The sequence below is a fragment of the Paenibacillus sp. alder61 genome (genome assembly GCF_020179875.1).
Lineage (GTDB): Bacteria > Bacillota > Bacilli > Paenibacillales > Paenibacillaceae > Fontibacillus > Fontibacillus faecis.
Genome location: NZ_JAIUDG010000014.1, coordinates 1 through 55,962, shown reverse-complemented (window position 1 = coordinate 55,962; position 55,962 = coordinate 1). Strand labels below are relative to the sequence as shown.

General features: G+C 54.5%; 57 protein-coding genes, 1 rRNA gene and 1 riboswitch (1 of these 59 only partly in view). Of the genes, 45 read left to right on the top strand and 13 right to left on the bottom strand.

The window, feature by feature from the left end:
- The 4 genes from LBW89_RS15950 to LBW89_RS15935 form a co-directional block, all read left to right on the top strand.
- Positions 1-945: the 3' portion of a hypothetical protein gene (locus tag LBW89_RS15950; RefSeq protein ID WP_225039533.1), read on the top strand. 432 nt of this gene lie to the left of the window's left edge; 945 of the gene's 1,377 nt are visible here — the last part of the coding sequence; its start codon lies off the left edge, out of view; its stop codon occupies positions 943-945.
- Between the two features lie 234 nt (positions 946-1,179).
- The gene (locus LBW89_RS15945) at positions 1,180-3,123 is read left to right on the top strand and encodes a heavy metal translocating P-type ATPase (RefSeq protein ID WP_225039532.1); all 1,944 of its coding nucleotides are present in this window, start codon (positions 1,180-1,182) and stop codon (positions 3,121-3,123) included.
- A gap of 155 nt (positions 3,124-3,278) precedes the next feature.
- The gene (gene trxB / locus LBW89_RS15940) at positions 3,279-4,229 is read left to right on the top strand and encodes a thioredoxin-disulfide reductase (RefSeq protein ID WP_148457867.1); all 951 of its coding nucleotides are present in this window, start codon (positions 3,279-3,281) and stop codon (positions 4,227-4,229) included.
- 26 nt (positions 4,230-4,255) lie between these two features.
- Positions 4,256-4,492 (top strand): glutaredoxin family protein, encoded by a 237-nt coding sequence (locus LBW89_RS15935; protein WP_225039531.1) that lies wholly within the window; start codon positions 4,256-4,258, stop codon positions 4,490-4,492.
- A 188-nt stretch (positions 4,493-4,680) separates the two neighbouring features.
- On the opposite strand, the gene LBW89_RS15930 is transcribed toward LBW89_RS15935, so the two are convergent.
- A complete protein-coding gene (locus LBW89_RS15930; protein WP_148457865.1) occupies positions 4,681-4,878 on the bottom strand; it encodes a hypothetical protein in 198 nt (65 codons plus the stop codon).
- 309 nt (positions 4,879-5,187) lie between these two features.
- Between LBW89_RS15930 and LBW89_RS15925 the strand changes: the two genes are divergently transcribed.
- Positions 5,188-6,324 carry a transglutaminase domain-containing protein gene (locus LBW89_RS15925; protein WP_225039530.1) on the top strand — a complete coding sequence of 379 codons (1,137 nt, stop codon included), beginning with the start codon at positions 5,188-5,190 and terminating at the stop codon, positions 6,322-6,324.
- 39 nt (positions 6,325-6,363) lie between these two features.
- On the opposite strand, the gene LBW89_RS15920 is transcribed toward LBW89_RS15925, so the two are convergent.
- Both LBW89_RS15920 and LBW89_RS15915 read right to left on the bottom strand, forming a co-directional pair.
- The gene (locus LBW89_RS15920) at positions 6,364-7,833 is read right to left on the bottom strand and encodes an amino acid permease (RefSeq protein WP_148457863.1); all 1,470 of its coding nucleotides are present in this window, start codon (positions 7,831-7,833) and stop codon (positions 6,364-6,366) included.
- 161 nt (positions 7,834-7,994) lie between these two features.
- A riboswitch (Lysine riboswitch) is annotated at positions 7,995-8,192 on the bottom strand.
- 103 nt (positions 8,193-8,295) lie between these two features.
- Complete coding sequence (locus LBW89_RS15915; RefSeq protein ID WP_225039566.1) at positions 8,296-9,441, bottom strand: virulence factor; 1,146 nt, start codon at positions 9,439-9,441, stop codon at positions 8,296-8,298.
- Between the two features lie 299 nt (positions 9,442-9,740).
- On the opposite strand from LBW89_RS15915, the gene LBW89_RS15910 reads away from it, so the two are divergent.
- The 6 genes from LBW89_RS15910 (at position 9,741) to LBW89_RS15890 (ending at position 15,904) form a co-directional block, all read left to right on the top strand.
- On the top strand, positions 9,741-11,096 hold the full coding sequence (locus LBW89_RS15910) for a cytochrome ubiquinol oxidase subunit I (protein WP_225039529.1): 1,356 nt from the start codon (positions 9,741-9,743) through the stop codon (positions 11,094-11,096).
- Positions 11,093-12,124, top strand: coding sequence for a cytochrome d ubiquinol oxidase subunit II (locus LBW89_RS15905; RefSeq protein ID WP_148457861.1), 1,032 nt, complete (start codon positions 11,093-11,095; stop codon positions 12,122-12,124). Before LBW89_RS15910 ends, LBW89_RS15905 begins: the two co-directional genes overlap by 4 nt.
- A gap of 10 nt (positions 12,125-12,134) precedes the next feature.
- Entirely contained in the window at positions 12,135-12,236 is a 102-nt protein-coding gene (cydS, locus tag LBW89_RS27915) for a cytochrome bd oxidase small subunit CydS (protein ID WP_373317761.1), read from the top strand.
- Positions 12,237-12,350: 114 nt separating this feature from the next.
- Positions 12,351-13,298 (top strand): MBL fold metallo-hydrolase, encoded by a 948-nt coding sequence (locus LBW89_RS15900; protein ID WP_148457860.1) that lies wholly within the window; start codon positions 12,351-12,353, stop codon positions 13,296-13,298.
- A gap of 87 nt (positions 13,299-13,385) precedes the next feature.
- Positions 13,386-13,583, top strand: coding sequence for a hypothetical protein (locus LBW89_RS15895; protein WP_225039528.1), 198 nt, complete (start codon positions 13,386-13,388; stop codon positions 13,581-13,583).
- Positions 13,584-14,278: 695 nt separating this feature from the next.
- Positions 14,279-15,904 (top strand): ABC-F family ATP-binding cassette domain-containing protein, encoded by a 1,626-nt coding sequence (locus LBW89_RS15890; protein WP_225039527.1) that lies wholly within the window; start codon positions 14,279-14,281, stop codon positions 15,902-15,904.
- A gap of 117 nt (positions 15,905-16,021) precedes the next feature.
- On the opposite strand, the gene LBW89_RS15885 is transcribed toward LBW89_RS15890, so the two are convergent.
- On the bottom strand, positions 16,022-16,210 hold the full coding sequence (locus tag LBW89_RS15885; RefSeq protein WP_148457857.1) for a hypothetical protein: 189 nt from the start codon (positions 16,208-16,210) through the stop codon (positions 16,022-16,024).
- Between the two features lie 202 nt (positions 16,211-16,412).
- Between LBW89_RS15885 and LBW89_RS15880 the strand changes: the two genes are divergently transcribed.
- The gene (locus tag LBW89_RS15880; RefSeq protein WP_211373376.1) at positions 16,413-17,306 is read left to right on the top strand and encodes a cation diffusion facilitator family transporter; all 894 of its coding nucleotides are present in this window, start codon (positions 16,413-16,415) and stop codon (positions 17,304-17,306) included.
- Between the two features lie 217 nt (positions 17,307-17,523).
- Positions 17,524-18,570, top strand: a complete 1,047-nt coding sequence (locus LBW89_RS15875) for a C40 family peptidase (protein WP_148457856.1) — start codon at positions 17,524-17,526, stop codon at positions 18,568-18,570.
- A gap of 114 nt (positions 18,571-18,684) precedes the next feature.
- Here LBW89_RS15875 and LBW89_RS15870 read toward each other — a convergent pair whose 3' ends face one another.
- Entirely contained in the window at positions 18,685-19,098 is a 414-nt protein-coding gene (locus tag LBW89_RS15870; protein WP_148457855.1) for a hypothetical protein, read from the bottom strand.
- A gap of 138 nt (positions 19,099-19,236) precedes the next feature.
- Between LBW89_RS15870 and LBW89_RS15865 the strand changes: the two genes are divergently transcribed.
- Positions 19,237-19,812, top strand: coding sequence for a hypothetical protein (locus LBW89_RS15865; RefSeq protein WP_148457854.1), 576 nt, complete (start codon positions 19,237-19,239; stop codon positions 19,810-19,812).
- A gap of 94 nt (positions 19,813-19,906) precedes the next feature.
- On the opposite strand, the gene LBW89_RS15860 is transcribed toward LBW89_RS15865, so the two are convergent.
- Positions 19,907-20,071: a DUF1328 domain-containing protein gene (locus tag LBW89_RS15860; protein ID WP_148457987.1), complete on the bottom strand. Its 165-nt coding sequence runs from the start codon at positions 20,069-20,071 to the stop codon at positions 19,907-19,909.
- Between the two features lie 256 nt (positions 20,072-20,327).
- Between LBW89_RS15860 and LBW89_RS15855 the strand changes: the two genes are divergently transcribed.
- The 11 genes from LBW89_RS15855 to LBW89_RS15805 all read left to right on the top strand — a co-directional run bounded on the left by LBW89_RS15855 (position 20,328) and on the right by LBW89_RS15805 (position 32,208).
- Complete coding sequence (locus LBW89_RS15855) at positions 20,328-20,834, top strand: DUF948 domain-containing protein (protein WP_148457853.1); 507 nt, start codon at positions 20,328-20,330, stop codon at positions 20,832-20,834.
- A gap of 100 nt (positions 20,835-20,934) precedes the next feature.
- A complete protein-coding gene (locus LBW89_RS15850) occupies positions 20,935-21,477 on the top strand; it encodes a hypothetical protein (protein ID WP_148457852.1) in 543 nt (180 codons plus the stop codon).
- Positions 21,478-21,576: 99 nt separating this feature from the next.
- Entirely contained in the window at positions 21,577-21,921 is a 345-nt protein-coding gene (locus LBW89_RS15845; RefSeq protein WP_148457851.1) for a general stress protein, read from the top strand.
- Between the two features lie 193 nt (positions 21,922-22,114).
- A complete protein-coding gene (locus LBW89_RS15840; RefSeq protein WP_148457850.1) occupies positions 22,115-23,284 on the top strand; it encodes a PP2C family protein-serine/threonine phosphatase in 1,170 nt (389 codons plus the stop codon).
- Entirely contained in the window at positions 23,281-26,943 is a 3,663-nt protein-coding gene (locus tag LBW89_RS15835) for a response regulator (protein WP_148457849.1), read from the top strand. The genes LBW89_RS15840 and LBW89_RS15835 overlap by 4 nt, the downstream gene beginning before the upstream one ends.
- 87 nt (positions 26,944-27,030) lie before the next feature.
- Positions 27,031-27,906: a CheR family methyltransferase gene (locus LBW89_RS15830; protein ID WP_148457848.1), complete on the top strand. Its 876-nt coding sequence runs from the start codon at positions 27,031-27,033 to the stop codon at positions 27,904-27,906.
- 18 nt (positions 27,907-27,924) lie between these two features.
- A complete protein-coding gene (locus tag LBW89_RS15825; protein WP_148457847.1) occupies positions 27,925-29,574 on the top strand; it encodes a response regulator in 1,650 nt (549 codons plus the stop codon).
- A 59-nt stretch (positions 29,575-29,633) separates the two neighbouring features.
- Positions 29,634-29,972 carry an STAS domain-containing protein gene (locus tag LBW89_RS15820; protein ID WP_148457846.1) on the top strand — a complete coding sequence of 113 codons (339 nt, stop codon included), beginning with the start codon at positions 29,634-29,636 and terminating at the stop codon, positions 29,970-29,972.
- Positions 29,973-29,988: 16 nt separating this feature from the next.
- Complete coding sequence (gene rsbW / locus LBW89_RS15815) at positions 29,989-30,432, top strand: anti-sigma B factor RsbW (RefSeq protein ID WP_148457845.1); 444 nt, start codon at positions 29,989-29,991, stop codon at positions 30,430-30,432.
- Positions 30,429-31,202, top strand: coding sequence for a sigma-70 family RNA polymerase sigma factor (locus LBW89_RS15810; RefSeq protein WP_148457844.1), 774 nt, complete (start codon positions 30,429-30,431; stop codon positions 31,200-31,202). Before rsbW ends, LBW89_RS15810 begins: the two co-directional genes overlap by 4 nt.
- A gap of 25 nt (positions 31,203-31,227) precedes the next feature.
- Positions 31,228-32,208 carry a magnesium transporter CorA family protein gene (locus LBW89_RS15805; RefSeq protein ID WP_148457843.1) on the top strand — a complete coding sequence of 327 codons (981 nt, stop codon included), beginning with the start codon at positions 31,228-31,230 and terminating at the stop codon, positions 32,206-32,208.
- Between the two features lie 83 nt (positions 32,209-32,291).
- Here LBW89_RS15805 and LBW89_RS15800 read toward each other — a convergent pair whose 3' ends face one another.
- The 3 genes from LBW89_RS15800 to LBW89_RS15790 all read right to left on the bottom strand — a co-directional run bounded on the left by LBW89_RS15800 (position 32,292) and on the right by LBW89_RS15790 (position 33,439).
- Positions 32,292-32,516, bottom strand: coding sequence for a hypothetical protein (locus LBW89_RS15800; RefSeq protein WP_148457842.1), 225 nt, complete (start codon positions 32,514-32,516; stop codon positions 32,292-32,294).
- A 55-nt stretch (positions 32,517-32,571) separates the two neighbouring features.
- Positions 32,572-32,901, bottom strand: a complete 330-nt coding sequence (locus tag LBW89_RS15795; RefSeq protein ID WP_148457841.1) for a DUF5665 domain-containing protein — start codon at positions 32,899-32,901, stop codon at positions 32,572-32,574.
- Positions 32,902-32,998: 97 nt separating this feature from the next.
- Entirely contained in the window at positions 32,999-33,439 is a 441-nt protein-coding gene (locus LBW89_RS15790) for a YtxH domain-containing protein (RefSeq protein WP_148457840.1), read from the bottom strand.
- Positions 33,440-33,664: 225 nt separating this feature from the next.
- Here LBW89_RS15790 and LBW89_RS15785 point away from each other — a divergent pair, with 225 nt between their 5' ends.
- Together LBW89_RS15785 and LBW89_RS15780 are read left to right on the top strand one after the other, a co-directional pair.
- Positions 33,665-34,669 carry an asparaginase gene (locus tag LBW89_RS15785; RefSeq protein WP_148457839.1) on the top strand — a complete coding sequence of 335 codons (1,005 nt, stop codon included), beginning with the start codon at positions 33,665-33,667 and terminating at the stop codon, positions 34,667-34,669.
- 94 nt (positions 34,670-34,763) lie between these two features.
- A complete protein-coding gene (locus LBW89_RS15780; protein WP_148457838.1) occupies positions 34,764-35,477 on the top strand; it encodes a pirin family protein in 714 nt (237 codons plus the stop codon).
- Positions 35,478-35,515: 38 nt separating this feature from the next.
- On the opposite strand, the gene LBW89_RS15775 is transcribed toward LBW89_RS15780, so the two are convergent.
- A complete protein-coding gene (locus tag LBW89_RS15775; RefSeq protein WP_148457837.1) occupies positions 35,516-35,740 on the bottom strand; it encodes a DUF1128 domain-containing protein in 225 nt (74 codons plus the stop codon).
- A gap of 139 nt (positions 35,741-35,879) precedes the next feature.
- On the opposite strand from LBW89_RS15775, the gene yyaC reads away from it, so the two are divergent.
- From yyaC to LBW89_RS27525, 5 genes are all read left to right on the top strand, one after another.
- Entirely contained in the window at positions 35,880-36,413 is a 534-nt protein-coding gene (yyaC, locus tag LBW89_RS15770; protein WP_148457836.1) for a spore protease YyaC, read from the top strand.
- Positions 36,414-36,515: 102 nt separating this feature from the next.
- Entirely contained in the window at positions 36,516-37,316 is an 801-nt protein-coding gene (locus LBW89_RS15765) for an alpha/beta fold hydrolase (protein ID WP_148457835.1), read from the top strand.
- 174 nt (positions 37,317-37,490) lie between these two features.
- Positions 37,491-38,177: a DUF6483 family protein gene (locus LBW89_RS15760; RefSeq protein WP_148457834.1), complete on the top strand. Its 687-nt coding sequence runs from the start codon at positions 37,491-37,493 to the stop codon at positions 38,175-38,177.
- A 57-nt stretch (positions 38,178-38,234) separates the two neighbouring features.
- Positions 38,235-39,416, top strand: coding sequence for a class I SAM-dependent methyltransferase (locus LBW89_RS15755; RefSeq protein WP_148457833.1), 1,182 nt, complete (start codon positions 38,235-38,237; stop codon positions 39,414-39,416).
- Positions 39,417-39,542: 126 nt separating this feature from the next.
- Positions 39,543-41,747 carry an O-antigen ligase family protein gene (locus LBW89_RS27525; RefSeq protein ID WP_148457832.1) on the top strand — a complete coding sequence of 735 codons (2,205 nt, stop codon included), beginning with the start codon at positions 39,543-39,545 and terminating at the stop codon, positions 41,745-41,747.
- Between the two features lie 37 nt (positions 41,748-41,784).
- Here LBW89_RS27525 and LBW89_RS15740 read toward each other — a convergent pair whose 3' ends face one another.
- Positions 41,785-42,096, bottom strand: coding sequence for a dehydrogenase (locus LBW89_RS15740; RefSeq protein ID WP_148457831.1), 312 nt, complete (start codon positions 42,094-42,096; stop codon positions 41,785-41,787).
- A gap of 161 nt (positions 42,097-42,257) precedes the next feature.
- Between LBW89_RS15740 and LBW89_RS15735 the strand changes: the two genes are divergently transcribed.
- From LBW89_RS15735 to LBW89_RS15725, 3 genes are read left to right on the top strand one after another with little or no spacing between them, the layout of a single operon-like run.
- On the top strand, positions 42,258-42,875 hold the full coding sequence (locus tag LBW89_RS15735) for a DedA family protein (RefSeq protein ID WP_148457830.1): 618 nt from the start codon (positions 42,258-42,260) through the stop codon (positions 42,873-42,875).
- Positions 42,872-43,438 carry a thioredoxin family protein gene (locus LBW89_RS15730; RefSeq protein ID WP_225039525.1) on the top strand — a complete coding sequence of 189 codons (567 nt, stop codon included), beginning with the start codon at positions 42,872-42,874 and terminating at the stop codon, positions 43,436-43,438. Before LBW89_RS15735 ends, LBW89_RS15730 begins: the two co-directional genes overlap by 4 nt.
- 6 nt (positions 43,439-43,444) lie before the next feature.
- Positions 43,445-44,074, top strand: coding sequence for an MBL fold metallo-hydrolase (locus LBW89_RS15725; protein WP_148457828.1), 630 nt, complete (start codon positions 43,445-43,447; stop codon positions 44,072-44,074).
- A gap of 72 nt (positions 44,075-44,146) precedes the next feature.
- Here the strand turns inward: LBW89_RS15725 and LBW89_RS15720 are convergent, their stop codons facing one another.
- Positions 44,147-44,572: a hypothetical protein gene (locus LBW89_RS15720; RefSeq protein ID WP_225039524.1), complete on the bottom strand. Its 426-nt coding sequence runs from the start codon at positions 44,570-44,572 to the stop codon at positions 44,147-44,149.
- Positions 44,573-45,363: 791 nt separating this feature from the next.
- Between LBW89_RS15720 and LBW89_RS15715 the strand changes: the two genes are divergently transcribed.
- From LBW89_RS15715 to LBW89_RS15680, 8 genes are all read left to right on the top strand, one after another.
- Positions 45,364-45,747 carry an ATPase gene (locus LBW89_RS15715; protein WP_148457826.1) on the top strand — a complete coding sequence of 128 codons (384 nt, stop codon included), beginning with the start codon at positions 45,364-45,366 and terminating at the stop codon, positions 45,745-45,747.
- 174 nt (positions 45,748-45,921) lie between these two features.
- Positions 45,922-46,209, top strand: coding sequence for an Asp-tRNA(Asn)/Glu-tRNA(Gln) amidotransferase subunit GatC (gene gatC, locus LBW89_RS15710; RefSeq protein ID WP_225039523.1), 288 nt, complete (start codon positions 45,922-45,924; stop codon positions 46,207-46,209).
- 24 nt (positions 46,210-46,233) lie between these two features.
- Positions 46,234-47,688, top strand: a complete 1,455-nt coding sequence (gene gatA, locus LBW89_RS15705) for an Asp-tRNA(Asn)/Glu-tRNA(Gln) amidotransferase subunit GatA (RefSeq protein WP_225039522.1) — start codon at positions 46,234-46,236, stop codon at positions 47,686-47,688.
- 24 nt (positions 47,689-47,712) lie between these two features.
- Positions 47,713-49,152, top strand: coding sequence for an Asp-tRNA(Asn)/Glu-tRNA(Gln) amidotransferase subunit GatB (gene gatB, locus LBW89_RS15700; protein ID WP_225039521.1), 1,440 nt, complete (start codon positions 47,713-47,715; stop codon positions 49,150-49,152).
- Positions 49,153-49,191: 39 nt separating this feature from the next.
- Positions 49,192-49,659: a GNAT family N-acetyltransferase gene (locus tag LBW89_RS15695; protein ID WP_225039520.1), complete on the top strand. Its 468-nt coding sequence runs from the start codon at positions 49,192-49,194 to the stop codon at positions 49,657-49,659.
- A 144-nt stretch (positions 49,660-49,803) separates the two neighbouring features.
- Positions 49,804-51,642: a DUF4097 family beta strand repeat-containing protein gene (locus LBW89_RS15690; protein ID WP_225039519.1), complete on the top strand. Its 1,839-nt coding sequence runs from the start codon at positions 49,804-49,806 to the stop codon at positions 51,640-51,642.
- Positions 51,643-51,781: 139 nt separating this feature from the next.
- Complete coding sequence (gene perR, locus LBW89_RS15685; protein WP_148457820.1) at positions 51,782-52,207, top strand: peroxide-responsive transcriptional repressor PerR; 426 nt, start codon at positions 51,782-51,784, stop codon at positions 52,205-52,207.
- A gap of 150 nt (positions 52,208-52,357) precedes the next feature.
- A complete protein-coding gene (locus LBW89_RS15680; protein WP_225039564.1) occupies positions 52,358-54,025 on the top strand; it encodes a glycosyl hydrolase family 18 protein in 1,668 nt (555 codons plus the stop codon).
- Between the two features lie 27 nt (positions 54,026-54,052).
- Here LBW89_RS15680 and LBW89_RS15675 read toward each other — a convergent pair whose 3' ends face one another.
- Positions 54,053-54,454 (bottom strand): YgzB family protein, encoded by a 402-nt coding sequence (locus tag LBW89_RS15675; RefSeq protein WP_148457819.1) that lies wholly within the window; start codon positions 54,452-54,454, stop codon positions 54,053-54,055.
- A 120-nt stretch (positions 54,455-54,574) separates the two neighbouring features.
- On the opposite strand from LBW89_RS15675, the gene LBW89_RS27730 reads away from it, so the two are divergent.
- Both LBW89_RS27730 and LBW89_RS15665 read left to right on the top strand, forming a co-directional pair.
- Positions 54,575-55,453: a nucleotidyltransferase-like protein gene (locus LBW89_RS27730; protein WP_225039518.1), complete on the top strand. Its 879-nt coding sequence runs from the start codon at positions 54,575-54,577 to the stop codon at positions 55,451-55,453.
- Positions 55,454-55,865: 412 nt separating this feature from the next.
- Positions 55,866-55,962, top strand: a 16S ribosomal RNA gene (locus LBW89_RS15665); the annotation flags it as partial.

The window sequence follows — 55,962 nt, the reverse complement described above, 5'->3', positions numbered from 1 at the left end:
CCCGGCGAAGCCGAGGTAAAGACCGTGTGGAGCGAGACGATAACGGACACAAATAACCCCTGGTACAATGCGTTTATTAGACAGCTGCTGGTCAAACTGGATGAGACGAGGGTACTGTTCCTCGAACCGGAAATGACGAATAACGGCGGCAAGTTTCACCTTTCCGAATTCAACGCCCGAACGGGAGAAATCACGCGGATCAGAGAAGATTTTTGGCCGCTGAACGAGAAAGGCGACTATGACTATATCTATCAGTATCGGTGGGATGGCGGGCGGAAAAAGCTGTTTTTGCAGAGCTATCTCGGCTTGGTCAGGGTGTTTGATTTGCGGGGCGGCAAAGATGAAGCTCCCGAGCGGTTGTTCCGGGTGATTCCCCACTCCACGACCGGGGCTCCCTCCCTGTTCCCGTCGCCCGACCTGGAACGGTTCGTTCACGACGACGAGAGCGGGCAGGTAACTTTCTATAAGATGGACGGCACCCCGCTGGGGAAAATCAAGCTGCCTGCGGACAAGTACGTCCCGTCCGAGAAGCTGAAATGGAATCCGGCCGGTTCGATCGCCTGGATGGAGTCATCGCCGGAGGGGCAAGGCCGGATCAAGGACATCGATATCGACTATCTGAGCATCGCACCGCAGCGGATCGATTTCTATGACAAAGACGGAAAGGCTTTGGGATCGCTTCGGGCGGAAGCGGGAGACGACCGCGCGCTGGATATCGTAAGCTGGCTTGACGCATCCACCGCGCTCGTCAAATCCTACAGGATCGTGCCGGACGGTAACGATACCTACGGAATCGATGAGAAGGGTGCGGCTTTCTTTACTTATGATGTGCTGAAGAAGAAAAAGCGGAGTGCCGATGGGACGGAGAAGGCGGAGGCGCAAGTGATCGCGGAGCAGACGAAGGTTATCGTAGGGCCGAAAGAAATCGTATTTTCCGAGAAGTAACCGTCTATTTTCCGCGACCTGCCTTTACAAATGCAGAGGGTTAGTTTAAAATGGCAATAAAGTTTCACCAATACAAAATTATTGTCTTAGTTCAAAAATGATTATCGTTCTCAATAACATGCTGCTTCGGGGCTATCCCGGAGCAGCATGTGCCATTTTAAGGGGGTTAACAATAGTATTCATTCTCAATTAGCCCTTTTTAACCTGAAGCACATTACGAAGGAGGAAATCGAAATGCAAGCCAAAGCCATCCATAAATCATTGTCCGTATCAGCGAGTACGAAGAATACCCAAGAACCGAATCCACGACGCCGGGAGTCGCTCCTGCGGTTGTTACGCCATCGCGAGATGCTGCTGGCGCTGGGCAGCGGAGCGCTTATGCTGGCAGGCTGGGGAGTTTCGGGATGGTCCCGCGAGCTCTCCGTGATGCTGTATATTGCCGCTTACGGCCTCGGCGGATTCATGAAAGCCCGCGAAGGTATCGCCACGCTAATCCGGGACAAAGACCTGGACGTCAATCTGCTGATGATCGCGGCGGCGGTGGGAGCCGCCTCGATCGGCTACTGGAATGAAGGGGCGATGCTGATTTTTATTTTTGCGCTGAGCGGCGCGCTGGAGAGTTTTGCGAGCGAACGCAGCCGCAAGGATATCTCCGCGCTCATCGCGCTCAAACCGGAAACGGCGCTGAGAGTGGAAGAGGGCGGAGTCAAGCAGGTTGCGGCGGCGGATTTGGCTGCGGGCGACCTGGTCCTGGTAAAACCGGGGGAGGTCATTCCCGCGGACGGAATCATCCGCAGCGGAGGGTCCTCCGTGAATCAGTCGGCGATAACCGGGGAATCCATTCCGGTCGACAAAACCGCGGAGGATGAAGTGTATGCCGGGACGTTGAACGGGGAGGGGGCGCTCTATGTTGAGGTGACGCGGCCGGCCGAGAACACCCTGTTCGCCAAAATTGTCGCGATGGTGGAGCAGGCGGAACAGGAAACTCCGCAAACCCAGCGGTTTATTAAAAAGCTCGAGGGGCGTTACGCGAAAGGCGTTGTTTTCGTGACCGCCGCGCTGCTTTTGCTGGCTCCGTTTGCGTTCGGCTGGTCCTGGCCGCATACGTTTTATAAGGCGATGGTGTTTCTGGTCGTCGCTTCTCCCTGCGCCCTGGTGTCTTCCGTCATGCCGGCCATGCTGTCCGCGATGTCGCGGAGCGCCCGTAAGGGCGTGCTGTTCAAAGGCGCGGCCTACATGGATCTTCTCGCGGGCGTCAAAGTCGTCGCGTTCGACAAGACCGGCACGCTGACGACCGGGACGCCGGTCGTCACCGCCCTGATCGCCGCGGACGGCTGGGACCGCCGCGAAGTCCTCTCCGCCTGCGCGTCGGCGGAACGGCTGTCGGGCCATCCCCTGGCCCGCGCCATTGTGAGCCGGGCGGAGGAAGAGGGGCTGGAGCTTGCCGCGGCGGAAGAGATGAAGGCCCAGCCGGGCTGGGGCGTCGAAGCGGTCGTCGAGGGCCGGCTGTGGCGGATCGGCAAGGCGGATCTCCAGGACGCGATGCTGCCGGATCCGCTCCGGGCTAAGACGCTGGAGCTGGCGGAAGCGGGGCACACCGTTTCCGTCATCCAGTGTGACGGTCGCTATGCGGGGCTGATCGCGCTTCGCGACGAGATTCGCCCGGAGGCCAAGCGGGCCGTGGCGCAGCTGCGGCAGCTTGGCGTGACGGCCGCGATGCTGACCGGCGACCGCGTCGAGACGGCCCGGGCCGTGGCCGCGGAGGCGGGCATCGACCTGGTCTACGGCGGCCTGCTGCCGGAGGACAAAGTCCGCCATGTCGGCGAGCTCCGCGCCCGGTTCGGGCAGGCCGCGATGGTCGGCGACGGCGTCAATGACGCCCCGGCGCTGGCGGCCTCCAGCGTCGGCATCGCGATGGGCGACGGCGGCAGCGGCGCGGCACTGGAAGTGGCCGACGTCGTGCTGATGAACGGCCATCTGGAACGCGTCGCCGATACGATCTCGCTGGCGGTCCGGGCCCGGCGGATCGTGAAGCAGAACCTGATTTTCGCCGGAGTCGTGATCCTGCTGCTGATCGCCGGCAATTTTGTGCAGGGGATTCCGCTTCCGCTCGGCGTCATCGGGCACGAGGGCAGCACGATTCTCGTCATATTGAACGGTCTGCGTCTGCTTCGATAAATGGTTCGGGAGATGCGGCGATCATCTTCATCAGACCTTCATATAAACTTCACCGAACCCCTCCGGTACGATTGTTGACACTCCGGCGGGGATTCCACATAATTAGTTTCATAGTTGTAGTATTCGCAGACTGCCTTTGAAGGAGGATTTATTATATGTATAAATCGATTATTATCGGAACCGGACCGGCGGGGTTAACCGCCGCGATTTATCTGGCCCGCGCCAATTTGAACCCCCTCGTCATCGAAGGGCCGCAGCCGGGCGGACAGCTTACCACCACCACGGAAGTCGAGAACTTTCCCGGATTTCCCGAGGGGATCCAGGGGCCGGAATTGATGGATAATATGCGCAAACAAGCCGAACGCTTCGGAGCGGAATTCCGGACCGGCTGGGTGAACAGCGTGGATATGAGCTCCCGGCCGTTCAAGCTTCAAGTGGAAGGTCTGGGGGAACTGGTAACCGAAACGATCGTCCTGTCGACGGGTGCTTCCGCCAAATACCTCGGCATTCCGGGAGAAACCGATAATGTCGGCCGCGGGGTCAGCACATGCGCCACATGCGACGGCTTCTTTTTCCGGGGGAAAGAAATCATCGTCGTGGGCGGGGGAGACTCCGCGTTGGAGGAAGCGGGCTTCCTGACACGCTTCGCTTCCAAGGTAACTCTGGTGCATCGCCGCGACGAGCTCCGCGCCTCGAAGATCATGCAGGACCGCGTGCGTTCCAACGAGAAGGTCGAATGGGCGCTCAACCGCACGCCGCTGGAAGTGGTAACCAATGATGTCGGCGTAACGGGGCTGAAAGTGCGAAATAACGCGACCGGGGAAGAGGAGATCATTCCGGCGGCCGGCGTGTTCGTGGCGATCGGACATCATCCGAACACCGGCTTCCTCGGCGGACAAATCGATTTGGATGAGAACGGGTATATTATCGTGAAGCCGGGCACTTCGGAAACCAATGTCCCTGGCGTGTTCGCTTGCGGAGACGTGCAGGATACGCGCTACCGTCAGGCGATTACCGCGGCGGGCAGCGGATGTATGGCTGCGCTTGATTGCGAGAGATACATCGAGAATCTGGAACATCAAGCCGCCGCGGTGGCCGCGAACTAATCCTAGTCGGAAGGGAGGGACCCGTCGTGGACAATGTCATTGTATACACAAGCACCAACTGCCCTCACTGCCGTCAAGTCAAAAGCTTTCTGAGCGAGAAGGGCGTCGCTTTCGAGGAGCGTAACATCGAGCAGAACGAAGAGTACGCCCAACAGGTTTGGGATATGGGAATGCGGGCGGTTCCGGTGACCGTAATCGGGGAGCATCGCATTTTGGGGATAAACAAAACCAAGTTTGAGAAAGTTTTGGCTGAGGCGGAATAAGCGCCTTTCCGAAAAAAACGAAGGGGTACCCTACGATCGGAGATCGGACCGTGGGGTCCCCTTTTTGTGCTGCGGTTTGATCGTCGATAGAAAAGAGCTGTTCCGCCGCAGCGATTGCACCGCTACCTGGACAGCTCCTTATTTTTGCACGGCCTGAGCCGGTTTATGGATTGCCTAAACAAACGAGGTTAGCTAAGCAGACTTACCACAAGCTGAAAGACGAAGTAGCCGATGACACCGCTTCCGATCAAGCCGAAGCCCGCTTTTTTCCGGCCCTGAAACAAACGCAGCACCCCTAGACTGACCAAGGGAGCGATAATCAGCAAAAAGAACATGACGGTAACGAACAATTCGATGGAAATATCCGAAAGATTGACAATGGTCATAGCTTTTGACCGCTCCGTTTCTATTGAGTTTGAATATGCAATGATTTATATCACAGTACAAGTTATTAGTTTAATTATACCAAAGCTTGATTCGATTTGGGCAAGACGATGTCATAAAATAAGTCGATTTCACGTCATTTCATTGGATCGGCGGGGGAACATTTTTCGCGGTTTTCCCCACATCCGCCTCGACAAAACTAGAAGACCTTTGCAGGACAGCCTGTGCTACAATGGGCTTAAAGACACCGGATTCGCCCGCATCACATTCCAGGAACCGACCGTTGGCATATAGAGGAGGTTAGAGGGAATATGGGACAAGGTACGACTAGACGTTGGATGATGGCAGGGCTGCTGGGAGCTGTGCTGGTAGGAAGCGTTCCCGCCAATTGGAGCACCATTCCGGTATTTGCCTCCACCGAAAGCAAAGCCTATGTCACCTCCGCTGACGCTGTACAGCAGAAGATGGCCGCCGGACTGAAGGCCCGTGCAACCTCTATGACTATCAAATACAAGGGTTCGACGAAACAACTGGAGAAGCTGCTGAAGCAGGCGATGGACGGAGCGCTGGAATCCGACCCGTACACGAAATATGTGGTCGAAGGGTACGCCTATACTTGGCGGGGAACGGCCGGTATGGCGAAGATCCATTTAAACGTCGACTATCGAGAAACCGCGGAGAATACGCGCTTTGTGGATCAGAAGGCCGCGGAAATATTAAAACGGATTATCACGCCCGATATGAACAGTCATCAGAGGGTGAAGGCCATTCATGATTACGTGGTGCAGAATTTGGAGTATGACAAGGAACTGAAGAAGTATACGGCCTATGAAGCCTTAAAGTCCGGTCAAGCGGTCTGTCAGGGGTACACCTTGTTGACTTACAAGCTTCTTAAGGGAGCGGGGATCGAAAACCGGATCGTCGAGGGTGTGGCCGGCGGCCAGCTCCATGCCTGGAACCTCGTAAGATTAGAAAACAGGTGGTATCATCTCGATACCACCTGGAACGATCCGCTGTCCGCGCCGAAGGACGGGATCCGATATGAATATTATTTACAAACCGACGCCCAGATGCGGAAGGATCATCATTGGACCGCTTCGCGCTATCCGGCGGCTGCCACGCTTTACCGCGAAGTTGTGCGCGGGCTGGCGAACCGGGGGGGAGCGGATGCGGAGGCGTACCGAAACCTGGAGCGGCAGCTCGGTTTCGAACTGTATGACCCCGACAGCGCCGTCCGCACGGCGGCGGAGCTGAAGGAGAAGGTCCGCCAGGAGCTGCGGGCCGGCGGGCTTACCGTCACGGTTCGCTATGCCGGCGCTGAGGACCTCCTGGTCGAGAACCTCGGGACCCTCTACGATTTAAGAAGCATCGATCACATCCAGTATTTTGCCGAGCCCCTGGACGGGACAGGGGACCTTCGCGTGGAGATCCACTGGGAAACGGACTAAACCCAGACCCTACTAATGGATCGCCGTTCTGTGCCGCCCCTATTCCATCGGCCGGGCCGGCGTATCGAGATCGCACTCCTGCAGAGGGATAAGCTTCGACCGCTTGATCCATTTATACCCCAGCCAGACGGCAAGGAACAGCGGAATGCTGATATAAGAAACGACAACGCCATACCAATCGATCCGGCCGCCTGTAAAGGCGGCCATATTTTGTCCCAAAATGACGATGATACAGAGGACAAAAGCGAACAGCGGGCCGAACGGAAACCATCTTGCTTTGTAAGGCAGATCCTTCAAATCCCGTCCTTGGGCGACAAAGGCCCGGCGGAAACGGTAATGGCTGATCGCGATGCCGAGCCACGTAATGAATCCGCACATCCCGGAGGCGTTCAGCAGCCAGTTATAGACGACACCGTCCCCGAACAGGGAGGCGAAAAAGGCGGTCATGCCGATCAGCGTCGTCAGCAGCAGAGCGTTGACCGGCAGCCCGCGGCGGCTCAGTTTGGCGAGAAACTTCGGCGCTTTGCCGCGTTTGGCCAGGGAGTACAGGACGCGCGAAGACGCGTACATCCCGGAGTTGCCGGCCGACAGCACGGAGGACAGAATGACCGCGTTCATGACGGAAGCGGCGAAGGCCATGCCGGCTTTTTCAAAGACGAGCGTGAACGGGCTGACCCCGATGCTCTCCAGCCCGTCTTTGAGCAGGTTGGGGTTGGTGTACGGGATAATCAGGCCGATCACCAGGATCGCCAAAATGTAAAACAGCAAAATACGCCAGAACACTTGGCGGATGGCCCGCGGCACATGTTCGCGCGGATTGTCGCTCTCCCCGGCCGCCACGCCGACCATTTCCGTACCCTGGAAGGAGAACCCCGCGGCCATGAAGACGCCGAGGAACGTGAAGAATCCGCCATGGAACGGAGCGTCTCCCACGGTAAAGTTCTTGAAGCCGATCGCTTCACCGCCCATAATGCCGAAGATCATCAGCACGCCGACAATCAGGAACACAATGACAACGGCGATCTTGATCATGGCGAACCAATACTCCGATTCGCCGTAGCCTTTGACGGACAGGACATTCAGTCCGAAGATCAGGGCGAGGAACAGAACGCTCCACAGCAGGGAGGAGCTTTCCGGGAACCAGTACTTGATAATCAGCGTGGCCGCGGACAGCTCGGCCGCGATCGTAATCGCCCAGTTGTACCAGAAATTCCAACCCATCGCGAAGCCGAGGGAGGGGTCGACAAACCGCGAAGCATAGGTTTCGAAAGAACCCGAATCCGGCATATAAGTTGCGAGTTCCCCCAGGCTGGTCATCAGAAAATACACCATAATGCCGACGGCCGCGTAGGCCAGAAGGGCGCCGCCGGGACCTGCGGATGCGATCGCGCCGCCGCTGGCGAGAAACAGGCCCGTACCGATGGAGCCGCCGAGCGCGATCATCGTCATATGCCGGGCTTTCAAGCCGGGCTTGAGCGACTGCGCGGTGCTGATATTTTTTTTGCTCATCCATAACACTCCACTCTATAAAAGATAAATAAGATTTGCGTCATTCCTGCATCTAGTATCCTCCAGAAGCGGGAAATTCAAGCTGCGGGACCGGGAAAATAGAAAAAGGCCGCGGAAAGGGATCCGCGGCCTGACATATATACCGATGCACCCTCACCATTCTGCAAGATAGCTCAACACGGTTCTTCCGGTGAAGAATAACCGTGACAGTTCTGTCCCTTTCGGTAACAGCCCCAGCACGCCGCGGTACAGAAGCCATGCGGCGATGCTTCGGCGACGGCGCCTTTCCACAGGAATCACGGGCGGCTTCAAACGCCTCCTCCAGTGTACTCTTCACAGTCGCGACCTCTACCTCACCTGAAATGATGAGGTTCCTATTCAATTGATAAACTCGGTCTTGCAACAATGTATTAGTATATAGCAAGCCGGTCGGCCGGACAATATCAAAATTATGACATTGTCTTACGATTTGTCGGTTGGGCGGTCGCGTTTGGCCATCTGCTGCCAAACGGTACCGGCCGCCTGCTCGCCGGATTCGATCCGCTCCACGGCCATTCGGGCCTGGAGACCGACCTCGAATTCGGGATCGTCCACGGCGGCCTTGAGCGCATCCAGAGCGTCGTCCGTGCCGACCTCGTAAAGAAAGCGGGCGGCCCGCCACCGGACGAGCTTGCTCGGATCCTGCAGCGCGGCGATCATCGGTCCGGTTGCGGCGGGGTCGCCGATATCGGACAGCGTATCGCCGGCGGTGCGGCGGACGGCGGCGGAGCTGTCGCGCAGCGCCCCGTACAGCAGCTCCAGCGCTTCCGGCGTGCGCACGTCGCCGAGATACACGACCGCGAGCCGGCGGACCTGCATCTGCGGATCACGGACCGCTTCGGCCAGCAGCGGCAGCGCTTCGGGTCCCGGCTGCAGCGCCTCGAGCCCGGCGTAACGCACGTGCCAATCCTCGTGCCGCAGCCGTTCGCGGACCTCGTCCAGGCTCAGCTCGCGCCGCTGCTCGACGAATTCCGTCTCGCTGCGTCCGTGCGCGATCGCCTGAACCTTGATCGCCTCCAGCCGTTCCGGAGGATAGGCCGCCTCAAGCTCCTGCTCGACCTCGCGCGCGATCTCCTCCAGCTCGCCGTAGCGGACGCCGTAGTCCGTCAGCTTGCGCTCCTTGATCAGCGTGGCGCTGGCCACTTCGGTGACGGCGGAGACGAAGCGCGTCGCGAGGGAAATCCGTTCCTCGCGGGTGCCGGATTTGACGCGGATTTGCATCGGGATGCCGCGGAAAAACTGGACAAACACCTGGGCCTCGCCGTAGCCCGCCGCTTCGGCCGCCTCCGGATCCCAGGCGGAGTCTACCCGTTCCTGCCCGAACTGCTCCTGGACCTCAGCCAATATCGCCGCCCAGTCGGCATGGCCTTTCCGGTCCAGCGCGATAAAGTCGGCGGTGTGAAAAATGCTCTTGACCCCCGGGATCTGGAGCAACTGACGGATCCAGGCCGGCGCGGAACGGGCGTTGTCGAGCGTGTATGTTTTGCGGATCCCCGGTTCCTGAGTCTCGTCCAAATGCAGTTTCATGGAGTTGGGACTCGGAGTCGGTTCGATAAATACAATTTTCATAGGATGTTCACATCTCCTTCCAAAGTCTATTTTAACCGATGCCGGCCGAGATCCCAACAATTTGCGACACGGTGTCTTCAACCGCGGTAGGGCGGGGTAAGGAATAAAGTGAAACCCGATTAGCACATGCTACCCATGGGAAAACAAGGGACGGTTACCAGAAGGGGGACAAGACCATGTTCAAAAAGCAGGAAAAAACATTGACCATTGTCTGTCTCGTTGTCGCCGCCATTATGTTATATGCGTTTATCAAAAGTGCCGTTCGGTTCATGAACTACTACTAAGGAGTTGGTGTCGGCATGATGTCCCTGGATCCGGTGACTTTAAGTCGAATTCTTACCGGGGTAACGCTGTTCGTTCATATTATATTCGCTTCCGTCGGCGTCGGGATTCCGATGATGATCGCCTTGGCCGAATGGCGGGGGATCGTCACGAATGATCCCCAATATACGCTGTTGGCCCGCAGGTGGGCCCGAGGCTTTGTGATCTCGGTGGCGATCGGCGTGGTGACTGGAACCTCCATCGGTCTGCAGCTCAGCTTGCTCTGGCCGACCTTTATGCGCGTAGCCGGCCGGGCGATCGCGCTTCCGCTGTTTATGGAGACGTTCGCCTTTTTCATCGAGGCGATTTTTCTCGGGATCTATCTGTATACCTGGGACCGGTTCAGAAAACCGATCTACCATCTGCTGCTCCTGGTGCCCGTAGCCATCGGCTCCTCGGCTTCCGCGTTTTTTATAACGACTATGAACGCGTTTATGAACACGCCGCAGGGATTTACGTTAAAGAACGGCGTGTTCGCCGATGTCCAGCCGTTGGTGGCCATGTTTAATCCGGCGACGCCGACGAAAGTGTCGCACGTGTTGGCCTCGTCCTATACGCTGAGCGCCGGGCTGCTGGCGGGAATCGCGGCGTTCAGCCTGCTCCGCGGACGTAAGGAAGCTTATTTCAAAAAGGCGCTGAAGCTCACGGTCACCGCCTCTTTCGTATTTGCGCTCAGCACCGCGGTCATCGGCGATTTCTCGGGAAAGTTCCTCGCTCAATACCAGCCGGAGAAGCTGGCGGCCGCCGAATGGCATTTCCGCACGATGGAGCGGGCCCCGCTCATTTACGGCGGCGTACTGGACGAGCATGGCGAGGTCAAGTACGCGCTGGAGATTCCGTACGCGCTCAGCATTTTGGCGGGCAGTTCGCCGGATACGAAAGTGATCGGCCTGGAGGAGTTCCCGGAGGATGAGCGGCCGCCGTTGTTGATACACTATATGTTCGATCTGAAAGTTACGATCGGCATGCTTCTTGTGCTGATTCCTTTCCTGTTTTTGCTGCGGAAGCGGCTTCCGGGCAAGCTGCGGGGAAAGGGGTATCCGAAATGGCTTTTGCTCGGCATCGTGGCGCTGGGACCTCTGGCCATGACCGCGATTGAACTTGGCTGGATGTTTGCCGAATTCGGCCGGCAGCCCTGGATCGTAAGGGGCTACATGAAGGTGTCGGAAGCGGCGACTTCGTCGGAGCATGTGGGCTCCATGCTGATTCTGTTCATCGTACTGTACATCATCCTCTGCGTGTCCTGCATTTACGTGCTCGCCAAGCTGTTCCGGAACAAGGATGTGGCTGAGGAGATGAAAGAGCTCGGTATAGCGGGAGGGGATGGGAAGTGAGTTATGAGATGGTCGGCATTACGGTGCTTTGGACGTTTTTGTTCGGGTACCTGATCGTGGCTTCGGTGGATTTCGGAGCGGGCTTTTTCAGCTATTACAGCGTGATTACCGGTCATAAAAATAAAGTGCACAACATCATCCAGCGCTATCTTTCTCCGGTCTGGGAAGTGACGAACGTGTTTCTCATCTTCTTCGTGGTGGGTCTGGTCGGTTTCTTTCCTGATTCCGCCTATTACTACGGGACGGCGCTGCTGGTTCCCGGCAGTCTGGCCACGGTTCTCCTGGCGCTGCGGGGGGCTTATTACGCCTACAATACCTATGGCAGCAGCAAAGAGAACAACAAGCTCTACATGGCCATCTACGGGGCGACGGGCCTGTTGATTCCGGCGGCTCTGTCGACCGTACTGGCGATTTCCGAAGGCGGGATTATCCAGGAAAGAGCGGGACGCGTCGTGTTGGATTGGGGCCGGTTTCTCAGTAATCCGTATACCTGGTCGGTCATCTTGCTGGCCCTGGTATCGGTGCTATATATTTCGGCCATGTTTTTGGCCTTTTACGCCGACCGGGCCGGCGACTCCGGCGCCTTTGAGGTGCTGCGGGGTTATGCGCTGATGTGGAGCGGGCCGACGATTCTGGCCTGTGTGTTTGCCTTTTTTCAGATTAACCTGCAAAATCCCGAGCATTTCGCGAATATGCTGAAGATGGCGTGGATGTTTATCGCCTCGCTGATTTGTTTCCTGCTGGCGGTTTACTTTGTTTGGAAAAGGCGTCACCTCGGCTGGTCGTTTTTGCTGGTTATTTTCCAGTTCGGCTTTGCCTGGTACGGCTATGGCCGGTCTCATCTGCCGTACATTTTGTATAAACAGGTCAGCATCTATGAAGCCATCACGAACGAAACGATGGCGGTAGCGCTGATTACCGCTTTCGTCGCCGGGCTGCTCGTCTTGGTCCCTTCGCTTATCTTGCTGATGCGGCTGTTCCTGTTCGACGCTAAATATGTGCGAGGCCATTCGCCGAAGAAAGGATGAGGGTTTGCGGATGGAACATTTTATGATCATGGTGGCGCCTTGGCTTGTCGTTGTTTTCGCGCTTGTGTTTTTGTTTGTATTCGCCTGGAGGTATAAAGATCCTTCGGATTAATCGGTATGACCGATCGGACCGGCCGTCAAATTTGGATTTGCTTCCTTGGGTGATTTACAATGAATAATAACATCATCCGGCGGATGGACAGGAATGGAAGGAGGAAGTCTCGGTATGCCGAGAACGCGCTACAACAACCTTGACAATGTCAGTACGGACAAAACGTTAAAGCAATTTAAGCAATGGCGGGAGGAACGCCGCAGAAAGAAAAAAGATTATTCCTACATTATCCCGAATTCGGAACCCCAACTGGATTATCTGCTGGGCAATAAAGAGGAAACGTCGATCACCTGGATCGGTCACTCGACCTTTCTCATCCAATATGAAGGCTTAAATATCGTAACGGATCCGGTCTGGGCTTCCCGGATGGGGTTTCAGCGGAGGCTCGGGGCACCGGGGATTCCCATCGACGACGTTCCGGATATCGACGTGATTTTGATTTCGCACTCCCATTACGACCATATGCACGTGTCGTCCATCCGCCGGCTTTACGGAAGCGGGACGCAGATCATCGTGCCCAGCGGATTGGCGCGTAAAATGATGCGCAAGGGCTTCCAGCGGACCCGGGAATTAAAATGGTGGGAGCAATTGCGGATCGGGGACGCCAAAATCTCGTTCGTGCCGACCCAGCATTGGACCCGGCGCACTTTGTTCGATACGAACACCTCCCATTGGGGCGGATTCGTGCTGGAACCGGCGAATCCCCGGGAAGAGGTGAAGCGGCAGGTGGTGTATTTTGCCGGAGATAGCGGTTATTTCCGCGGCTTCGCCGAAATCGGCGAGCGCTTCGACATCGACGTGGCGCTGCTGCCGATCGGCGCGTATGAACCGGAATGGTTCATGACGAGCCAGCACACGACGCCGGAAGAGGCGCTCCAGGCTTTCGTGGACGTCAAGGCCAAATTGATGGTGCCTATGCATTACGGCACGTTCCGGCTGGCCGACGACACGGCGCGCGAGGCGCTCGACCGGCTCGAAGCCGACCGGCGGAAGCGCGGCATTCCGGAGTCGGCGATCCGCGTGCTGCTGCACGGCGAGACGCTGCGCTTCCCGGAGGCGTGACGGCGGAGCCCGGCTTGAGGCCGGGCCAGGCGGAGCAGGCGGGGGAGCGGGAACGACGGCGGAGCTCGGCAGTCGGGGGCGAGGCGTGTGACGGCGGAGGCCCGGGCAGGCAGGTCAGCGCAAGGCGGGGGAGGGCCGGTGCCCGGCGGAAGGCCGGTCAGCGTAGAGCAAGCGGGCTGTGACGGCGGAGCCCGGGGGAAGCGCAGGCTGGGCAGAGCAGGCGTGAGCGAGCATGACGGCGGAGCTGGGAATGGGGCAAGGGAGCGCTGGGCAGGCGAGGCTTGATGGGCCCGTGCCAAGGGCAGGCCGAGGCCGTCCATAGGTGGGGCCGCTGTGTTCCGCCCCGCGCTGGCCGGCCGGTGCTGTTTAGCGGGAGCTTCCGCCGGAATAGCGGCCGAAAAGGCCGTTATTCCGGCCCAATTCGGCTCCGGAGGAAAAATAGCGGTCAAAAAAGGCCCTATTGTCTTGGCGGAGGCGCCGAAATCAGGTTTTGCCCCGTTTTTTCTCAAAATAAGGGCTCAAAACACCGCTATTTCGTCTTGTCTAGCCAAATTCGACAAAATAGCACCCCAAAAGGCCCTTAACCACTCACCTGCCGACTTCAAGGGAGAGTGTATTGCAGGCCTCGCGACCGTTTTGTCGAAGCTGATGGAAGGTGCGCCCGCGCTTCTACTTCTACTCCTCCGTACAATCACCTCTCAGGCCGTTTGAACCCCTTAGATCGCCGCAAAACAACCGGCTCCTACAAACCAACCCCTTCATCTTCCAGTTTTTCCAGGCCCGAAGATTAAATTAATGTGTCCCGGCTGACCCGATGTCCAGATAACCGGATAACCGGTGATACCGGATTCGAAGATTTCCGAGATTCGCTTCTTTTTCATTTTTCAGCTTCTTCATGATCAATGAATGGGCTTCGGGGAGGATCTATGCTATAATATTGACCCAGTAGTGGACAATGGATAAAGGATGGGATTATTTAAATGATCAGTACAAATGGTGTAACGCTCCGATATGGAAAACGGGCACTTTTCGAAGATGTAAATATAAAGTTTACGCCGGGCAACTGTTACGGGTTGATCGGAGCCAACGGAGCGGGGAAATCGACCTTTCTGAAAATTTTGGCGGGGGAGATCGAGCCGAACCAGGGCGAAGTCAGCATGACGCCGGGGGAACGCCTGGCCGTTCTGAAGCAGAACCATTACGAGTATGACGAGTACCCTGTACTGGAGACGGTAATTATGGGGCACGCGCGCCTCTATTCGATTATGAAAGAGAAGGACGCGCTCTATGCCAAGGCCGATTTCTCCGAAGAGGACGGGATGCGCGCGGGTGAGCTGGAAGGCGAATTCGCGGAGCTGAACGGCTGGGATGCGGAGCCTGACGCGGCCGCGTTGTTGATCGGTCTCGGCAGTCCGCGCGATCTGCACGACAAGAAAATGAAGGAGCTCAGCGGCAACGAGAAGGTCCGCGTCCTCCTGGCGCAAGCGCTGTTCGGACGTCCGAACAACCTGCTGCTGGACGAACCTACGAACCACTTGGACCTGGAATCGATCCAATGGCTCGAGAACTTCCTTATGGACTATGAAGGCACCGTCATCGTCGTATCTCACGACCGCCACTTCCTGAACAAGGTATGTACGCATATCGCGGATATCGACTTCGGCAAAATCCAGATGTACGTCGGCAACTATGATTTCTGGTACGAGTCCAGCCAATTGGCGCTGCAAATGCAGCGGGATGCCAACAAGAAGAAGGAAGAGAAGATCAAGGAACTCCAAGCCTTCATCCAGCGCTTTTCCGCTAATGCCTCCAAATCCAAACAGGCGACTTCCCGGAAGAAGCAGCTCGACAAAATTACGCTCGACGATATCCGTCCGTCCAACCGGAAATATCCGTTCCTGCACTTTAAAGCGGAACGCGAAGCCGGCAAGCAGCTGCTGACGGTGGACGGTCTGACCAAGAGCCTGGAAGGCGAGAAGGTGCTCGACAATGTGAGCTTCGTCGTCAACAAGGGCGACAAGATCGCTTTCGTCGGTCCGAATTCGCTGCCCAAGACGACTTTCTTCCAAATCGTGATGGGCGAGCTGGAAGCCGATGCCGGTGAATACAGCTGGGGCGTAACGACATCGCAAGCGTATTTCCCGAAAGACAACTCGAAATACTTCGACGGGGTGGACCTCAATTTGGTCGATTGGCTCCGTCAGTACTCCAATGACCAGGACGAAACCTTCCTGCGCGGTTTCCTTGGCCGGATGCTGTTCTCCGGCGAGGAGGCGCTGAAGAAGGCCAGCGTGTTGTCCGGGGGCGAGAAGGTTCGCTGTATGCTGGCTAAAATGATGCTGAACGGCGCCAACGTGCTGCTGTTCGACGAACCGACCAACCACTTGGATCTCGAGTCCATTACGGCACTGAACAACGGGCTGATCGATTTCGACGGGACGATTCTGTTTACCTCCCATGACCATCAGTTCATTCAAACGATCGCCAACCGGATTATTGAAATCACGCCTAACGGTATTATTGACCGTGTTATGACTTATGATGAATATCTGGAGAGCGAAGAAATTCAAAACTTGCGCAAGACGATGTATCCGGAAGAGGCGTAACATCAACCGGACCGCAATTCACAATTAATACCGAATACCGTACCGAAGGATACGCAACAAAACAAGCCGCAGCTGTTTACGACAGCTGCGGCTTGTTTTTGCGGCCGGGCAAGGGCTCTAGGAGCCTCCGGTCCGACGGCGCTGATTATTCGGCTTTTTGTTGTTTTGGCTTTTCAACGTTTTGGTCTGCTGATTTCCCATCATCCCCGGTTTGTTGGCGTTTTGCTGCTGCTGTTTCTTCTGCTGCAGCTTCTGGCGCATCGCTTCGGCCAGATCGATTTTCCGGGGCTCTTTGTTTTCCGTCATCACAATCATCTCCTCAAAATAGAAGGGGGCTGCCCTTATTTTAAACGTTTTTAAATAAGCGTACAACGGGAATAATGAGCCTTGACCACTTTTGCCGGGGGCAACACTGTTTCTCTGGACTTACACGGATTTCATTTGCTACGATGATGTAACGACTTTGATAACTTAGGTCTTGATGTTCCGGTCTGGAGGTGCGGAGAACTTGGATATTTACGAAGATATACGAAAAGGGGAACGGGGAGCTTGGGTCAGTATCGCCGCTTACTTGCTGCTGTCGGCATTCAAGCTGATCAGCGGTTACATATTCGCCTCCAGCGCGCTGCTGGCGGACGGCTTTAATAATTTGACGGATATCGTAGCCTCTGTCGCGGTGCTGATCGGACTGCGTATTTCGCAGAAGCCGCCGGATTCCGATCATGCTTACGGCCATTTCCGCGCGGAAACGATCGCCGCTCTGGTTGCGTCGTTTATTATGGCTATGGTGGGCATCCAGGTCATTATCACGGCGGTGCGCGGCCTGATTGAGGGGAGGCATGCCGAGCCGGATATTTTGTCCGCCGGAGTAGCTTTGATCTGTGCGGTGGCGATGGGCGGCGTGTATTTGTATAACCGCAAATTGGCCAAGCAGATCAATAACCAGGCTCTGATGGCGGCGGCCAAGGATAATCTTTCGGACGCCCTGGTGAGCATCGGGGCCGCGGTCGGGATTGTGGGAGCCCAGTTCGGCATCCCCTGGCTGGACGGCGTTGCCGCGGTAGCGGTAGGGATTTTGATATGCAAAACGGCATGGGAAATATTCCGTGAATCGACCCACAGTCTTACGGACGGGTTCGACGAGCGGGAACTCAGCGATTTAAGGGGGACCATCGCCCGGATTCCGGGAGTGGAGGGCATTAAGGATTTAAAAGCCCGCGTACACGGAAATCATGTGCTCGTTGACGTCGTAATCGAAGTCAATCCGCAATTGTCGGTCATTGAAGGGCATCATATCAGTGATTTAGTGGAGGAGCGGATGCGGAAAATCAAAAATGTGATGCATGTCCATGTCCACGTTGAACCGAAATCGGCGGAATCGCGAAAAGAGAAGAGTCAGTAAGGCGAAAGACCGGGCCCGGTTTCCTGTATAGGAAATCGGGCCCTTTTTATTTGCCTCCCAGCTAGTCTAATAGGAGTACAACGCCATCGAAATGTGTGTGAATCGACGGATTCAGACAAAGTTCGACATGGTCTATAATGGGAACAAGTCCAAAGAAAGGAGGAACGATACAGAATCCGCCTATAGACATCAAGAATATCCTCAGGAGGCATAAATTATGAAACGAAGCATAGCGGTAATCGCGATGAGCGTTGTAATGCTAACTACTTTTACGTCCATGCAGCAAGATGTATCAGCGGCAAATTCTTCGGTTGTGACTCGAGGCCACATCGAGAACGGAGTGAATTTGCGCGACAAACCCTCGCTTTCGGGCCGGGTGATCGGATTATTGAAAAAAGGTTCGGATGTTACCGTGTTGGAACGGAGCAACGACTATTTTTATAAGGTGCAGAGCGGCGATGGCTCGATCGGCTATGTGAGTGCGTCGGATAAATATATCAGCGTTGGGGAAACGGCTGCAACGCCGACGCCAAGTCCGCAAGGGGCTTCCGCCGTCGTCAAATACGGCGTGAATTTCCGGGACGAGCCGTCCGCATCCGGACGAGTGCTCGGTATGCTGCGGAAAGGGAGCGCGGTTACGGTACTGGAGCGCAGCAATAATTATTTCTATAAAGTACTTACCGAAAGCGGGCAAATCGGCTATGTGAGTACGTCCGACAAATACTTGGAAATCGGAGGCACGGTTCCCGGGCCGACGCCTACCGTGCCGGTTCCTAGCGTGCCTACGCCGTCCCCTGCTCCCGCTCCGGGGGCTCCATCCATCAGCGAGCGAATCGAATCGGTCATCCGGACGGGGCAAAAGTATCTGGGGACCCCGTATGAGTTCGGTTCGGACCGCAGCACGACAACGAGCTTTGATTGCTCGGATTTTGTGCGCCAAGCGTACCGTGAAGCGCTCGACATCGTTCTTCCCGCGGATTCCCGCAAACAGGGGCAATGGGTCCGGGACAACGGCACCGCGGTTTACGATATCGGAAGCCTGAAGCGAGGCGATCTGGTCTTCTTTATGGAGTATCGCGGCTCCTCCCCATCGGCCTATCAAGGGGTGGACGTCAACAATGAGCGGATTACGCATGTGTCCATCTATCTGGGCGACGGTCAATTGCTTCATACCTATTCGGCCAAATCGGGCGGCGTGCGTGTGGACAAGTTTGATGGATCTTGGAAACACCGCTTCTTATATGGCGGGAGTGTGTTGAAATAATCTTTAAGTCATCATAATCGCAGTGAAAAAAATCGCTCCGCAAGAACAGGGGATCCCGTGTCTGCGGAGCGATTTCGCGTTAGGAGGATGACTTTCACGTCATCCTCTTATAAATTAATAGGTAGGAGTGTAGCCCGGGAGATAAATCCAGGCTTTTCCGAGCCAGGTATATATTTCAACCCAGTTGTTGACAATTTGGCCCGTCGGACTGACTTTTTGGGGCGCCAGGGCGCTCAGTGCCTTGCCGCCCGGAGTTTCATAGAAATACGTAATCTTGGTAAGCGTAACCGGTTTTGGCGCAAGAATGAGTTCATCCGGAGAGACGATCGGCTCGTCCAAATCCAAGTAAGTGATGTCCGTTACGCTGGACCCCTGCGAAGAAGAAGTTCCGGTTACTTCGACGGTTTGTCCCACGACGGTTGGAACCTCGTTCGTTTCTGTAGTCGTCGTGGCCGGGTCTGCCGACACGCTCGTCGCCAAAGCGGCGGTGAGGAGCATGGAAGCGGATAGTGCTGCTATTTTTTTCATGAATCTATTCCTCCTTAAACAGTATAAAATATATATTCTAATAGTTCATATAAACAGCCAAGCAACCTAAGAATCATTTTTTTGTTAAATTCTTTTACAGTTATTTCCGGGCATTTTTGGGAAATGAAAGGAGGCAGCATGAGGAAAAGGAGACTTTTTATCGGGTTTATCCTTTTGGCGGTCGTGTCGATCGTCATTGGTCTGATTTTGTATATCCGTCCAACGGATCAACTGGACCTGCGGTATTCCGAGATTTCATGGAAGGACAAGCTCTTTGCGATGGCGGAGACCCGGCGGGCGGAATTGACGCTATCCGAGCGGGAATTGAACCAACTGGCCAAAAAAGCGCTGACGGATTATCTGGAGAAGAATGACCTCCCGGTAACCGTGACCGGGGCGGAGTTTCAGTTGAATGGAGACCGGCTGGAGGCCCGTATCCATGTTTCTTGGGGGGGCCTAGAGGCGGGCTTCCGTGCCGGATACCGGATGGAATATTCCGCCGGACAGTTGACACTGACTCCCGAATTTCTGCGGGCACGTCGTTTGGAACTTTCCCCGGGAACTTTTGGCTTGAAGCCGATCACCGTTCAGCTTGATGCCGCTCTTCCGGACGTAGTAAAGATTAAGGCGGTCGATTTTCAGGAGCATTCGCTAAAAATGCGCTTTGCTTTGGATTGGATCGAGTTGGCCGGATATTTGGAAACATGGCTGTAAGACAAAATTAGAAAAAGCGCGAGAGCAAGGTCTCAACCTTGGCATCTCGCGCTTTTTCTAATTTTGACAGGGAAGGAGCCTTAAATCGTTTTCTCTACAAAGAACGGCTTCTTCCTGCAAACAGAGAAATCACAAATAAGACAAGAAAAATGAAGAATAGCACTTTGGCGATGGAGGCCGCTGCCGCGACGATATTAAAGAATCCGAATATTCCGGCAATCAAGGCAATGACCAAAAAAATCATAGACCATTTCAGCATGCGAATCATCTTCCTTTCATCATAAATTGTTGTATAGTGGTACTTAGGAAGCAGTTTTTGCCAACCGGTCGGCTTTCCCTCTAGGAGGGTCATCCGGGAGAACCGGTTGCTTGTAGCTTTCATTAACCCGGGGATTTTGGTCTGAAACAAGCCCGTAAACAGGCAGTTTTTGGCTGTTTGACGCTTTGTTTCGGGACTAAGGGCTTAGGGTAACTATGGTGTATCGAAGCATCCTTACAGAAAGAGAGGGAACGGTATGATTTGGGAACTGAGCGTTGCGCTGATTGCCGTAGCATTTACGGTACTTGTCATCTTTTTGATCAAAACGTTGAAAGCGGCGGAGAAATCGCTCGACAAAACGACGCAAACCTTGCAGGAAGTTCAAAAGACAATTGACGAGCTTAGTTATGAAGTAAAGCATGTGGTGCGGCATGCCAACGATTTGACCGGGGATTTGCAGCATAAGATGGAGCAGATCGATCCGGTGCTCGAATCGGTGAAAAACGTGGGTGAAGTATTGAACGAGGTTACCCTGGCCGCGAAGCAGGTCTCCACGGCGTTTATCGATCGAATTAAAAGCCAGCCCAAACGGTCCAAGGCTGCCAATGTTTCTTCAAACAAGGTGGTAGCTCAGACGCCGGCCGAAGTGCAGAACTATGATCCGGCGTATCAGGCGCCGCACCCGAAAGACGCGCACAAATCGCCGGGCTGGATGAAATGGGTGGATGTGGCCGCAGGGTTGTGGCAGAAATACCGTTCCTGATTCCGGGCGGTACATAGGTTATCTTTTAAGGGATAGCTGAACAGGTTTGCGGATAGGGCCCTATGCCGGACAACGGAAACAATCAGAAAGGGTGAGGAACATGTTGAACGCGCTGTTGCTGCTGGTCGGACTACTTTCTCCCTTTGCCGGTTTTTCGGCGTCGTCTGCCATGGGGCCGCCCCCCGCGGAGCCTGTCGCTGAATTGGCCCTGCTGCAAGCTCCGCTTTCTTCCCTTGCGCGGGGAACGATGACCGCGGAGCGGCTTGAACACTTCGATTCGATGGGCGGTGTCTCTTTATCCGATGATGTTCAGCTGATTTTGTCGAAAAAAGGGGAACCGGAACGAATCGAGGAAGATGATTTTACGGGGTTTACGGAACTTCATTACGGCAACTTGGCGATAGGTCTCTACGAAGATCTTGTTTACTACGTACACACGGGGCCGTCTCCAAAAAACATCACATTGAACGGCAAGGTCATACCTTTGCAAAAGCCTTGGTTGGAGCGTTATCTCGGCAAGCCGGACTTTGTGGCCGAGGACGGGGACGTCTACATCCGGGGACACGCCGCTTTGAAACTTTATAAGGATGCGGACACCGGCAAAATCACCGGGGCGGATTTATTTGACGATACCGTATCGTAAAATCTTGGCTTCAAGCTGTTTCATTTAAGAGCTAACAGGGTAATTAAACCTAGATTTTTGGAATGTATTGAATAGACTGCTTGGAAGGGAGCGGGTATCATGAGCACGATCGACAACAAAGCTTATGCCAAAATCGTAGAGAATGGTGTACAGGCTGTAGAGACGGTTCAAGAACTTCACTCCGCCGGATATGCAGCTGAACATATTTATGTGCTGGCCCATGACCAGGATCGGAGCGATCGGATCGCCGAGGCGGCCGATGCCGGCCACATCGGACTGAAGGAAGAGGGCGTGTTTACCGCGATCGCCAATCTGTTCCGGTCGCGCGGCGACGAGCTCCGCGCCAAAATCATCTCTCTGGGATTTACCGAATCGGAAGCGAGATTTTACGAGAAGGAACTGGATCTGGGCAGAGTGTTGGTCATCGCGAAGAGAACGGCCTGAGTTAAATATTTCAGGTTTCCAAACTTATAGATAAGGAATGGGCGGGTAGTCCCCATTCCTTATCTATGTTTTTGGAGTTTTGTGCAAATCTTGTCTATGTAGGTAGAATTTTGTCATATTATGACAATTCCCCGTGGAAACATGATATTCTGAGAACAGATTTAGATCTTTTCAGATGGCTAAGGAGAGATTTATGAGAATTTTAATCGTGGACGATAATCCGACAAATATCATTATTATAAGAGAGATTTTGAAGAAAGAAGATTATAGAGACACGGTGGCCGTTTCTTCGGCCCTGGAAATGTTTCAAAGGCTGGGGATTGAGACACCCGGCGCTCCGATGGGGAGTGGCTATTCCGATATCGATCTGATTTTGCTGGATATGATGATGCCCGAGATGGACGGCATCGAAGCCTGCCGGCTACTGCAGCAGTACGAGAACCTCAAGGACATTCCGATCATTATGGTCACGGCGGTCGGTGATTCCAAGAAGCTCGCTGAAGCCCTTGATGCCGGAGCCGTCGATTACGTTACCAAACCGATCAACAAGGTGGAATTGATGGCCCGAATCCGTCTGGCTTTACGATTGAAGCACGAGAAGGACTGGCACAAGGAGCGGGACCAGCGGATTCAGGAGGAACTGAAGCTGGCGGCATTGATTCAAAATGCCGTATTAAGCTCGCCTATCCGGGATCCTCACTTTGAGATCGACGCGCTCTACAAACCTTCCTTTGAACTGGCAGGTGATCTGTATTCCTGGTATCCGCTCGGAGACGGGAGATACGGGATCATTTTGCTGGATATGATGGGCCACGGTATATCCTCGTCGCTGTTCTGCATGTTTATCGCCTCGGTCCTAAAGGACACCGTCAGCACCTATGTCGAACCCGAAAAAGTCATTCAGGAACTGAACCGCAGATTCAATATGCTCTATATAGACAGCCAGCTTGTACAGTACTATTTCACGGCGATCTACCTCGTGGTCGATACGAAGCATAAGAAGATCGATTATGTGAACGCGGGGCATCCTCCGGCCTTGTTCTATCAAGAAGGCAAGGAAGTCGCCAAGCTGAATGCGGTTTGTCCGCCGGTAGGGCTGTTCGACAAAATCGAGGCGGCGCCGCAGACGGTTTTTTATGAGGGTGAAGGCCATGTGGTGCTTTATACCGACGGGTTGATCGAATGCGTGGACGGTACGCAGGAGGAGCAATTGGATTGGCTGGAGCGCCAAGTGCGGGTCTCGCACGACTTTAATAAGGAAGAGATGGAGAGACTGCTGTTTCATGAAGATCCCCCCCAGGACCGGGAAGATGACAAGTGCCTGGTGTGGATCACATTAAAAGGAGGAGAAGGCAAGGCATGAAAATCCGCAGCAAGCTGGTCATCGGCTTCAGTTCGCTCTTAATCATCATGCTGATTTTGACGTTCACCGGTTATGACCGTTTAAGGTATATGAATGATGAATTGGACAACATTTATAGCGACAAATATTTCGTGATACAGAACACATCGGGGATGCGGGGCGAATACAACGATATCGCGCGCATTTTAACGAATATGCTGCAAAGGCAAGATAAGGACTATACGGCTGTTGAGCAGAAAAAATTGGAAACCAAGACTCAAAAAGCGGCCGATTACTATGAACAGGTCAAATTGAAAGCCCGATCCGCCGATGAGCAGCAGGTCATTGGAACGATCGACAATGCCTTGGACGCCTTCGAGGACTATAAAAACCATGTGCTGGCCCTGCTGAATCGCGGAGATTACGAGGCGGCGAATAATTACCGGTTGTCCACCGGCCAAGAGGTTCAGGATCATTTGCTGAACACCTTGAACGAGTATCGTGATTACTACAACGCGCAAATTCAAGAGGCCATCAAGGAAACGCAGGCGGAATACGAACGTTCGATCCGGCTGACCATTTCCACGATGGCGGTTGGGCTTCTGGTAGGGCTCGGGATCGTCCTATGGATTCTACCGAGCATTGCCCGCGGTTTAAATGCGGTCAATCAAATGATGTACCATTTCGGCAAGGGAGAATTGGACGCCATTCAACAAGTGGCTATTCCCACTAAGGACGAAATCGGGGAAGTCGCCCGAATTTTTCAGGAGATGTCGGAAGATTTGCAGGAGAAGCAGCAGGCGGAGGAAAAGTTCCTTCAGTTGCAGAAGGACCAATCCTGGGTCAATTCGAACCTTGCCCGGATTACGGATCTGCTGCATGGCATCAATTCATTGGAGCAGATCGCACAAATGTTCATCAGCGAGTTTACGCCGGTGGTCGGCGCCCGTTACGGAGCGATGTATATCCGTTACGAGGATAAGAACCCCGATCAGCTCTACTTGGCCGGAACCTATGCCGGCGGTCGGGACTTGAATACTCCCGAGGCCTTCCGGGTTGGAGAAGGGCTGATTGGACAAGCGGCGCTCGACAGGAAGCCGATTTCGCTGCAGGAGACGCCGGACGGTTATGTTTCCGTCCGTTCCGCGTTGGGCGAGTCGCAGCCGAACCACATTTATATCCATCCCGTCATGTTTGAAGACGAATTGATGGGGGTTGTCGAGTTCGCCTCCTTCGAGCCGTTTTCCCCGGTTCAGGAGCAGTTGATGTCCGGGTTGGCCTCCAACCTGGGGATCATTCTGAACAATATCAACCGCCGCCTGCGGGTCGAAGAACTGCTTCGGGAGTCTCAAGCCTTGACGGAGGAGCTTCAGGTTCAATCGGAAGAGCTGCAGACCCAGCAGGAGGAACTGCGCAGATCCAACGAAAGTATGGAGAAGCAGACGCAGGCGCTGAAGCGTTCCGAAGAACTGCTGCAGCGGCAGCAGGAAGAACTGGAGCACTTCAACACCGAGTTGATAGCCAAGACCCGGGCCTTGGAGGAACAAGTGCAGGAGGTCAAGGAGAAGAACGACGAAATCGAACAGACGAAGCTGGAATTGGAGCGTCATGCGGCTCAGCTGGCGCAAACCAGCAAGTACAAGTCGGAGTTCCTGGCCAATATGTCCCACGAGCTGCGGACCCCGTTAAACAGCCTGCTGATTCTGTCCCAGCTCTTATATGAAAATAAGGAGCGCAACCTGACCGAGAAGCAGATCGAGTACGCGCATACGATTCATATGTCCGGCGCGGATCTGCTCAAAATGATCGATGAGATCCTCGATTTGTCGAAAGTGGACGCCGGCAAGATGGAGATCAACCGGGAATCGGTCCGACTCGACGACTTGACGCGCTTCGTGGAACAAAACTTTGGTCCGGTCGCGCAGAAGAGCGGAATCGTGCTGAACATCGAGGCGGATGCTTCCGTTCCGGCCGAAATTCATACGGACGGGCACCGGATCAAGCAGATCCTGCGGAATCTGATGTCCAACGCTTTCAAGTTTACGAGCCAAGGGGAAATTTCGCTCCGTATCGGTACCGCGGAGCCGGAAAACTTGCCGGAGGGTCTGGATCCTTCCCGTCAGTATCTGGAAATGGCGGTGACGGATACGGGGATCGGTATTCCGGCAGACAAGATGGAGATTATATTCGAAGCGTTCCAGCAAGTGGACGGTACGACCAGCCGAAAGTACGGCGGTACCGGCCTCGGCCTGTCGATCAGCCAGGGGCTGTCGAAGCTGTTGGGCGGCCTGATCACGGTGCGGTCCGCAGAGGGCGAAGGCAGCACCTTTACATTGTATCTGCCGAAGGAGGCGCCGAACCGGCTGTTTGTGGCCGAGCAGGAAGCGGCCGTTTCGAATGCCGTCGTCGCCCCTTACTACAGCCAGAGCACTTACGTCCGTCCGGTTGAGCAGACGGCGGCCGCGGCGGAACCGGTCGAGGACGACCGTGAATTGCTCGCCAGCGGCGACAAAATCATGCTCATCATTGAGGACGATATTCAATTCGCCAAGATTCTGCTCGATATGTCCCGGAGCCACGGTTATAAAACCCTGATTGCCGTCCAAGGGGATGTCGGACTGCAAATGGCGAGGGAGTATTTGCCGGATGCCATTATCCTCGATATCCAACTGCCGGTGATGGACGGCTGGTCCATCCTGAACGAATTGAAGAGCCACGCCGAAACCCGGCATATTCCGGTGCATGTCATTTCGGTCGTTGACGATGCGAAGCAGGGGCTTATGATGGGGGCGATCGCTTACCTGCGCAAACCGTCCTCGCGCGAGCATCTGGAGCGGGCCTTCTCGCATATCGAATCTTTTACCGAAAAGAGTCTCAAACATCTGCTGATCGTCGAGGACGACGATGTGCAGCGACATTCGATCATCGAGCTCATCGGCCATGACGATGTCATGATCACGGCGGTTTCCACCGGTGGAGAGGCCTTGCGGGAGCTTCGCGAGCAGCATTACGACTGCATGGTGCTGGATTTGATGCTGAGCGATATCACGGGCTTCGATCTGCTGGACCAAATTCGCGACGATGAGGAATTGAACGATTTGCCGATCATCATCTACACCGGCAAAGACCTGAACAAGCAGGAAGAACTGCGGCTCCGCAAATATGCCGAGTCGATCATCATCAAAGATGTGAAATCGCCCGAACGCCTGTTGGATGAAACCACGCTGTTTCTCCATCGCGTCGAAGCGGAGCTGCCGGAGGACAAGCGCCGGATTTTGCAGAAGCTTCACAACAAGGAAGAATTGTTCGAAGGCAAAAAGATTCTGCTTGTCGACGATGATGTGCGCAACGTGTTCGCCCTGTCCAGCGTTCTCGAAGGTTACCGCATGAATGTGGTTTATGCCGAGAATGGCCGGGAAGCGATCGAGACCCTTCAAGAGCAGAGGGATTTCGATCTGGTATTGATGGACATGATGATGCCGGAAATGGACGGTTATGAGGCGATGCGCGAAATTCGGAAGATGCCGCAGTTCGCCAAACTGCCGATCATCGCGCTTACGGCCAAAGCGATGAAGGACGATCGGGGGAAATGCATCGAGGCGGGCGCTTCGGATTATGTGAAAAAACCGATTCAGACGGATCAATTGCTTTCGCTAATGCGGGTATGGTTGTATTCGTAACCTTGAGGAAAGGTTAAATATACGGTAAGCGGATCTTTTCCCGTTCAGGGAGGGATGCCCAGTTCTTTTGTAATCGGAGTTGAACCTATGACACCCAGTGATTTTTCGGAATATCCGGATAACGATACGTGCGGCTGGACCTCGCCGGACGAGCGGGAGCAATTGGAAATCGAACTGCTCCTGGAAGGGGTCCATCGGCTGTACGGATACGATTTCCGCAATTACGCGCTTCCTTCGCTTAGAAGGAGGATATGGCACCAAGTCCACGCGGAGCGTGTGACGACCATTTCCGCTTTGCAGGAAAAAGTGCTGCATGACCGGGAGTGTTTCGAACGCCTGGTCTACAGCCTGTCCATTCCCGTCACGGAGATGTTTCGGGACCCGTCCCTGTTTCGCGCTTTTCGCGAAAAGGTCGTTCCCCTGCTGAGAACTTATCCGTATATCCGGGTATGGCACGCGGGGTGTTCGACGGGGGAAGAGGTTTATTCGATGGCCATTCTTCTCCATGAGGAAGGTCTATACGATAAGGCGAGGATTTACGCCACCGACATGAACGGCCGCTCGTTACAGGTAGCCAAAGAGGGCGTGTTCGGAATTGAGAAAATGAAGCTGTATACGAAAAATTATCAGGATGCGGGGGGCACCCGTTCTTTTTCCGAGTACTATACGGCGAGATACAATTCCGTCATATTTCAGCCCTTTCTGCGCAAGAACATGATTTTTGCCGAGCACAACTTGGCCACGGATCAGTCCTTTAACGAGTTCAATGTTATCTTTTGCCGGAATGTGATGATTTATTTTGACGAAACGCTGAGAAACCGGGTCCATTCCTTGTTCCATCAAAGCTTGAGCCACTTCGGCGTCCTGGTGCTGGGAGCGAAGGAATCGATTCATTTTACGGAGTACGATGATTGTTATGAACCGCTGGACCGGGTGGAGAAAATGTATCGGAAGATTAAATGAAGGATGCAGGAGGATTCCATGGGGGTTGAAAAGCCGATTCATATCTTGCTGGTAGATGACCGCCCCGAGAACCTGATGGCCTTGGAAGCGGTCCTGGAAAGTGAACAATATAATTTGGTCAAAGCGACTTCCGGCGAAGAAGCCCTGAGGTATTTATTGAAAGAGGACTTCGCGGTTATTGTGCTCGATGTGCAAATGCCCGGACTGGACGGGATCGAGACCGCTAAGCTGATAAAGGCCCGGGATAAGACGAAGGATATTCCGATCATTTTCATCTCTGCCAACAGCAAGGAGGCGGAGCACTTGTTCGCGGGGTACTCCGCCGGAGCGATCGACTACATGGTGAAACCTTTTATCCCGCAAATTCTGAAATCGAAGATTGAGGGATTTGTGGACATGTACCTGACGAATCAGCGGCTGAAAACCCAAAGTATGCTTTTGCAGCAAAAAACGCTGGAATTGGAGCGGACCAATGAGGAGTTGGTCAAGGCCAAAGAGGCTGCGGAAATTGCGGCGAAAGCCAAAACGGAGTTTCTGGCCATGATGAGTCATGAAATCAGGACTCCGATGAACGGGGTTATCGGCATGATCGATTTGCTGCTGGAAACCGAACTGAAGGAGGACCAGAAGGAATACGCCGAAATTATTCGGGGCAGCGCGGATACGCTTGTCACGATTATCAATGATATTCTTGATTTTACGAAAATGGAATCCGGCAAAATGGAGCTGGAGGAAAGCCCGTTTGAGCTCAGATCGACGATTCAGGAGGTGATCGGCCTCTTTTCGGTGGATGCCGCCCGGAAAGGGCTGGAGCTGGTTTCCTTCGTCGACGACCGGATTCCGCCGGTTCTGTACGGCGACATGGGCCGCCTCCGCCAAGTGCTGATCAACCTGGTTGCCAATGCCATGAAGTTTACGGAACAGGGCGGAATCTATCTGATGGTCAACTGTAAAGAAAAAGACAGGGACAAGCATTTGCTGGAGTTTACCGTGAAGGACACGGGGATCGGGATTGCTCCCGATAAAGTGGACCGCCTGTTCAAGCCGTTCTCCCAACTGGATTCTTCCATGACCCGCAAATACGGAGGAACCGGCTTGGGACTGGCGATTTGCCAAACGCTGGTGCAGATGATGGGCGGCTCGATCCGGGTGGAGACCCTGGAGGAAAAAGGAGCTACGTTTGTCTTTACGGTCCGTGCGAGCGAATATGTGGATGAAAGCGCGGAATTGGCTTGCGCCGCCCAAGAATCGGTATTTCCGGGCGAAGCGGAGTCCAAGGAGCGCATGCTGATTGTGGACGACCATCCGATTAACCAGCGGTTGATGGTCAATATGCTGCAGAAGCTCGGTTATGAGCCGGAGGTGGCTGAGGACGGTCTTCAAGCCGTGAAAATGGCGGCTAACCGAAACTATGATTTTATATTCATGGATTTGCAGATGCCGCAGATGGACGGTCTGGAGGCTACCCGTAAAATTCGGGAGCAGCAGATCCCCGGCAAGGAACCGAAAATCATCGCGATGACGGCCAACGTGATGGACGGCATCCGATCCAAATGCCAACAGGCCGGAATGGACGATTACATCAGCAAGCCGCTCAAACTGGCTTCAGTAAAGACGGTTTTATCCAAATACAGCAAGAATTACATGACTGAAACTTCGGTCCACTGATTCATCCGGCCTTGGTCCGGGTTATTTATAAAGAAACCACAATTCAGGAGAGAGTGTCTATGAATACAAATAAAAATGAGAAGTTTACCGTTACGTCGCAAGTGGAAAACGGGACATGCACCGTCTATCTGCGCGGTGAGCTTGATCTTTCCGTTGCTCCGGATTTTCGCCAGGTGATGGAGCCCCTTGCTCTCAACGACAAACAAGACCTGGTCATCAACTTGAAAGAACTCAAATATATCGACAGTACCGGCATAGGAATTCTGCTGTCGATCTTAAAGACCAGGCATGGAATGGAAGCCGGCTTTTTGGTGAAGGAAGTGCCGGACCAAATTCAAAAGCTGTTCGATATGACCGGAATCGCGAAGTTTTTTGCCGCCCAGGAGAACTCCCAATAGGAAAGGATAGAGTATCATGATAGACGAGGTTCAAAAAGTTGTAATCAGTTTGCCGGCGACTGCGGAGTTTGTGGATATAGTCAGGTTAAACCTGTATGGAATAGCTTCAAAAATGGGTTTCTCGTACGAAGAAATCGAAGACATGAAGGTGGCCGTATCCGAAGCGTGCAACAATTCGGTCTTGTATGCTTACAAGGATACGAACGGCATGATGGAGGTTACTTTCGAAATCATCGGTGATGCATTGTCCATTACGGTCAGAGACGAAGGGGAGAGCTTTGATTCGTGGGGTGAACGGTCGACGCTGCACGATAAAAATTTGAATGAAGCCCAAATCGGCGGTCTCGGCTTCTATCTCATGCAGGCGTTAATGGATGACGTTAGCGTAATGAATGAAGCCGGAAAGGGAACAAAGGTAGTCATGACTCGCCGCTTAATGAAGAGCGAGGAGAAGGTATGACGGATAAATTGACTCCCCCCGAGTCTTTAAACGAATCCACCAGTATGATCTGGGAATATCAACAAACCAAGGACAATGACATCGCCACCGTCCTGATTCAGAAATATGAGCCGATGGTTAAAATGGCGGCGGGAAAAATCGCGCGCAACCGTCCCGATCTCTATGAAGATCTTTACCAAGTGGGGCAAATGGCGTTGATCCGTCTGCTGCAGCAGTACGATATCGAAATGGGAATTCCTTTTGAGCCTTACGCGATGAAGAGCATGATCGGTCACATGAAGAATTTTTTGCGGGACAAGTCCTGGTATATTCAAGTGCCGCGAAGAATCAAGGAGAAGGGAGCCCTCGTCCAGCAGGCGATCGATGAACTGACCGTGAAGTTGGAGCGGTCTCCTGACGTAAAAGAGATCGCCGACTATCTGGAGTTATCCGTGGAGGAGACGGTGGAAGTATTGGCCGGCCGGGAATGCTATCACTATGTGTCGCTGGATTCGCCGTTATCTCAGGAGGAAAGCGCGGCAACGCTCGGCGAGCTGATCAGCTCGGATGCGGACGATTACGATACCGTCGAAAAGCGGATGGATTTGCAACAAGCGCTCAGCCAGCTGAAGGAGCAGGAACAGCAGGTGCTGTTATTGGCCTTTCAAGAGGGGCAATCCCAGCGCGCGATCGCCCAGAAGCTGGGCGTATCCCAAATGAGCGTATCCCGGATTCAAAAGCGGGCGACGGAGAAGCTGAAGCAGATTATGTCCAACTCGAACACGTTGTGACGGCATCGAGTAAAGGAGTACAGCCATGGAAGTGGAGAATCAACTGAGGGTGAAGCGGAGCGGACAAGGCTGGTCATGGATCGACCTCGAAGTGAAGGAGGACGAATGGGATAGCCCGAAGGTCAGGCGTCTCCGGCAGAATTACCCTTTGACTCGGGAATGGCTGGATGCGCTTCCCAAGATGGAATCCAACCAACTATCCGTAAGATTTCCGGACGGCAGGGAGCCCATTCTATATGGCTCCCTGTTTTATTCGGTGCAGGAAGAGATCAAGGATACGCAGGCCGATTGCCTGCTGGCTCATTTTTTTGTGAGCGCCGACGTGCTTGTCACCATCAATTTTGATGCCAATACCACTCGGGTGATGAATCAAAAAGACAATGAGATCATGCTGCTTGATTGCCCGCGGCCGGTCGACGGGTTATTCGTCCTTACCAGGGTGATTCTTCATTACTTTCGGGTGGGGATGGACCGCTTTGAACGGAATTTGCGGAAGGTTGAGGAGCTGATGAAGAAGCGCAACCGGAAGTATTTGATGGACCGGATTTTGAGCGCCCGCTTCGAACTTCTGCATTGGTCCAATTTGTTCATTCCTTTTTTGGAACTGGTGACGGCTGCGCGCGAAGCTTATTTGGAGCAAATGGAGGACAGCATCCCGTTCCGGCGTTTTTTATATCGCGCCGAGCGAATGAGCGGCCTCGTCAAACACTACGAGAAAGAAATCGACACCTTGATTTCCATTGATGACGCGGTTTCGGGATTTCGGGGCAATGACATTATGAAAACCTTGACGATCATGACCGCGGTATTCACCCCGGCCACGGTGATCGGGGCGATCTGGGGGATGAATTTCGATTTTCTTCCCTGGGTCAAACAGGGCCTGTTCGGCTTTGCGCTGATCTGCGGAATCACGTTGCTTACCACAGCGGGATTCTACATCTGGATTCGGGCAAAGGGGTGGACCGGGGATTTGCTGGAAGTGGAAGAGGAAAATTCAAATCTGTGAACATCACGATCAAAAACAAGGTTGCCCTGCGGATAAGGGCAACCTTTGTGCGCACTTCCGATTCGACGTCCGTGCCGGAAGGTTTATTGCTCGGGATCGTTCATTAATCCCTCTTCATGATCCTCGCTGTTCGTCTTCATCTCATCCATATCTTCGCCAAGCTGTTTTAAGTCCTCCATGTCATTGACCATCGAGCCGTTCTCGGCCGAAACGATATCCTTATGCCCGGAGTATTCGCCTTCACGAGCCTCCCGAATCTGTTTCTCCACGTACTCCTGTTGTTCTTCCTCCGCTGATTTGAATCCCATGGGGGAACCCTCCTTTGCCATGCTATAGTCATCAAAATGCAAAGTTATTGTATCCTTACGGCTTGGATTGAATGTAATCTTGCAGGCTTTTGATATAATCGCCAACCATCGGCAAATCCACGAACAAACTGAGAAGCCAGCCCAGCAGACCGAGGATGACGAAGGTCCCCACACTGAGTCCCAGCCCGCGGGAGAGGCCGGCCACAAAGTTGGTTAGCACCCGTTTTTTCGGATTCGTATAGTTTTCCAAAATATCTTTAAAGTCGGCTTTCTCCAGCATATCCGCAATGCTGTCCAGTTTGCCGTTCAACCGTTTTACTTCATGCCTGAGTTCAAAGGGATGGTCTTTGGTGTCTTTGGTGCCGTACGGATTTAAGCGTGCCATCGGCCTTCCTCCTTGCGACGATGAATTTAGGCTCACAAACAGAAATCGCCAGCTGCCCGAGCTGGCGATGTTCAGGGGACAGCCCCGTTTACATAGATCAGTTCACGGAAGAACCAAACTCGCGTTTCGCTTCACTCGAAGCCTGGTTAACCTCCTGTTTTACGTCCTCCGAGCTTTTTTCCGCCTCTTTGCCGACGGTTTGAACTTCTTGCTTAATGTCCTCCGACACATCCGCGGATGCTTCTTTTACGCTGGACACGATGTTGCTGGCGCTGGTGCCGACCGTTTTGGCAAGATCGGTTGTTTTCGAGACAACGGTTTTGGCGAGCTCGGAACCTTTTTCGCAGGCAACCGCCGCCATCTCCTTGGACTTGTCCGTCGCGGTGGAAAGCTTGTCCGACAAGTCGCTGCGCAGTTCGCGTCCCGGCTTCGGCGCATACAGCAGGGCTGCGGCCGCACCGAGCAGCGCTCCGATCACGAGCCCCTTCGTAAAGGTGCCACCGCTTTGTACTGGGTATTCCGTCTCGGCTTTATTCATTTTGCATCGCTCCTTTATATGGATATTCGTCATTGGATGAAAAAGCGGATTGAAATGGTGACTTCAGGTGCTTTTCTTACTTCGTATATAAACGATCCGGGACGAGGTGAAACAACCGGATGCTTTGCCGCGGTCACGTTTTCTTCGGTATTCATGAATGGCGAACCGAGGCCTGCTGTACTATACTGGAGGGATGGAAGTTTGATGTGCGAAAGGAAGATGGCCATGGAAAATATATTGGTGGAAGAATCCCGCGGGGGGATGCTGGAATGCACCCACCGCGGTCATATATGCATTGTGGATGAGAAGGGCAGGGTCATCAAAGCGGTAGGGGACCCCGATTTTGGCGTATTTACCCGGTCGGCGGCCAAACCGTTCCAGGCGATTCCGGGAATTCGCGCAGGGATTGCGGAGGAATTCGGTTTAAGTTACGACGAAATTGCGATTATGACGGCATCGCATCGCGGCGAGCAAATGCACATCGAGACATTGGAGAGCCTCCTCCGAAAAACCGGTCTCGATGAAAACGCACTGTTTTGCGCGCCAAGTCTTCCGCTGGATGCCGCCGCAAAGAAGCGGCTGCTGCGCAGCGGAGGGGAGCGCCGGCGTCTGTATCACAATTGCTCGGGAAAGCACCTGGGCCTCATGGCCTACAGCAAAATGCGCGGGTATCCGCTGGATAGCTACAGCGATCCCGATCATCCCGTGCAGCGGGAAATCTGGGAGACGCTGGCCTCCCTCGCCGGCCTGCCGTTGCCGAGCATACGCCGTGCCGTCGACGGATGCGGTCTGCCCGTCTTCCATCTTCCGCTGTCCGCGCTCGCTAACGCTTATTTGAAACTCGCTTGTCCCGACCGCATTGACGATCGCGCGACAGCCGCGGCGGCGGCTACGGTCGGGAAGGCGATGAACCGCCATCCGGAGATGGTCAGCGGTACCGGACGGATCGATACGCTGCTGCTTCAAGATCCCAATCTGGTCGCCAAAGGAGGCTTTAAGGGCGTTTACGCTTTTGGTCTGCGAAAAGAGCGGCTGGGCGTCGCCTTCAAAATCATGGATGGGTCCGAAGAGGAGTGGGGCTTGATCGCACTGACGATTCTGGAGCAGTTAGGCTACGACAACAAGGATACCGTGGAACGACTGAGAACGGCGTTTTCGACGGAAATCCGCAATGACGAAGGCATGAAGGTAGGGACGACACAAACGGTTTTCCGGCTTGGCGATGTATGACGGACCGAAGGGTCGCGCTTATTGATTAGCCGATGGGGCATAGGGGTAAAAATGTAGCAAATCCAGTATGGTGTTATAGGCGAGGAGGATTAAGATGATTAAAATAGTCACTTCGGAAGAGAGGCATACGGCCCATGCCGGTCCTGTCCAGAGCGAATTCAGCTTTTCCTTCGCAGATTACAATGACCCCGGGAACGCCCATTTCGGCTGCCTTCTGGTGTTGAACGACCATACGCTCGCTCCCGGTAAAGAACTGGAGGCCCATCCCCATCATGATCTGGAAATCGTCACCTATGTAATATCCGGTTCCTTGAAAAGTTCCGCCGGGTCCGCGGGGCTGGAGCCTTTAGAGGAAGGCTCGTTCCAGGTGCTCAGCTCGGGTACGGGGATCATCCACGCGGAAGCCAACCCTTCCCCGGTCGAGCCGGCGCGTTACCTTCAAATGTGGTTTCTCCCGGAGGGCCAAGGTCTTCCTCCCGCCGAGAGCTCCCGCCGAATTCCAAGGGAGAAGCGGATCGGGAATTGGATGCCGGTCATCAGCGGGAAAAGAGACGGGGACTTCCTGCGCATTCATCAGGATGTAAATCTGTTTGCCCCCGTGCTGACGGATCAGGAGGAGCACTTGATCCGTACATCCCATCGAAGACAGCATCTGTTTGTCGTCGAGGGGCATGTCGAGCTGTCGTGCGAAAACCAGCGGTTTTCGCTGGGGCCCGGCGATGCGGCAAGAATTCGCTGCCCGGACGATCTGGTCCTCCGGAAGACGGGGGAAGGTATGGCGGAGCTTTTGATCGTCGACATGCCTTAAACGAATGCGGGCGAAGAAGAACGAGGAACAGAGGCAGGTTACTTCTTGCGCAAATTGCCCAATTCCTGAGCGACCGCCTCCACCTCGGAAATGCTGAGCCGTTCTTTGCTCATCACTAAATCATAAATGTCCAAAATGTCTTCATATTGGTCCGTGTTAAATGCGGAAGCGTTCATGGCGGCTCCGGTCGCCATTTTCAGCTTCGTTTTGATCGCCTCGATCATATATTCCACGTTTTCCTGGCTTTTTTGAGTTAAGTCCATGGATCATCAACATCCTTTCTCGTTTCATATCCCGGTTATTGTACCACGCTTGGCCCGCGGGCACACCCTTTTTGCTAGATCCGGGGGATTTGCGGTACAATCAGGTTAATTCGGTTGAAAGAGAGGGGATGAAATGCTCATGGATGAAAGGCAGGTACTGCCCGAAACGGGCTTTGCACGAAAAAAGCTGACCGGCGGCGATCTCCCCGAGTTCTTTTTGGAAGTACGAAGGAGGCACGCGGCGCGGGAGATTACATTTCTCTGCATCGGCACCGACCGATCCACAGGCGATGCGCTCGGTCCGCTAGTCGGAACACGCCTCACGGAACAGGGGTTTGCGAATGTGATCGGGACGCTGGATTTTCCTTGCGATGCCTCCAACCTGGAAATGCGGGCCTCCCTGGTTCCCAAAGAGCATATCATCGTGGCGATCGATGCCTGCCTCGGAACGCCGGCCTCCGTCGGCTGCTATCTCGCGTCGGGTCAGCCGCTGCTCCCCGCCCAATCGGTGGGACGAACGCTGCCGGCCGTTGGCCATTACAGCGTGGCGGCCGTCGTCAACATCAACGGGCCTAAGCCGTACTGGACGCTGCAAATGACTTCGCTTTACAAGGTGATGCGGATGGCCGACGAATTGGCCGAAGCGATCGGGCGCGGTTTCAGAGGCGCGTGAATCGGATTAAATATAGGAATCGGGACGATCACTACATACAACTTAAGAGCGACAGTAAACGAATATAAACCCGTATGAGGTATAGAAAGAGAGGGAAGCGTGATGGAAAAAGTAACTGTTGAGGGATTCACGATGGCTTATGAGGAACAGGGCCAGGGAGAGGCCGTTGTTCTGCTTCACGGCTTCTGCGGAAGCTCGGCTTATTGGGAGAAAATCGGACCGATGTTGGCCGATGATTACCGGGTAATCATGCCGGATCTTCGGGGACACGGCTCGACGGACGCTCCGATGGGAGCTTATACGATCGAACGGATGGCGGACGATGTCGTCGCGTTGATGGACCGTCTGGGCGTTTCGAAATTTACGCTGCTCGGCCACTCCATGGGCGGATACGTCACCTTGTCTCTGGCCCAACGGTATGCCGAACGATTAAAAGGCTTCGGCCTCATTCACTCGACCGCTTACCCGGACGGCGAGGAGGCCAAAGAGAAGCGCCTTCAGGCCGTGGCCACGATCGGCAATAAAGGGATTACCCCGTTTGTGGACGGGCTTGTGCCGGGATTGTTCGCGCCGGAATTGCGCGAAACGCTGACCGAAGAAGTGAACCGCGCGAAAGAAATCGGGTACAAGACGCCGCCGCAAGGAGCTTCAGGCGCCGCGCTGGCTATGCGGGAACGGGCGGACCGCCGTGACGTATTGTCTTCCACCGTTCTGCCGGTGCTGCTGGTAGCCGGAGAAAACGACGCCGTCATCCCGATCGAACGCACCTTCACGACGGAAGGACCGTCGGTCACCAAGGCGGTGATCAAGGGCGCCGGCCATATGAGCATGTACGAAGCGCCCGAACAGCTCGCCGCCGTCATCCGCGACTATTTGCGCGGCGTATCGTCCGCGAGCAAGTAACGGCCGCTTAGGCAATCGCGTGTTCGGACAACTGAAGCGCCATCACCGGAGGTCATCCCCGCGTCGTTCGTCCGATGCGGGGAGGCCTCCTGTTTTGCGTTAACTGGATATTCACGTCAAAATGACTTACAATTTGTTCTTAAATAAACCAACCTTGCAGAGGAGACGGAGCCTATGCTGCGGAAAGATTACCTGGTTCGGATGCTTGAGGAAATGACGGAGATGATCGGCAAAGTGTTCGGTCTGAAGCAGCAGCGCAAATGGACCGAAGCCTTATGGGAGCTCGACGAGCTTTATAGAAAGCTGTTCCGGCTGAACTCCCGGCTGCTCGGCTCCCTTTCGGCCAAAGACATCGTGGAAATGATGCGGACCGGCGGGACGGTGGAGTCGGATAAACTGCAAAGTTTGGCGCGGCTGATGAAGGAAGAAGCCGATGTCTTGACGGCGTCGGGACAGCCGGAGGAAGGCGTCCTCCGCGCGAGGAAGGCGCTGCACCTATATTTGGCGGCCCATACGTACGGAGCCGACCCCGGATTATGGGAACTGCACGGCGAAGTGTCGGAGCTACAGGAAAGTCTGAAAGGTTTCCGGCTTCCGGAGGATACCGAACGCCTGCTTATGGGCTATGAAGAAAGCAGGGGGAATTTTGCGCTTGCGGAAAATGCGCTGTATCGTCTGCTGGAAAGCGGGTCGGCCCGGCGGGAAGAGGGAGTCGCCTTTTATACCCGCTTGTTGGCGCTGGACCCGGGGAAGCTGGAGGAAGGCGGCCTCCCCGAGACTGAAGTCCGGGAAGGACTGGAAGCTTGGCTCGCCAGAACCGCCGGTTTAGCATACAATGAAGTCGGCCCAAACGGCGTGTAAAGCACAGCCCGTATTGGTTTAATCAATTCAACTCATTTTGGAAAGAGAGCGGTCTTAATGGAGGAATTACGCAATCTGGTACGTCACATTTCGGAGCAGGGCGGGCTTATTTCCGCGACATTGAGCCAGCGCCGAAAGGCGGGGGAAGGGGAAGACAGTTACAACAAGACCGTCATCAAACCGGTCCTGCTTAAAGGCACGCTTCATTACCAGTTCACTTATCACTTCAGCAAAAAGGTTACTCATGAGAATATCCCGGCCGCGGAGCTCGAGTCCGCCGTTATGAAGCTGTTCGCGGAGACGTTCCGCCAAGGGCTCCTGTGCACGGCGCAAGCCGATTATCAGGTGCTGATCAGCAAAAAGTACAAAGTATCGATTCTGACCAAGTCCCCTACCAAAAAACCGGGGACGCTCGCCCATAACCGGGCCAAACAGTACATCCTTGAGGAAGGGAAGCCGGTTCCGTTCTTGGTGGAGCTCGGAATTATGAACGCGGACGGCAAGGTATTGGCCAAAAAGTACGATAAATTCCGGCAGATCAACCGGTTCCTCGAAATGGTCCAGGATGTGCTTCCCCACCTCCCCGAAAACCGGCCGGTAACGATCGTGGACTTCGGCTGCGGCAAATCGTATTTGACGTTCGCGTTATATCACTATTTGTCGATCGAATTGCAAAGAGAGTTGAATGTCGTCGGACTCGATCTGAAATCGGATGTCATCGAACATTGCGGAATGCTGGCGAAAGATTTGCAATACCGCAATTTGCGCTTTCTTGTCGGGGATATTGCGGACTATGACGAATTGAGCGAAGTCGATATGGTCGTAACCCTGCACGCCTGCGATACGGCGACCGACGCCGCGCTGGAGAAGGCCGTTCGCTGGAACGCGTCGGTGATCCTGTCCGTCCCTTGCTGCCAGCACGAATTGTTCGGGCAAGTGGCAAGCCCGGTGCTTGAGCCGCTTTTGTCCCATGGCATCTTGAAGGAACGCTTTTCCGCGTTGGCGACCGACGCCATCCGGGCCAAGCTGTTGGATATTCTCGGCTACAAAACCCAATTGCTTGAGTTTATCGACATGGAGCACACCCCGAAGAACATACTGATCCGGGCGGTCAAGGGGGAGGTTTCGGCCGCGGAACGAGAGCGCTTATGGAACGAATATGCCGCATTTCGGGACTTTTTGAGCGCCGTGCCTTACCTCGAAAAAGCTTGCGGAGACCTTCTCCCCGCAGGAAAATGAAGCAGCGAAAGAGCCGGTGACATGCAGTTCGTCCCGGCGTATCAAGCGGGATAAGCGTTTGAGGCGATAAAAACAAGTCAACACTTGAGGTGTTGGCTTGTTTTTTTGTATCGAGGAGGGGAGGCTATGGCCGGACAGGAACGGAGAGCAACAGGAAGATTCAATATAAAGTCACGGTCGGACGTGATGATTCGGGGAGCGGTCTTGGGGACGGTCGCCTTTTTGGCCTTGACCGGGGGCATGTTTCACCGGGCGTCTCTTCTAACGCTCGTTCCGGTTTCGCTATGGCTTCTGACGGCGGCTGCAGCGATGGTCGCCTTGTTAAGGAAATCGTGGTGTAGGGGAGGGGATGCCGCACTTCCGGGCGGGGATTGGCCCCTCATCGCCGGTCCCTTTATCATCGCCTCCTTCTACGGAATTCAGCTGCTGATGAGTCCGGTATCTTACCAATCGACGGTTCTGGCGTCCATCCACTGGCTGTTTCTGGGGGCTTTTTCTTTGGGTTTGCTGGCCGCGGGGAGGGGACGGGGCGGCCCCGCCTATCTGGAGCGGGGCTGGCTGCTCGTCACCGGCGGGCTTGCGGTCACGGCGCTGGCGGCCGTGTACGGGCTGCTGCCCGCCCCGGGGGCGATCCTGCGCACGGCGGATCGCGAAGTGGCCGCGGCGGGGGCCCGGCTGGGCGGTCTGCTCCAGTACCCGAACACCTTCGGGGCCGTGATGGCGGCCGCGCTGCTGGAGCGGCTGACCGCCCTCGCCCGGATGCCGGGCGCCGCCTTCACCCGGCCAGCGCGCTGGCGGGGCTGCGGGGCCGGCGCGCTGGCCCCGGTCTTCGCCCTGGCGCTGCTGCTGACGGAGTCGCGCGGCGCGTTCGCCGCCGCGGCCGCGGGCTGGGCCGCCGGCTGGCTGCTGCTGCGCGGCCGGGAACGGCTGCGCTACGCGCTGCACAGCGCCGCCGCCTTGGCCGTGGCCGCGCCGCTCGCCCGGCAGCTCGCCGCCGCGCAGCTGGCGCCGCCCGCGCTGCCCGGGCTGCTGGCGCTCGCCGCCGGGCTCGCGGCCGCTTCGGCGCTGTCCGCGCTGGCGGCCCGCAGCGCCGAGCGGCTCGGGGCGCCCGGCGACCGGCGCCGGGGGAGCGGCGCTTTAGCTGCAGGCGCCGTGCTGCATGCGGCCGTGCCTGCAGCTATGCTTGCCGCCGCGCTCGGTGCAGCGCTGGCCTTCGCCGGCTTGCGCGAACGGCTCTATAGTGCCGCTACCTGGCTCGCCCGGGGCGAGATGTATGCGGACGCACTGCGGTTGCTGCGTGAATGGCCGTGGCTCGGCCGGGGAGGCGATACCTGGCGGTGGCTGCATCGCACCGTCCAGAGTCGCCCTTACGTGGGAAACGAGGTGCACAGCGGATATCTCGATCTGGCGCTTGATCTCGGGGGAATCGGGCTGCTGGCGTTACTCGTCTGGCTGGGTTTCGCCGTTGTCCGGATGCGGCGTTCCCGTATGCCCGGCAGGCTGCTGCCGGCTTTCCTGGTTTTGCTGCTGCACAGCGCGGTTGACTTCGACATGAGCTACGGATTGTACTGGATGCTTGTCCTATGGCTGGCGGTCTGGGGGCTGGGGCCGTCTGGCGGCTCATTCGGCCGTAGGCCGGGGAAGACGCGGAGGTTGGTCGACCGCATGAACGGTAAAAGACGCGTTCAGCTTGACCGGCTGCTGGCGGGGGGATTGGCGGCGGTGCTGCTGACGGGCGGGTTGTCCGCCTTCCGCCAGGCGGAAAGCCTTCGCCTGCAGCGGCTGGCGGAGGTTGGCCCGCCTGGCGTCCGGGCGGCGGCGGAGTCCGCGCGGCTGCTGGAGCGGGCGCTCGCGCTGGCCCCGGCCCGGCCGGAGCTCCGCCTGGCGCTGGCCGGCCGGCTCGAAGCCGAAGCGGCGGCCGAGGTGCTCCGCGGCGGGATGGCCTACGAGCGGAGCCATCCCGGCCTAGCGCTCGCGCTGGGCTTTGCCCTTGCGCGGCAGGGGGATGCCGCCGCGCTCGGTCCGCTCCGCCGCGCGGCGGAGCTCGACCGCTACAGCCGTGCCGTGCAGACGGCGGCGCTGGAAGGCATCAGCCTGCTGGCGGACAGGCTGAAAAGCGCGGGCAAGCTGCCGCAGGCGGCCTCCACCGCTTCGGCGGGGATGGAAGCGTTCCGGCGCTTCCACCGTCTGGCGGAGCAGACCCGGCAGCTTCGCAATGACAGGGGCTTCCGTTTAACTCCGGAAGCCGTCGCTCTCGCCCGCAAGCTGCGGGCCGGGGCCGCCGGATTGCCGCCTCCCCGCCCCGGGGAGGCTTCCGCCCGCCCGCGCTGACGTGCCGCTGAGCCGCCGTGCCGCCTCCCGGGACTCCTCACCCGCCGAACGCGTGGCGAAACGCTTTGGAGAGGGCGTCCCGGTCCACTTGCCACAATTCGGCGAGCTCGGCGCTGACGCTTTCGTCCCACCAGTCCGCGAGCACCTTTCGGTTGCTGATATTTTCGCCGATCCACAGCAGGTTTCCGATCACTTTTTTATAATAGAGTTCCTCACCTTGCTTGATTCGTTCTTCGGGAATATATACGCCGAGCCGTTTGATTGTGCGGTAGAGCTCTTTGCTGCAGCTTCGGCGGATTTTTCTGGGGGTCGGCAAAGCCGCGGCGTGTTTCCCCGGTTTGTTGTTCATGTTCCCGCCTCCTTCTTGAAACAGCATATGCGCCCGTCGGCTCGGGAGACACTTTGGCCGGGACGGGCGAGTGGATGCATGTCCCCCGCTATGATAGAATAGACTGGTGAAAAAAGACATTTGAGCCTTGCGCTTAAATGTAGGGGAAGAGGGACGGCAAGGTGGAATGGATTTCAAATGTGATAGGCGTTCTTTTTGAATGGATTCAGCAGTTGGGGTATTTCGGCATTATGCTCGGCCTGATGATTGAGGTGATTCCCAGCGAAATCGTACTGGCCTATGGAGGTTATCTGGTACATCTCAAAACGATTAATTTTGTAGGTGCGGTCTTTTTTGGCGTGGTCGGCGGGGTGGTCGCCCAACTGTTCATTTACTGGATCGGACGCTACGGCGGACGGCCGATTTTGGAGAAATTCGGCAAATACATTTTGATTCAGAAGAAACATATCGATGTGTCCGAAGCGTGGTTTCTCAAATACGGTCCCGGCGTTATTTTTACGGCCCGGTTTATTCCGGTTGCAAGACATGCGATATCGATCCCGGCGGGGATGGCCAAAATGCCGGTCGGCAAGTTTCTGCTGTTGACCACGCTGGCGGTAATCCCGTGGACGGTATTGTTTGTATACCTGGGTATGCTGCTGGGCGAAAATTGGAAACACATCGATGAGAAAGCCGGGGCGTATATCATGCCGATTCTGTTGGTGGCCCTTGCGCTGCTTGTCGTTTATTTATTGGTAAAATGGTTCGGCACCTCGCGAAAGAAAGGAGAATTGGAATGAGTGTCAACGTCGCTTACAAATTCGGAAAGGGCATCACGCCCCGGCAATTTATGGAGGGCATGGAACGGAACAAGGAGACTTTTGCCGCGGGGTATGCGAATTTTGCCTGGATCCGGGATGAGGACCGTGAATTTTTCGAGAGTTTGAATTACCGGGATGACGTGCGGGTGCTGATTCTCACGGCGGATTGGTGCGGAGACGTCGTCCGCAATGTACCGGTGGTGTTCCGGGTGCTCGAAACGGCCGGATGGAAGACGGAAGTGTTTATTTTGGAAGAACATCAGGATCTGATGGATCACTTTCTGACCATGGGCGGGCGTTCGGTTCCGGTTGTTATTTTTGCCGATACTGGCGGTTACGTGCTTGGACACTGGGGACCCCGGCCTGCCCATGTCCAGGAGTTGATGGTGGAATTCAAACGGGAGAATCCCGACCGGGAGGCCCCAGATTATGAAGAGAAGATCGGAGCTGTCCGCCAAAAGATGGCCGAGAAGTATGAGGAAGGAGCCGGAGTCAACGCCTCGGTCGTCAGCGAGCTGCGCACCCTGATCTCCGGAATGTAGAATAATATGCTGCGAATAGAGAGCTTTTCTTTAGGACCTTTGCAAACGAACGCTTATCTGCTCCGGGGGGACGACGACGGTCGGGCCGTTATTATCGACCCCGGCATGAATCCGGGTCCTCTGCTGCGGAGAATTGAAGGATTGGAGATTGAAGCGATATTGTTGACGCATGCCCATTTCGATCATATCGGCGGCGTGGAGGAGATTCGGAAGCTTAAGGGCTGCCCGGTTTACTTGCACCCTTTGGAAAGCGAGTGGCTGACGAGCCCTAAACTGAACGGTTCCTTGATGTGGCCGACGGTGACGGGGCCGATCGCGTGCGAACCGGCGGAGTTTGATTTGGCCGAAGGACAGAAGATTAAGCTGATCGGCCACGAGTTTACGGTATACCATACGCCCGGACATTCCCCGGGCAGCGTGAGTTTTCTTTGCGGCGACGATTTGTTCTCGGGCGATTGCCTGTTCAAATTGAGCGTAGGGCGGACGGATCTTCCCGGCGGGCGCGAGGCGGACCTGTACAATTCGATTCGCGGCACTTTGTTCCGTTTTGCCGACGAAACCAAGGTCTATCCGGGCCATGGTCCCAAAACGAGTATCGGATTCGAGCGGGCGAACAACCCTTACGTTTCGGGTTGATGCGTTTAATCGAGCCTATGGTCGGAAATGCCTGCAAATCTGCATCTTTTTCGCTCGCATCGGGCTGAGTTTTTAGAATTCCTGCAAATCTGCAGGCTTTTTCTCGTGAAAAGAGCGCTCTCTAGTCTTTGGCCGGAAATTCCTGCAGTTTTGCATCAATTTGTAGGACGGCTCGACAATTTGGCGGAAATTCCTGCATATTTGCATCTTTTGAGCCCCGCCCCGACGTGGCATCCAATCTGGACAGGTGCCGCCCATTAACCGTTGTGGCGAAGGCGTCCGGCGCACCCCGTAATTTCTCATACTGCCGGTCGAATACGGCCTGTAAGTCTGCTGGTTCATGTGTGTCGAGCCGCCGAATTCGACACCATGACAGCGCAAAACGCCCTTGCCGATCTGCCGAGGTCCAAGGGAGATCTGGCCGATGGCCAATTCTAATGACTTCTTAAGCGGTTTTACAACAAATTTTTGCACAAAAAGTGCAAAAATACTGGACAAGCCTACCGTCCTTTGTTAGAATCATGTCTATAAATATTGTTAACCCTGCGAAGCACGCAAGCTGAGGAATTGTCCCGGTTTGCGTTCTTTTTTTGCGTTTTTTGGGGATCGCAGTATAGGGACATCCCCATAGCGACGATTCGGAATTTTCACTGGCTATACTCCTTCCCTTAAAGTGAATGTCCCCATCTTAAGTCCGCCGATCTCCTGTGACAAGCCGTAAATACGCATTCCCTAACCTTCAGCTGCCGCATTATTGCACCCGCCCAAGCTTCGAGCCAGCTGCTACCGCATTAGCGGCCTTTTGGGGCGCTATTCGGGCCCAATTTGGCTTCGCGAGGATAATAGCGGTCATTTGAGGCCTTATTTCAACCGCTCGGGCCCGAAAATCACGATTTGGCTCGATTTACACAAAAATAAGGCCTTTTTAGACCGCTATTTCCCTCCGGTGAGCCAAATTCGACAAAATAGCGCCTCTTTGGGCCGCTATTACTCGCTCCGAAGCACTCGGCTTGAAAGCGCCGCTTTGGCGTTATCATTTGCTTCGACGCACTCGGCTTTATAGCGCCTCTTCGAGCCGCTGTCACTCGCTCCTATGCACTCGGCTTTACTGGGAGGTGGGCTGTATGAAACGCCCTTTTGGCCTGGTATCGACATGCGCTTCTATGAAAATTGAACAAATCCTAAAATTTTCGCGGCTCCCGGCTCGACTTCCTTGCAAAATGTTGCCCATCTCCGATTTTTTTAGTAGGATAGAAAAATAACTTATGAATAAATCAGGGAGGTAGACGATGCTGCAGTTGGGAGAGAGAGTCGTAATCGTCGGAGATGCTTTTGAGCAGAATCTTCCTGTTGGGGAATATGGCTACGTTATTGCTTACGACCGTAATCCGGATAATGCGTTTGATTACGTGATCCGCGCTCCAAAGACAGGACGCAATTACTACGTTCCCTCCAGTGATGTGGAGTCCGAGGAACTGCTTTTGGAGTATGAAGCCGAGCGGACTACGAAGGAAGCGCTGATCGATTACGCTCTGGCGACGCATAACGAGAAGCTGTTTATGCATGTAATGAATGGCGGCGATCAGGATGCGGATGGGCAGAAGGAACCAACAAAGGAAGTTATGTCTCAGGCCGAGTTCATCAAACAGGTGAATTTGCGAGCATGGATATAAAGAGCCGGCGATGCCGGCTCTTTTTCGTATGTTCCGCTGTTCCGCAGGCTTTCGCCAGGTTTCGCGTTAACGGATTGAACTCGTCCAATTTCTACAATATAATTTTATTCATCTGAATCGTCATGGTAGAATGAACTAATCAGCCCCCGCAGGGACGTTTAAGGAGGAAAGCAAATGAGCATCCAGGTAAAAGACGTGGAGCATGTGGCCAAGCTGGCCCGGTTGAACTTGAGCGACGATGAGCGGGAAATGTTCACGGAACAGTTGAACGCGATTTTACAATATGCCGACAAGCTGAATGAATTGGATACGGAAGGCGTGGAGCCGACGACCCATGTCCTGCATCTCAGCAATGTCATGCGCGAAGACGAGGTGCACGAAAGTCTGCCTCAGGAGAAGGTATTCCGAAATGCGCCGGACGAAGAAGACGGGCAATTTAAAGTGCCTGCGGTACTTGAATAGATATTACGAAGGGAGGATGCGCCAGTGAGTCTTTTTGATTTGCGTTTACAGGAGGTACATAATCGGCTCAGCAAGAAGGAGCTGTCCGTGACCGATTTGGTGGGCGAGGCTTTCGCCAAAATATCGGAGCGGGATGGACAAGTAGGCGCTTATTTAACGTTGAATGAAGAAGGGGCCCGCGCGGAAGCGGCAAGGCTCGACAATAAATTGGCCGGCGGGGAAGAGAAAGGCCTTCTTTTTGGGCTGCCTGTAGGAATCAAGGACAATATGGTGACCGAAGGTCTGCGCACGACTTGCGCCAGTCAATTTTTGGCGAATTATGATCCGATTTACGACGCGACGGTAGTTGCGAAGTTGAAGTTGGCGGAAGCCGTAACGGTCGGCAAGCTGAACATGGATGAATTCGCCATGGGCGGGTCCAACGAGAATTCCAGCTTTCACCCGGTGCGTAACCCTTGGGATTTAAGTCGCGTTCCGGGAGGCTCCAGCGGGGGCTCCGCCGCTGCGGTAGCCGCGGGCGAAGCCTATTTTACGCTCGGCTCGGACACCGGCGGCTCGATTCGCCAGCCGGCTTCCTATTGCGGTGTCGTCGGTTTGAAACCGACTTACGGTCTCGTATCCCGCTACGGGCTGGTCGCCTTTGCTTCATCGCTGGACCAAATCGGTCCGATTACGAAAAACGTCGAAGACGCGGCTTACGTCCTGCAAGCCATTGCGGGGCATGATCCGAAAGACTCCACGTCCGCCGATGTCGAGATTCCGGACTATCTGGAGGCGTTGACCGGTGATGTGAAGGGGCTGCGCATCGCGGTGCCTAAGGAATATTTGGATGGCGTGGACCCTCAGGTTAAGGATGCCGTCATGGCTGCGCTGAAAGTTCTCGAAGGGCTCGGCGCCGTTTGGGAGGAAGTGTCCCTGCCGCATACGGAATATGCGGTCGCGGCCTACTATCTGCTGGCTTCCTCGGAAGCCTCCTCCAACCTGTCGCGCTTTGACGGCGTTCGCTACGGCGTGCGCGCCGATCATGCGGGCAACTTGCTGGATTTGTACCTGGAGTCGCGCAGCCAAGGCTTCGGACCGGAAGTGAAGCGCCGCATTATGCTGGGGACATATGCCCTCAGCTCGGGTTATTATGATGCCTACTATTTGAAGGCGCAAAAGGTTCGCACCTTGATCAAACGTGATTTTGACCAGACTTTTGAGAAATACGACGTTATTATTGGACCTACGGCACCGACCACCGCCTTCCCGCTGGGATCGCAAGTGGATGATCCGTTGACGATGTACCTTAACGATATTCTGACGATTCCGGTCAGCCTGGCCGGCGTTCCGGCGATCAGCGTGCCTTGCGGCTTTGCGGACGGCCTTCCGGTCGGATTGCAAATCATCGGCAAAGCGTTTGACGAAAGCAGCGTGCTTCGGGTAGCCCATGCGTTTGAAGCTCATACGGACCACCACAAACAACGCCCGTCGTTGTAATGGGGGATTTACAGGAGGGTCAATATGTCAACATCCAAATATGAAACGGTAATCGGGTTGGAAGTGCACGTGGAATTGCACACGAAGACCAAAATCTTCTGCGGCTGTTCTACGGAATTCGGCGCTCCGGCCAATACGCACACCTGTCCGGTCTGCTTGGGACATCCGGGCGTTCTGCCCGTCTTGAACCGCCAGGCGGTGGATTACGCCATGAAGGCGGCCATGGCTTTGAACTGTGAAATCGGCGATGTCAGCAAATTCGACCGTAAAAACTATTTTTATCCGGACTCGCCCAAAGCTTATCAGATCTCCCAGTACGATCAACCGATCGGGGAGAACGGATATATCGATATCGAAGTCGATGGGCGTACGAAGCGCATCGGCATTACCCGCCTTCATCTCGAGGAGGACGCCGGCAAACTGACGCACGTTGACGGAGGCTACGCTTCTTTGGTCGATTTTAACCGCGTCGGTACTCCGCTGGTGGAAATCGTGTCCGAACCGGACATCTCCTCGCCGGAAGAAGCGCGGGCTTATCTCGAGAAGCTGCGCGCGATCATGCAATATTGCGAGGTTTCCGACGTGAAGATGGAGGAAGGCTCCATGCGCTGCGACGCCAATATCAGTCTTCGTCCGTGGGGACAGAAGGAATTCGGTACTCGCGCCGAGCTTAAGAACATGAACTCCTTCCGCGGCGTCGTGCGCGGGCTGGAATATGAGCAGTACCGTCAGGCCGAGATTTTGGACGAAGGCGGCGAAGTTGTCCAGGAGACGCGCCGTTGGGACGAAGCCCAAGGCAAAACCTTCTCCATGCGCGGCAAAGAAGAAGCCCACGACTATCGGTACTTCCCTGATCCCGATCTGGTGAAAATCCATATCGACCAGGCGTGGAAAGACCGGATCCGGGCTTCGATTCCCGAGCTTCCGGACGCGCGCAAGGCCCGTTATACGGCGGAATACGGACTGCCGGAGTACGATGCCGGCGTCATTACCTCGTCCAAGCCGTTGGCTGACTTGTTCGAGAACAGCCTCGAATATACGTCCGATGCCAAAGCCGTATCCAATTGGATCATGGGCGATTTGCTCGGCTATCTGAACAGCAACGGATTGGAACTTCCGCAAGTGAAGCTGACGGGTCAAGGGCTCGGCGAAATGATCAACCTGATCGAAAAAGGCACCATCAGCTCGAAGATCGCGAAGACGGTCTTCAAGGAAATGCTGCAGAGCGGCAAGCTGCCGCAGCAGATCGTCGAGGAGCAAGGTCTGGTGCAGATCAGCGACGAAGGCGCCATTCTGGAAATCGTCAAAGAAGTGGTGGCGAACAACCCGGCTTCCGTACAGGACTATAAAGCGGGCAAGGAGAAAGCCATCGGCTTCCTCGTAGGCCAAGTCATGAAGCAAAGCAAGGGCAAAGCGAACCCCGGACTCGTAAACAAACTATTGGTCGAGGTTCTGAAAGATTAGCATTCCGGAACGGCCGGAAGCAGTCAAGGGGGCATCCGTATGATCGTACGTCTATCGCTGCAGAATCCGGACACGGTGGAGCAGTTGTGGAGTCTCCAGCATGCGGCTTACCGTCTGGAGGCTGCGGCGATGGGATTAAGGGATGTTCCGCCGCTGCCGGAAACATTCGAGTCCATTCGAAACAGTAACGAGGATTTTTACGGGGTGCTTTCGGCGGATGGCGAACTCCTCGGGGCGATTGTGACGGCTCCGGCGGACACCGCCGCAAACACCCTGGAAATTACCCGGTTGATGATCCACCCGGATCATCTGCGCAAAGGGATCGGCGCTTCTTTGTTGAAACATGTGATCGACCATCATCCGGAGATCCGAACATTTACCGTTACGGCGGGGACCCATAATGAACCTGCGGTCTCATTGTACCGGAAGTTCGGATTTATGCCGGGCGAGAGCGTCAAATCCATACCCGGCGCGGGACTCACGGTTTTCCGTTTTCATCGGACTTAACACGAGCACACCTTTTCTGGGCCATGCGGCCGGAAGGGTGTGTTTTTGTCTGTCGGGGCCCAGTTATTCCATATTACAGGCAGTAATAGAATAGGGTATTATTATACTAATATATAAATATATTTACTGGGGAAGGAGATGGCGATGAATAACAAACCCGTAAAAAAACAACGACGTCATCCCGGCGCACAGGCGGTTCGAAATTACGGTTTTCGGCCGAGACGACGAAAGCGCAAGTTCATCGCCTGTTTCCTCGGGGCGATATTTCCCGGTTTGGGCCATCTCTATTTAAAGATGTTCGCGAAAGGGGCCCTTTTGATCTATGGCGTGCTGCTCGACGCCTCGGCGCTGATTTATTTTTCTTCCGTTCGCTCCGGGATTAACGTTCCGTTTTTGATTTTGCTGGGCCTCATGATTCCGGTCATTTATTTCTATAGTATATATGACGTGCTGCAATCTACGGACGTCGTCAACGCCAGGGTAAAGCGCGCGCAAACGGAAGCGGAGGAAGCCTTACCGGAAGGGCGCAAAGCAGAAAAAGGCTATAGCGGGATTCGCCGCGGCATCGTTGCGGGAGGCCTGCTGATGGCAGGGGGAGCGGTCCTGTTCCTGTTCAGGCAAAAACCGCCTTGGCTGGAAGGCTTCATCCAGTGGTCCGCGGGTTATGCGGTTTCGGTTGCCCTTATCTTGGCCGGATGTTGGCTGATCGTGAGGGAGTGCCGCCGTCGCCTTATCCGTACGGGGCGCTTTACCGCCTCGGCGCTTTTAATGGCGGTAGGCGTCCTGCTGTTCATTGACCGGATGAACGGGTGGGATTTGCTGCTGCTTCTGCCCCGTTGGTGGCCTGTTGTTCTGATCGCCAGCGGCGTGGAATACACGGTGGTGTTTATCCGAAACAGAAGGCATACGGAACGTCCGGAACGAAGAATGCGCGCGGATATCAAGGGCATGGCCATCGCCGTATTTCTCGGTTTTTCGGTTTTTGCGGTTACTCAGCAGGACCATTACCTTCACCTATGGAATCGCGTCAGCCTGGACCTGGCTACCGCCGGATCGGAGTTTAGCATGGAGGAAGGGTTTCGGGAGGAGCGGCCGGTGATCGAGGTTCCGATCGATTTGGACACCGAGCAGATTCATATTAACGGCATCAACGGCAATATTGAAATCAAGCGCGCCGAGATAGAAGGGATTCAGATCCGCTCCACGGTTTGGGTAGACCAAATCCAGACCGAGGAAGCCGAAAAGATCGCGGAGAAGACCACGATCGATACCTCCGTCGGAAAAGCGTTGGCGATTACCGTCAAGGATCTGACCTATGGGGAATCCGGAAGGCGTCATCCCCGGGTAAATCTCACCGTCATTTTGCCGGAAAATCGCTTCTTGGATTTGGACATCAATACCTCCAGCGGGAATGTGGTGCTGACCCGGGTCCAAGCCTTGAAGTCCATCAAACTGCAGACCGGGAACGGAAATTTACGGCTTTGGGATGTGGTCGGCAATGTCTCGGCGAAGACGTTGAACGGCAACGCGGAGCTGTACCGGATATTCGGTGATGTGAGCGTGGACACCCAAGGCGGCAGCTTGAAGGCGAACGGCATTAACGGCAATGCCTCGCTCTCCACGATGGTCGGCGATATTTCGCTGGTTCATGCCGAAGCCGAGATCAAGACCAGCACCAAAAACGGGAATATCACGATCGATGGAGTTCCTTTGAATCTTGAAGCGGAATCGCTTAATGGAAAAATTCACGTTTCCACCGATGAGATCGGCGGAGATTGGAGCGTTTATAGTGCGGTTGGCGAGATGCGTATCGAGATTCCCGATACCGGGAATTATACCTTCGCGGGATCCAGCGGTTACGGCAACATCGATACCGATCTTCCTTTTTACATCGAAAACAAGGAGATGAAGGGAATCATCGGAAGTGGGGAGTATCAAATTAAGGTGGATGGCAACAGCGACCTAATTGTGACCAAACGCTGAACCTCTTGATCTAAAAAGGGATGTGCCGACCCGGTGGGAACGGCAGGTTCGTTGACAAACGATTTGTGATGACCGTACAATAAATTTGTAAATCTATTTAAGCGTGTTTTTTTGCATTATTTTAAAGGCGGTGGGCACTATGGCGACACGCGTACAGCATGCGCTAGACCAGTTGAAGAGTAACGGTGTACGCATCACGCCGCAACGTCATGCCATTTTAACTTATCTTATGGAAAGCATGGGACATCCGACCGCGGATGAAATTTACCGGGCGCTTGAGCCCCGTTTTCCGAATATGAGCGTGGCAACCGTATATAACAATCTTAAGATGCTGATGGAAGCCGGAATGGTTCGCGAACTGACCTACGGTGACAATTCCAGCCGTTTCGATGCGGATGTTTCGGATCACTATCATATCATTTGCGAAAAATGCGGTAAAATCAAAGATTTCTCTTATCCATCCCTTATGGAAGTCGAACAGAAGGCCGAAGAGGTGACCGGTTTCATCGTCCATGGACATCGGATGGAACTGCACGGAATTTGCGAAACCTGCCGAAATCGATAATTCAGTTAACCTGCGGGTATTGAGAAACGTGAGGGATTCCTTCGGGAGTTTCTTCACGTTTTATTTTTTTAAGAAGCGAGGTATATAACGTTGAACAGCAGAAAAAGGCTCCACAGAAGATCCAGACGGAGAGGCCGGGGGAAATGGTTGCTGGCTTTGTTGATCCTAGCGGTTGGAGCGTACTGGTACTCAGCGGAAATCCTGCCGAACCGGGAACATACGGAACCGGATTGGAAAGGGAAGGTTGCCAAACCGATGTTTGTCGGAGGAGAACTGCTGGAAGGGAGCGCTATAGGCGAGGGGGACGGGCTTAAGCTGCCTCTTCCGATGATTCAAACCGCAGTTGATCCCCATATTCGATATGAGGAAGAATCCGAGTCCGTCATCTTGACAACGCCCAAAAAGTTAGTTTTGCTGAAAACCAATGAGAAGACGGGAAAAGTCAATAACAAGCCGATGAGCCTGCGCTTTGCTCCTGAGGAAAAGGAGGGGGTTCTGTATGTCCCCGCCTATCTGCTGAAGGAGCTGTACGGCATGGAAGTGCATGAGGATGCCGCTTCCGGCGCGGTTTTGCTCATGAAACCGGGTGAAACGGTCAAGCACAGGCTTGTTCGCGAAGATCCGAAACAGGATGATTTTACGGTTCCGCTGCGGACGGATGCGAGCATTCACTCGCCTATTTTAGCCGATATGAAACCAGGCACCCAATTAAGGCTTCTGGATACCCGGGATGAATGGTATTATGTCCAGCTTTATAACGGATATACGGGGTATGTAAAACAAAAGGACACGGTGGCCGGAGAGGATCGTACCGTTCCCGAACTTGAACCGGTCTTGTCGCCGGCGAAGAAAAAATGGCAGGCCAAGAAGATCAACATGACCTGGGAGGCCGTTTACGAGGTTGCTCCGAAGCCTTCCTCCATCGGTAAATTGCCCGGGGTGAACGTGGTGAGCCCGACCTGGTTTTCGTTGGTCGACGGCAGCGGGAACGTCCGCAGCAAGGCGGACCCGGCTTATGTCCGCTGGGCCCATAATCAGGGGATGCAGGTCTGGGGGTTGTTCAGCAATAGCTTTGATCCGGACTTGACGACGGAGGCGCTGTCTTCTTTTGAAAGCCGGATGAACACGATCCTTCAAATGCTGCATTACGCCAAGTTATATGATCTTGATGGCATTAATATTGATTATGAAAATGTTCATACGAAGGACGGGCCTAATCTGTCCCAGTTTATGAGGGAGCTGCGGCCGTTGGCCATGGAATACGGGCTTGTCGTCTCCATCGATGTAACGCCGAAATCCAACAGCGAGATGTGGTCCGCCTTTCTGGATCGAAGGGCGCTGGCCGAAGCCGTCGATTATTTGATTCTGATGGCTTATGACGAGCATTGGGCTTCCAGTCCCGAAGCCGGTTCGGTGGCTTCGCTACCTTGGGTGCGTTCTTCCGTCACCCGCATCTTGGAAGAGGACGACGTATCCCCCGATCAACTCATCCTCGGAATTCCGCTATATACGCGGGTTTGGACGGAAACGGTCAAGGATGGGGAAGTCAAAATGAAATCAAAAGCGATCGGCATGGAAAAAGCTCAGCGCTTGATCCGCGAGAAAAAGCTGAAACCGTCCTTGTCGGAAGAAACCGGACAGAACTACGTGGAGTATCGTGAAGACAACGCATTGAACCGCATTTGGCTGGAGGACAAGACGTCGCTGCAGCGGCGGGTCGAACTGGCGCAGTCTCTGGGTTTGGCGGGAGTAGCAACATGGACCCGAAGTTTTGCTGCCGATGAAGCATGGGAAGTGTTGCAGCAAATATCTAAATAAAAAAAGGTTGAACAAGGGAAGCCTTGTTCAACCTTTTTTTACGTTCGTGTGAGTCTCTGGGGAATGGCCGAGTGTTTGCTGGCGCTCTATTTCTTCCGCCGTTATGGTCGCCTGGCTCGGGTCCAAGGTCAAAATGGTTTTACAGAACATGCACCGGTCCGTCTTTCCCAACATTTTCGTCAGCTTGTGGCACTCCGGACACTCCAACTGGACGGCGGAAGTCGACAGCATCCCCGCCCAAAAATAGATGGCCATGCTGGCCATCATGGCAATCAAACCGATCACCAGGCCGATCCCGGCGATGACCTTGCCGGATTGGCCCCAAAAAACGATGCCTGCCGTCCCCAGAACCATCAGTCCCATTCCGGACATCGTCAACAGAAGGCCCCATAAACGAAATTCATTAATCTTACTGGATTTAAAGAACATGTTTATAAAACCTCAATTCTTTTGAATAATCTCATTCCAAAATGGAAGAAGGAAACTTTAAAGAAGCGTAGAACTATATTATAACGAATCGGCATTAATACGCCAAGCCAGGAGGGTAACGTGGAGCCAACCTTTTTTTCTTTTAAAAGCCAGGAGAAGAGCGGTCATCAAGCTTTAGGAGCTGTAGGCTTCCGTCACCCCGGCAGTATGTTTAGCGGCTCGTTGCTGCATGATTTTGAGCTGCTCGTATTGGTGGTCTGCGAAGAGACGGATTCAAGCCTTATTCAGATTGAACATTGTTTAAGCGGCTCCCTGCAGTATCAGATGAGGTACATCGGACGAAACGAGCTGCTGCAATGGGTGGTCAGCGGTGAGCATCCCGATATCGTGCATTGTTTCCTGCAAGGGGAGGTTATTTGGGACGTGGGAGGAAAAGTGACGGAGTTGCGCAAAGATTTAACCCGTTTCGGCGGCGGGATGAGAGAACGGCGGAAGCTAAAGGAATTTGCCGGATTTCTGCGTACTTATGTGGAGGCCAAACATTATGCCCATGAACAGGATTTCATGGATGCTTATTATTGCGTCCTGCAATCCTTAAAACATTATGCTCGCATCGAATTGATCGATGAGGGGATTGTACCGGGGGATCGTGTTTGGGAGCAAACTCAATCCTTAAATACCGTGGTGCGCAAATTGTTTGACGAGCTTACCGACAGCAAGGAAACCCTCGAACAACGCGTTGAACTGGTGCTATTAGCTTGCGAATTTTCCGTTATGTCCAGGATGGAGGACTGTTGTTCGCCGCTCTTGCGGATTCTGGGGAGCCGGAAGGAAGCGTGGAGCATTCAGGAACTGCTGGAGTTGCCGGAATTAGGCTATATCCGGAAAGAACTGCCGATGATGATTCGAAAGCTTGTATATCGTTCTCTCGTTAAACAATCAGCGGTGATTTCCGGCGACGCATCCGTGTGCGGCAGGGAAATACGATATTGGGCATAAACAACCTGATTTTTCCAAAAAAATCTTTTATAAAAATAGTTGACTGCTCTATTCATTCTGTGTTAAATTAGATCTCGCCCCTGAGAGACACAGGACTTGAAAAGCAAGTCAAATAGATTTAAATAAATGACTTGAAAAAAAGTGCTTGACTTAAACGAGGCGAACATGATATATTATAAAAGTCGCCGCTGAAACACAGCGATGACGAAATGAACGAAGTTGATCTTTGAAAACTGAACAACGAGTGAGTATTAAAATGATGGAATTTAAATCGACCTTGTGTCGTTTGAAAGTCCATCCTATGAGAATTAATTTTCTCGTCAGTAACTGATTGAGCTAAGGCTCTTTCGAATAAAGCATCACTCGGATGGAACACCTCATTACCTTCGGGTATGAGCCTCCTTCCGATCCTTTATTGGAGAGTTTGATCCTGGCTCAGGACGAACGCTGGCGGCGTGCCTAATACATGCAAGTCGAGCGGAGTTAATCGGGAGCTTGCTCCTGATTAA

What these genes read in the sequence shown, in the direction of transcription:
- LBW89_RS15945 (WP_225039532.1), top strand. Translation starts at nt 1,180, where the DNA reads ATGCAAGCCAAAGCCATCCATAAATCATTGTCCGTATCAGCGAGTACG.
- trxB (WP_148457867.1), top strand. Translation starts at nt 3,279, where the DNA reads ATGTATAAATCGATTATTATCGGAACCGGACCGGCGGGGTTAACCGCC.
- LBW89_RS15930 (WP_148457865.1), bottom strand. Translation starts at nt 4,878, where the DNA reads ATGACCATTGTCAATCTTTCGGATATTTCCATCGAATTGTTCGTTACC.
- LBW89_RS15925 (WP_225039530.1), top strand. Translation starts at nt 5,188, where the DNA reads ATGGGACAAGGTACGACTAGACGTTGGATGATGGCAGGGCTGCTGGGA.
- LBW89_RS15920 (WP_148457863.1), bottom strand. Translation starts at nt 7,833, where the DNA reads ATGAGCAAAAAAAATATCAGCACCGCGCAGTCGCTCAAGCCCGGCTTG.
- LBW89_RS15915 (WP_225039566.1), bottom strand. Translation starts at nt 9,441, where the DNA reads ATGAAAATTGTATTTATCGAACCGACTCCGAGTCCCAACTCCATGAAA.
- LBW89_RS15910 (WP_225039529.1), top strand. Translation starts at nt 9,741, where the DNA reads ATGATGTCCCTGGATCCGGTGACTTTAAGTCGAATTCTTACCGGGGTA.
- cydS (WP_373317761.1), top strand. Translation starts at nt 12,135, where the DNA reads ATGGAACATTTTATGATCATGGTGGCGCCTTGGCTTGTCGTTGTTTTC.
- LBW89_RS15900 (WP_148457860.1), top strand. Translation starts at nt 12,351, where the DNA reads ATGCCGAGAACGCGCTACAACAACCTTGACAATGTCAGTACGGACAAA.
- LBW89_RS15890 (WP_225039527.1), top strand. Translation starts at nt 14,279, where the DNA reads ATGATCAGTACAAATGGTGTAACGCTCCGATATGGAAAACGGGCACTT.
- LBW89_RS15885 (WP_148457857.1), bottom strand. Translation starts at nt 16,210, where the DNA reads ATGACGGAAAACAAAGAGCCCCGGAAAATCGATCTGGCCGAAGCGATG.
- LBW89_RS15875 (WP_148457856.1), top strand. Translation starts at nt 17,524, where the DNA reads ATGAAACGAAGCATAGCGGTAATCGCGATGAGCGTTGTAATGCTAACT.
- LBW89_RS15870 (WP_148457855.1), bottom strand. Translation starts at nt 19,098, where the DNA reads ATGAAAAAAATAGCAGCACTATCCGCTTCCATGCTCCTCACCGCCGCT.
- LBW89_RS15865 (WP_148457854.1), top strand. Translation starts at nt 19,237, where the DNA reads ATGAGGAAAAGGAGACTTTTTATCGGGTTTATCCTTTTGGCGGTCGTG.
- LBW89_RS15860 (WP_148457987.1), bottom strand. Translation starts at nt 20,071, where the DNA reads ATGCTGAAATGGTCTATGATTTTTTTGGTCATTGCCTTGATTGCCGGA.
- LBW89_RS15855 (WP_148457853.1), top strand. Translation starts at nt 20,328, where the DNA reads ATGATTTGGGAACTGAGCGTTGCGCTGATTGCCGTAGCATTTACGGTA.
- LBW89_RS15850 (WP_148457852.1), top strand. Translation starts at nt 20,935, where the DNA reads ATGTTGAACGCGCTGTTGCTGCTGGTCGGACTACTTTCTCCCTTTGCC.
- LBW89_RS15845 (WP_148457851.1), top strand. Translation starts at nt 21,577, where the DNA reads ATGAGCACGATCGACAACAAAGCTTATGCCAAAATCGTAGAGAATGGT.
- LBW89_RS15840 (WP_148457850.1), top strand. Translation starts at nt 22,115, where the DNA reads ATGAGAATTTTAATCGTGGACGATAATCCGACAAATATCATTATTATA.
- LBW89_RS15835 (WP_148457849.1), top strand. Translation starts at nt 23,281, where the DNA reads ATGAAAATCCGCAGCAAGCTGGTCATCGGCTTCAGTTCGCTCTTAATC.
- LBW89_RS15830 (WP_148457848.1), top strand. Translation starts at nt 27,031, where the DNA reads ATGACACCCAGTGATTTTTCGGAATATCCGGATAACGATACGTGCGGC.
- LBW89_RS15825 (WP_148457847.1), top strand. Translation starts at nt 27,925, where the DNA reads ATGGGGGTTGAAAAGCCGATTCATATCTTGCTGGTAGATGACCGCCCC.
- LBW89_RS15820 (WP_148457846.1), top strand. Translation starts at nt 29,634, where the DNA reads ATGAATACAAATAAAAATGAGAAGTTTACCGTTACGTCGCAAGTGGAA.
- rsbW (WP_148457845.1), top strand. Translation starts at nt 29,989, where the DNA reads ATGATAGACGAGGTTCAAAAAGTTGTAATCAGTTTGCCGGCGACTGCG.
- LBW89_RS15810 (WP_148457844.1), top strand. Translation starts at nt 30,429, where the DNA reads ATGACGGATAAATTGACTCCCCCCGAGTCTTTAAACGAATCCACCAGT.
- LBW89_RS15805 (WP_148457843.1), top strand. Translation starts at nt 31,228, where the DNA reads ATGGAAGTGGAGAATCAACTGAGGGTGAAGCGGAGCGGACAAGGCTGG.
- LBW89_RS15800 (WP_148457842.1), bottom strand. Translation starts at nt 32,516, where the DNA reads ATGGGATTCAAATCAGCGGAGGAAGAACAACAGGAGTACGTGGAGAAA.
- LBW89_RS15795 (WP_148457841.1), bottom strand. Translation starts at nt 32,901, where the DNA reads ATGGCACGCTTAAATCCGTACGGCACCAAAGACACCAAAGACCATCCC.
- LBW89_RS15790 (WP_148457840.1), bottom strand. Translation starts at nt 33,439, where the DNA reads ATGAATAAAGCCGAGACGGAATACCCAGTACAAAGCGGTGGCACCTTT.
- LBW89_RS15785 (WP_148457839.1), top strand. Translation starts at nt 33,665, where the DNA reads ATGGAAAATATATTGGTGGAAGAATCCCGCGGGGGGATGCTGGAATGC.
- LBW89_RS15780 (WP_148457838.1), top strand. Translation starts at nt 34,764, where the DNA reads ATGATTAAAATAGTCACTTCGGAAGAGAGGCATACGGCCCATGCCGGT.
- LBW89_RS15775 (WP_148457837.1), bottom strand. Translation starts at nt 35,740, where the DNA reads ATGGACTTAACTCAAAAAAGCCAGGAAAACGTGGAATATATGATCGAG.
- yyaC (WP_148457836.1), top strand. Translation starts at nt 35,880, where the DNA reads ATGGATGAAAGGCAGGTACTGCCCGAAACGGGCTTTGCACGAAAAAAG.
- LBW89_RS15765 (WP_148457835.1), top strand. Translation starts at nt 36,516, where the DNA reads ATGGAAAAAGTAACTGTTGAGGGATTCACGATGGCTTATGAGGAACAG.
- LBW89_RS15760 (WP_148457834.1), top strand. Translation starts at nt 37,491, where the DNA reads ATGCTGCGGAAAGATTACCTGGTTCGGATGCTTGAGGAAATGACGGAG.
- LBW89_RS15755 (WP_148457833.1), top strand. Translation starts at nt 38,235, where the DNA reads ATGGAGGAATTACGCAATCTGGTACGTCACATTTCGGAGCAGGGCGGG.
- LBW89_RS27525 (WP_148457832.1), top strand. Translation starts at nt 39,543, where the DNA reads ATGGCCGGACAGGAACGGAGAGCAACAGGAAGATTCAATATAAAGTCA.
- LBW89_RS15740 (WP_148457831.1), bottom strand. Translation starts at nt 42,096, where the DNA reads ATGAACAACAAACCGGGGAAACACGCCGCGGCTTTGCCGACCCCCAGA.
- LBW89_RS15730 (WP_225039525.1), top strand. Translation starts at nt 42,872, where the DNA reads ATGAGTGTCAACGTCGCTTACAAATTCGGAAAGGGCATCACGCCCCGG.
- LBW89_RS15725 (WP_148457828.1), top strand. Translation starts at nt 43,445, where the DNA reads ATGCTGCGAATAGAGAGCTTTTCTTTAGGACCTTTGCAAACGAACGCT.
- LBW89_RS15715 (WP_148457826.1), top strand. Translation starts at nt 45,364, where the DNA reads ATGCTGCAGTTGGGAGAGAGAGTCGTAATCGTCGGAGATGCTTTTGAG.
- gatC (WP_225039523.1), top strand. Translation starts at nt 45,922, where the DNA reads ATGAGCATCCAGGTAAAAGACGTGGAGCATGTGGCCAAGCTGGCCCGG.
- gatB (WP_225039521.1), top strand. Translation starts at nt 47,713, where the DNA reads ATGTCAACATCCAAATATGAAACGGTAATCGGGTTGGAAGTGCACGTG.
- LBW89_RS15695 (WP_225039520.1), top strand. Translation starts at nt 49,192, where the DNA reads ATGATCGTACGTCTATCGCTGCAGAATCCGGACACGGTGGAGCAGTTG.
- LBW89_RS15690 (WP_225039519.1), top strand. Translation starts at nt 49,804, where the DNA reads ATGAATAACAAACCCGTAAAAAAACAACGACGTCATCCCGGCGCACAG.
- perR (WP_148457820.1), top strand. Translation starts at nt 51,782, where the DNA reads ATGGCGACACGCGTACAGCATGCGCTAGACCAGTTGAAGAGTAACGGT.
- LBW89_RS15675 (WP_148457819.1), bottom strand. Translation starts at nt 54,454, where the DNA reads ATGTTCTTTAAATCCAGTAAGATTAATGAATTTCGTTTATGGGGCCTT.